Origin of the sequence: Micromonospora sp. NPDC049282, from assembly GCF_043197045.1 — a bacterium.
Taxonomy (GTDB): domain Bacteria; phylum Actinomycetota; class Actinomycetes; order Mycobacteriales; family Micromonosporaceae; genus Micromonospora.
Genome location: NZ_JBICSL010000002.1, coordinates 248,029 through 303,668 on the forward strand (window position 1 = coordinate 248,029; position 55,640 = coordinate 303,668).

54 protein-coding genes, 1 pseudogene and 1 riboswitch (2 of these 56 only partly in view) are annotated in these 55,640 nt (G+C 74.2%); of the genes and pseudogenes, 19 read left to right on the plus strand and 36 right to left on the minus strand.

Annotated elements, in window-relative coordinates:
• Both ACGFI2_RS04965 and ACGFI2_RS04970 read left to right on the plus strand, forming a co-directional pair.
• Positions 1 to 166: the end of a hypothetical protein gene (locus ACGFI2_RS04965; protein WP_393510771.1), read on the plus strand. 392 nt of this gene lie to the left of the window's left edge; only the last 166 of its 558 coding nucleotides appear in the window; its start codon lies off the left edge, out of view; the stop codon is at positions 164 to 166.
• 162 nt (positions 167 to 328) lie between these two features.
• Complete coding sequence (locus ACGFI2_RS04970) at positions 329 to 697, plus strand: FKBP-type peptidyl-prolyl cis-trans isomerase (RefSeq protein WP_393510774.1); 369 nt, start codon at positions 329 to 331, stop codon at positions 695 to 697.
• A 52-nt stretch (positions 698 to 749) separates the two neighbouring features.
• Here ACGFI2_RS04970 and ACGFI2_RS04975 read toward each other — a convergent pair whose 3' ends face one another.
• Positions 750 to 1,109 (minus strand): anti-sigma factor antagonist, encoded by a 360-nt coding sequence (locus ACGFI2_RS04975; protein ID WP_393510777.1) that lies wholly within the window; start codon positions 1,107 to 1,109, stop codon positions 750 to 752.
• A 195-nt stretch (positions 1,110 to 1,304) separates the two neighbouring features.
• Here ACGFI2_RS04975 and ACGFI2_RS04980 point away from each other — a divergent pair, with 195 nt between their 5' ends.
• Positions 1,305 to 2,324 (plus strand): SMP-30/gluconolactonase/LRE family protein, encoded by a 1,020-nt coding sequence (locus ACGFI2_RS04980; RefSeq protein WP_393510780.1) that lies wholly within the window; start codon positions 1,305 to 1,307, stop codon positions 2,322 to 2,324.
• A gap of 59 nt (positions 2,325 to 2,383) precedes the next feature.
• Here the strand turns inward: ACGFI2_RS04980 and ACGFI2_RS04985 are convergent, their stop codons facing one another.
• From ACGFI2_RS04985 to pdhA, 4 genes are all read right to left on the minus strand, one after another.
• Positions 2,384 to 3,655, minus strand: a complete 1,272-nt coding sequence (locus tag ACGFI2_RS04985) for an Ig-like domain-containing protein (protein ID WP_393510783.1) — start codon at positions 3,653 to 3,655, stop codon at positions 2,384 to 2,386.
• Between the two features lie 275 nt (positions 3,656 to 3,930).
• Entirely contained in the window at positions 3,931 to 5,337 is a 1,407-nt protein-coding gene (locus ACGFI2_RS04990; RefSeq protein WP_393511615.1) for a dihydrolipoamide acetyltransferase family protein, read from the minus strand.
• Between the two features lie 53 nt (positions 5,338 to 5,390).
• Entirely contained in the window at positions 5,391 to 6,395 is a 1,005-nt protein-coding gene (locus ACGFI2_RS04995; protein ID WP_393510785.1) for an alpha-ketoacid dehydrogenase subunit beta, read from the minus strand.
• Entirely contained in the window at positions 6,395 to 7,600 is a 1,206-nt protein-coding gene (gene pdhA, locus ACGFI2_RS05000) for a pyruvate dehydrogenase (acetyl-transferring) E1 component subunit alpha (protein ID WP_393511618.1), read from the minus strand. The genes ACGFI2_RS04995 and pdhA overlap by 1 nt, the downstream gene beginning before the upstream one ends.
• A 72-nt stretch (positions 7,601 to 7,672) precedes the next feature.
• Between pdhA and ACGFI2_RS05005 the strand changes: the two genes are divergently transcribed.
• On the plus strand, positions 7,673 to 8,179 hold the full coding sequence (locus ACGFI2_RS05005) for an Lrp/AsnC family transcriptional regulator (RefSeq protein ID WP_393510787.1): 507 nt from the start codon (positions 7,673 to 7,675) through the stop codon (positions 8,177 to 8,179).
• On the opposite strand, the gene ACGFI2_RS05010 is transcribed toward ACGFI2_RS05005, so the two are convergent.
• Positions 8,176 to 9,159, minus strand: a complete 984-nt coding sequence (locus tag ACGFI2_RS05010) for a DNA polymerase domain-containing protein (protein WP_393510789.1) — start codon at positions 9,157 to 9,159, stop codon at positions 8,176 to 8,178. The two genes, ACGFI2_RS05005 and ACGFI2_RS05010, sit on opposite strands and share 4 nt — an antisense overlap.
• 35 nt (positions 9,160 to 9,194) lie before the next feature.
• A complete protein-coding gene (locus ACGFI2_RS05015; RefSeq protein ID WP_393510791.1) occupies positions 9,195 to 9,524 on the minus strand; it encodes a hypothetical protein in 330 nt (109 codons plus the stop codon).
• Between the two features lie 164 nt (positions 9,525 to 9,688).
• Here ACGFI2_RS05015 and ACGFI2_RS05020 point away from each other — a divergent pair, with 164 nt between their 5' ends.
• The 6 genes from ACGFI2_RS05020 to ACGFI2_RS05045 all read left to right on the plus strand — a co-directional run bounded on the left by ACGFI2_RS05020 (position 9,689) and on the right by ACGFI2_RS05045 (position 17,408).
• The gene (locus ACGFI2_RS05020; RefSeq protein WP_393510793.1) at positions 9,689 to 10,420 is read left to right on the plus strand and encodes a histidine phosphatase family protein; all 732 of its coding nucleotides are present in this window, start codon (positions 9,689 to 9,691) and stop codon (positions 10,418 to 10,420) included.
• Positions 10,404 to 11,267 (plus strand): NAD(P)H-hydrate dehydratase, encoded by an 864-nt coding sequence (locus ACGFI2_RS05025; protein ID WP_393510795.1) that lies wholly within the window; start codon positions 10,404 to 10,406, stop codon positions 11,265 to 11,267. The genes ACGFI2_RS05020 and ACGFI2_RS05025 overlap by 17 nt, the downstream gene beginning before the upstream one ends.
• 63 nt (positions 11,268 to 11,330) lie before the next feature.
• Entirely contained in the window at positions 11,331 to 12,689 is a 1,359-nt protein-coding gene (locus ACGFI2_RS05030; RefSeq protein WP_393510797.1) for an RNA-guided endonuclease InsQ/TnpB family protein, read from the plus strand.
• Positions 12,690 to 12,799: 110 nt separating this feature from the next.
• The gene (locus tag ACGFI2_RS05035) at positions 12,800 to 13,300 is read left to right on the plus strand and encodes a hemerythrin domain-containing protein (RefSeq protein ID WP_393510799.1); all 501 of its coding nucleotides are present in this window, start codon (positions 12,800 to 12,802) and stop codon (positions 13,298 to 13,300) included.
• Positions 13,301 to 13,447: 147 nt separating this feature from the next.
• On the plus strand, positions 13,448 to 15,610 hold the full coding sequence (locus ACGFI2_RS05040; RefSeq protein WP_393510801.1) for an acyltransferase family protein: 2,163 nt from the start codon (positions 13,448 to 13,450) through the stop codon (positions 15,608 to 15,610).
• Between the two features lie 253 nt (positions 15,611 to 15,863).
• A riboswitch (ZMP/ZTP riboswitch) is annotated at positions 15,864 to 15,953 on the plus strand.
• A gap of 18 nt (positions 15,954 to 15,971) precedes the next feature.
• Positions 15,972 to 17,408 carry a glycine hydroxymethyltransferase gene (locus ACGFI2_RS05045; protein ID WP_393510802.1) on the plus strand — a complete coding sequence of 479 codons (1,437 nt, stop codon included), beginning with the start codon at positions 15,972 to 15,974 and terminating at the stop codon, positions 17,406 to 17,408.
• A 48-nt stretch (positions 17,409 to 17,456) separates the two neighbouring features.
• Here the strand turns inward: ACGFI2_RS05045 and ACGFI2_RS05050 are convergent, their stop codons facing one another.
• From ACGFI2_RS05050 to ACGFI2_RS05075, 6 genes are all read right to left on the minus strand, one after another.
• Entirely contained in the window at positions 17,457 to 17,708 is a 252-nt protein-coding gene (locus ACGFI2_RS05050) for a hypothetical protein (RefSeq protein WP_393510804.1), read from the minus strand.
• Positions 17,709 to 17,777: 69 nt separating this feature from the next.
• A complete protein-coding gene (locus tag ACGFI2_RS05055; protein ID WP_393510806.1) occupies positions 17,778 to 19,091 on the minus strand; it encodes a PLP-dependent aminotransferase family protein in 1,314 nt (437 codons plus the stop codon).
• 1 nt (position 19,092) lies between these two features.
• Complete coding sequence (locus ACGFI2_RS05060; RefSeq protein ID WP_393510809.1) at positions 19,093 to 20,196, minus strand: alpha-hydroxy acid oxidase; 1,104 nt, start codon at positions 20,194 to 20,196, stop codon at positions 19,093 to 19,095.
• Positions 20,189 to 21,163 carry an alpha/beta hydrolase gene (locus ACGFI2_RS05065; protein ID WP_393510812.1) on the minus strand — a complete coding sequence of 325 codons (975 nt, stop codon included), beginning with the start codon at positions 21,161 to 21,163 and terminating at the stop codon, positions 20,189 to 20,191. The genes ACGFI2_RS05060 and ACGFI2_RS05065 overlap by 8 nt, the downstream gene beginning before the upstream one ends.
• On the minus strand, positions 21,160 to 22,383 hold the full coding sequence (locus tag ACGFI2_RS05070) for a cytochrome P450 (protein ID WP_393510815.1): 1,224 nt from the start codon (positions 22,381 to 22,383) through the stop codon (positions 21,160 to 21,162). Before ACGFI2_RS05070 ends, ACGFI2_RS05065 begins: the two co-directional genes overlap by 4 nt.
• Positions 22,384 to 22,450: 67 nt before the next feature.
• A complete protein-coding gene (locus ACGFI2_RS05075) occupies positions 22,451 to 23,734 on the minus strand; it encodes an SGNH/GDSL hydrolase family protein (protein ID WP_393511621.1) in 1,284 nt (427 codons plus the stop codon).
• 312 nt (positions 23,735 to 24,046) lie between these two features.
• Between ACGFI2_RS05075 and ACGFI2_RS05080 the strand changes: the two genes are divergently transcribed.
• The 3 genes and pseudogenes from ACGFI2_RS05080 to ACGFI2_RS05090 form a co-directional block, all read left to right on the plus strand.
• Positions 24,047 to 25,621, plus strand: coding sequence for a class I adenylate-forming enzyme family protein (locus tag ACGFI2_RS05080; protein WP_393510818.1), 1,575 nt, complete (start codon positions 24,047 to 24,049; stop codon positions 25,619 to 25,621).
• Entirely contained in the window at positions 25,618 to 26,841 is a 1,224-nt protein-coding gene (locus ACGFI2_RS05085) for an MFS transporter (RefSeq protein WP_393510821.1), read from the plus strand. The genes ACGFI2_RS05080 and ACGFI2_RS05085 overlap by 4 nt, the downstream gene beginning before the upstream one ends.
• A 50-nt stretch (positions 26,842 to 26,891) precedes the next feature.
• Positions 26,892 to 27,563 (plus strand): annotated as a pseudogene (locus ACGFI2_RS05090) (SGNH/GDSL hydrolase family protein); the annotation flags it as partial.
• 739 nt (positions 27,564 to 28,302) lie between these two features.
• On the opposite strand, the gene ACGFI2_RS05095 reads toward ACGFI2_RS05090, so the two are convergent.
• Positions 28,303 to 29,013 (minus strand): TetR/AcrR family transcriptional regulator, encoded by a 711-nt coding sequence (locus ACGFI2_RS05095; RefSeq protein ID WP_393510824.1) that lies wholly within the window; start codon positions 29,011 to 29,013, stop codon positions 28,303 to 28,305.
• Between the two features lie 58 nt (positions 29,014 to 29,071).
• On the opposite strand from ACGFI2_RS05095, the gene ACGFI2_RS05100 reads away from it, so the two are divergent.
• Complete coding sequence (locus ACGFI2_RS05100; RefSeq protein WP_393510827.1) at positions 29,072 to 29,905, plus strand: alpha/beta fold hydrolase; 834 nt, start codon at positions 29,072 to 29,074, stop codon at positions 29,903 to 29,905.
• Here the strand turns inward: ACGFI2_RS05100 and ACGFI2_RS05105 are convergent.
• From ACGFI2_RS05105 to ACGFI2_RS05205, 21 genes are all read right to left on the minus strand, one after another.
• A complete protein-coding gene (locus tag ACGFI2_RS05105; protein ID WP_393510830.1) occupies positions 29,895 to 31,244 on the minus strand; it encodes a hypothetical protein in 1,350 nt (449 codons plus the stop codon). The genes ACGFI2_RS05100 and ACGFI2_RS05105 overlap by 11 nt on opposite strands.
• A gap of 3 nt (positions 31,245 to 31,247) precedes the next feature.
• Positions 31,248 to 32,213, minus strand: coding sequence for an alpha-ketoacid dehydrogenase subunit beta (locus ACGFI2_RS05110; protein WP_393510833.1), 966 nt, complete (start codon positions 32,211 to 32,213; stop codon positions 31,248 to 31,250).
• Positions 32,213 to 33,184, minus strand: a complete 972-nt coding sequence (locus tag ACGFI2_RS05115; RefSeq protein WP_393510836.1) for a thiamine pyrophosphate-dependent dehydrogenase E1 component subunit alpha — start codon at positions 33,182 to 33,184, stop codon at positions 32,213 to 32,215. Before ACGFI2_RS05115 ends, ACGFI2_RS05110 begins: the two co-directional genes overlap by 1 nt.
• A 79-nt stretch (positions 33,185 to 33,263) precedes the next feature.
• Entirely contained in the window at positions 33,264 to 34,187 is a 924-nt protein-coding gene (locus ACGFI2_RS05120) for a phytanoyl-CoA dioxygenase family protein (RefSeq protein ID WP_393510839.1), read from the minus strand.
• The gene (hppD, locus tag ACGFI2_RS05125; RefSeq protein WP_393510842.1) at positions 34,184 to 35,272 is read right to left on the minus strand and encodes a 4-hydroxyphenylpyruvate dioxygenase; all 1,089 of its coding nucleotides are present in this window, start codon (positions 35,270 to 35,272) and stop codon (positions 34,184 to 34,186) included. Before hppD ends, ACGFI2_RS05120 begins: the two co-directional genes overlap by 4 nt.
• 61 nt (positions 35,273 to 35,333) lie before the next feature.
• On the minus strand, positions 35,334 to 36,575 hold the full coding sequence (locus ACGFI2_RS05130; protein ID WP_393510844.1) for a beta-ketoacyl-[acyl-carrier-protein] synthase family protein: 1,242 nt from the start codon (positions 36,573 to 36,575) through the stop codon (positions 35,334 to 35,336).
• Positions 36,572 to 38,188 (minus strand): class I adenylate-forming enzyme family protein, encoded by a 1,617-nt coding sequence (locus ACGFI2_RS05135; RefSeq protein WP_393510846.1) that lies wholly within the window; start codon positions 38,186 to 38,188, stop codon positions 36,572 to 36,574. Before ACGFI2_RS05135 ends, ACGFI2_RS05130 begins: the two co-directional genes overlap by 4 nt.
• Positions 38,185 to 38,676, minus strand: coding sequence for a hypothetical protein (locus ACGFI2_RS05140; RefSeq protein WP_393510849.1), 492 nt, complete (start codon positions 38,674 to 38,676; stop codon positions 38,185 to 38,187). Before ACGFI2_RS05140 ends, ACGFI2_RS05135 begins: the two co-directional genes overlap by 4 nt.
• A 104-nt stretch (positions 38,677 to 38,780) precedes the next feature.
• Positions 38,781 to 39,911 carry a beta-ketoacyl-[acyl-carrier-protein] synthase family protein gene (locus ACGFI2_RS05145; RefSeq protein ID WP_393510852.1) on the minus strand — a complete coding sequence of 377 codons (1,131 nt, stop codon included), beginning with the start codon at positions 39,909 to 39,911 and terminating at the stop codon, positions 38,781 to 38,783.
• Positions 39,904 to 40,149 carry an acyl carrier protein gene (locus ACGFI2_RS05150; protein WP_393510854.1) on the minus strand — a complete coding sequence of 82 codons (246 nt, stop codon included), beginning with the start codon at positions 40,147 to 40,149 and terminating at the stop codon, positions 39,904 to 39,906. The genes ACGFI2_RS05145 and ACGFI2_RS05150 overlap by 8 nt, the downstream gene beginning before the upstream one ends.
• Complete coding sequence (locus ACGFI2_RS05155) at positions 40,149 to 40,412, minus strand: acyl carrier protein (RefSeq protein WP_393510857.1); 264 nt, start codon at positions 40,410 to 40,412, stop codon at positions 40,149 to 40,151. The genes ACGFI2_RS05150 and ACGFI2_RS05155 overlap by 1 nt, the downstream gene beginning before the upstream one ends.
• A gap of 28 nt (positions 40,413 to 40,440) precedes the next feature.
• Entirely contained in the window at positions 40,441 to 40,632 is a 192-nt protein-coding gene (locus ACGFI2_RS05160; protein ID WP_393510860.1) for a hypothetical protein, read from the minus strand.
• Positions 40,629 to 42,014 (minus strand): class I adenylate-forming enzyme family protein, encoded by a 1,386-nt coding sequence (locus ACGFI2_RS05165; RefSeq protein ID WP_393510863.1) that lies wholly within the window; start codon positions 42,012 to 42,014, stop codon positions 40,629 to 40,631. Before ACGFI2_RS05165 ends, ACGFI2_RS05160 begins: the two co-directional genes overlap by 4 nt.
• 239 nt (positions 42,015 to 42,253) lie before the next feature.
• A complete protein-coding gene (locus ACGFI2_RS05170) occupies positions 42,254 to 43,501 on the minus strand; it encodes a beta-ketoacyl synthase N-terminal-like domain-containing protein (RefSeq protein WP_393510866.1) in 1,248 nt (415 codons plus the stop codon).
• Positions 43,498 to 44,769, minus strand: a complete 1,272-nt coding sequence (locus tag ACGFI2_RS05175) for a beta-ketoacyl-[acyl-carrier-protein] synthase family protein (RefSeq protein WP_393510869.1) — start codon at positions 44,767 to 44,769, stop codon at positions 43,498 to 43,500. Before ACGFI2_RS05175 ends, ACGFI2_RS05170 begins: the two co-directional genes overlap by 4 nt.
• Positions 44,766 to 45,176, minus strand: coding sequence for a cupin domain-containing protein (locus ACGFI2_RS05180; RefSeq protein ID WP_393510872.1), 411 nt, complete (start codon positions 45,174 to 45,176; stop codon positions 44,766 to 44,768). Before ACGFI2_RS05180 ends, ACGFI2_RS05175 begins: the two co-directional genes overlap by 4 nt.
• The gene (locus ACGFI2_RS05185; RefSeq protein WP_393510875.1) at positions 45,173 to 45,883 is read right to left on the minus strand and encodes an SRPBCC family protein; all 711 of its coding nucleotides are present in this window, start codon (positions 45,881 to 45,883) and stop codon (positions 45,173 to 45,175) included. The genes ACGFI2_RS05180 and ACGFI2_RS05185 overlap by 4 nt, the downstream gene beginning before the upstream one ends.
• Positions 45,883 to 47,307: an acetyl/propionyl/methylcrotonyl-CoA carboxylase subunit alpha gene (locus ACGFI2_RS05190; protein ID WP_393510878.1), complete on the minus strand. Its 1,425-nt coding sequence runs from the start codon at positions 47,305 to 47,307 to the stop codon at positions 45,883 to 45,885. Before ACGFI2_RS05190 ends, ACGFI2_RS05185 begins: the two co-directional genes overlap by 1 nt.
• Positions 47,307 to 47,783 carry an acetyl-CoA carboxylase biotin carboxyl carrier protein gene (gene accB / locus ACGFI2_RS05195; protein ID WP_393510880.1) on the minus strand — a complete coding sequence of 159 codons (477 nt, stop codon included), beginning with the start codon at positions 47,781 to 47,783 and terminating at the stop codon, positions 47,307 to 47,309. The genes ACGFI2_RS05190 and accB overlap by 1 nt, the downstream gene beginning before the upstream one ends.
• Positions 47,783 to 49,552 carry an acetyl-CoA carboxylase carboxyltransferase subunit alpha gene (locus ACGFI2_RS05200; RefSeq protein ID WP_393510883.1) on the minus strand — a complete coding sequence of 590 codons (1,770 nt, stop codon included), beginning with the start codon at positions 49,550 to 49,552 and terminating at the stop codon, positions 47,783 to 47,785. The genes accB and ACGFI2_RS05200 overlap by 1 nt, the downstream gene beginning before the upstream one ends.
• Positions 49,549 to 49,881, minus strand: a complete 333-nt coding sequence (locus ACGFI2_RS05205) for a TcmI family type II polyketide cyclase (protein ID WP_393510886.1) — start codon at positions 49,879 to 49,881, stop codon at positions 49,549 to 49,551. Before ACGFI2_RS05205 ends, ACGFI2_RS05200 begins: the two co-directional genes overlap by 4 nt.
• A gap of 435 nt (positions 49,882 to 50,316) precedes the next feature.
• On the opposite strand from ACGFI2_RS05205, the gene ACGFI2_RS05210 reads away from it, so the two are divergent.
• From ACGFI2_RS05210 to ACGFI2_RS05230, 5 genes are all read left to right on the plus strand, one after another.
• Complete coding sequence (locus ACGFI2_RS05210; protein ID WP_393510889.1) at positions 50,317 to 51,156, plus strand: BTAD domain-containing putative transcriptional regulator; 840 nt, start codon at positions 50,317 to 50,319, stop codon at positions 51,154 to 51,156.
• A 99-nt stretch (positions 51,157 to 51,255) separates the two neighbouring features.
• The gene (locus ACGFI2_RS05215) at positions 51,256 to 51,603 is read left to right on the plus strand and encodes a TcmI family type II polyketide cyclase (protein ID WP_393510891.1); all 348 of its coding nucleotides are present in this window, start codon (positions 51,256 to 51,258) and stop codon (positions 51,601 to 51,603) included.
• A gap of 221 nt (positions 51,604 to 51,824) precedes the next feature.
• Positions 51,825 to 52,700: a helix-hairpin-helix domain-containing protein gene (locus ACGFI2_RS05220; RefSeq protein WP_393510894.1), complete on the plus strand. Its 876-nt coding sequence runs from the start codon at positions 51,825 to 51,827 to the stop codon at positions 52,698 to 52,700.
• 161 nt (positions 52,701 to 52,861) lie between these two features.
• Entirely contained in the window at positions 52,862 to 54,064 is a 1,203-nt protein-coding gene (locus tag ACGFI2_RS05225; RefSeq protein WP_393510897.1) for a low temperature requirement protein A, read from the plus strand.
• Positions 54,065 to 54,181: 117 nt separating this feature from the next.
• A complete protein-coding gene (locus tag ACGFI2_RS05230; protein WP_091055994.1) occupies positions 54,182 to 54,388 on the plus strand; it encodes a hypothetical protein in 207 nt (68 codons plus the stop codon).
• Between the two features lie 184 nt (positions 54,389 to 54,572).
• On the opposite strand, the gene ACGFI2_RS05235 is transcribed toward ACGFI2_RS05230, so the two are convergent.
• Positions 54,573 to 55,640 carry the 3' portion of an amino acid transporter gene (locus ACGFI2_RS05235; RefSeq protein ID WP_393510900.1) on the minus strand. It continues 1,029 nt past the right edge of the window, so 1,068 of the gene's 2,097 nt are visible here — the last part of the coding sequence; the start codon falls outside the window, past its right edge; it ends in the stop codon at positions 54,573 to 54,575.

Sequence of the window (55,640 nt, forward strand, 5' to 3'; positions counted from 1 at the left end):
GTGGACGGCCGTGCTGCCCCCGGCGAACAACCCCTTCATGGACGACCACCTCATCTACGCGGGCCTGCTCGCCGGCCTGGCCCTGGTCGGCGCCGGCAACACCCTCGGCCTCGGCCGGGCCTGGGCGAAGCTCCCCCTGGTCCAGCGCCTCCCCTGGCTGAAGTGAGCGCAGGTCGCCCCGGGCGGGCGTCGCCGACAGGCGACGCCCGCCTCGTCGTACGCCCCGGCGGGCGAGGTCGGCGGTGAGGCGGGTACCGGCGCGTATCGGCCGGTCGCGATCCGGCAGGATCGACGGTGACCACACCGTCAGCACCGAGGAGACCCGCTCATGGAGAAGCCCGAGATTGGCCCGATCGAGGGCGCCCCGCCCGCCGATCTCGTCATCGAGGACATCACGGTCGGCGACGGCCCGGAGGCCCACGCCGGCCAGCTGGCCAGCGTGCACTACGTGGGGGTGGCCCACTCCACCGGCCGCGAGTTCGACGCCTCGTGGAACCGGGGCGAGACGTTCGAGTTCCCGCTCGGCGGCGGCCAGGTCATCGCCGGCTGGGACCAGGGCGTGATCGGCATGAAGGTCGGCGGGCGGCGCAAGCTCACCATCCCGCCGCACCTGGGCTACGGCGCCCGGGGCGCCGGCGGCGTCATCAAGCCGAACGAGACGCTTGTCTTCGTGGTGGACCTGCTCGGCGTGCGCTGAGCCCTTCCCCGACCACCGGGCCGTCGGCGTCGTGCCGGCGGCCCGGCGCGTCTCAGGCGGCGACGCAGGTGAGCAGCTCCCGGGCGCGGCCCGACTCGCGCACCGCAACGACCCGGTGCAGGCCGGTGACCCGCAGCACCCGGGCCACCACCGGCGCCGGGTCGACCAGCACCAGCTCGCCCCCGCGGGCCCGGACCCGCAGGTGGGCGGCGGCCAGGGCGCGCACCCCGGCGGCGGAGAGCAGCGACACGCCGGACAGGTCGACGCGCACCACCGGCCGCGCCGGCGCCGCCCAGAGCGCGGCCCGGAACGCCGACACGGTGGCGATGTCGATCTCGCCCACCGGGCGCAGCTCGACCACGTGGTCGAGCACCTCCATCACCACCGAGAAGCGGTCCCCGCTGTCCGTCATACCGGCAAACCTACCCCCGCCCACCGACAGTTCCGGCTGCTCGGCGGCGGGTTCCGGGTAGCGTCCGGTGCCGACCCCGAGCCGCCTCAGGGTCATCCCGCAGCCGCCCGCCCGGCCGCCGCAGACCGCCCCCGAGGACGGACACGCCGGGTGGAGGGCTCCCCGCCGGAGCGCCGGCGGGTTCACAATGACCCGATGGCCGTCCCCCGCCCGCGCGTCCCCCTGCTGATCCGCCCGGTCCGCGAGCCGGCGACGGTGCCGCCACCGCTGGCCGGGGCCTGGGCACCCGGCGACACCCGGCTGGACCGGGCCGACCTGCTGCCGCTGCCCGACGGTGGGCACGGGCCGGAGGACGTGGTGATCGACGCCGACGGCCGCGCGATCAGCGGCGACGAGGACGGCCGGCTCTGGTGGTGGCCGGTGGACGCCCCGGCCGGCACCCGCCCCACGCTGCTCGCCGAGACCGGCGGCCGGCCGCTCGGCATCGAGCTGGACCCGGTCGACGGCGGGCTGCTGGTCTGCGACGCCTACCGGGGACTGCTGCGGGTCGACCCGGCCGGCGTGGTGCACGAGCTGACCGGCACCGCGCCGCCGGTGCACCTGGCCGACAACGCGGCGGTGGCCCGCGACGGCACCGTCTACTTCACCGACTCGTCCGACCGGTTCCCGCTCTCGCACTGGAAGCGGGACCTGCTGGAGCACCGGCCCAACGGGCGGGTGCTGGCGTACGACCGGCGCAGCGGGCGCACCGACGTGGTGGCCGGCGGGCTCTACTTCCCGAACGGGCTGGCGCTCACCCCGGACGAGTCGGCGCTGATGCTGGTCGAGACCGCCACCCACCGGCTGGTGCGGGTGGACCTGCCGGACGGACGGGTCACCGTGCTGGCCGACCTGCCGGCGTACCCGGACAACGTCTCCGCGGTCGGCGACGGGACGTACTGGATCGCCCTGCCCAGCCCCCGGCTGCCGGTCATGGAACGGTTGCTGCCCCATCCCCGGGTCCGCCAGCTCGTCGCGTTGCTGCCCGGGGCGGTGCAGCCGCAGCCGCGTCGGTACGGGCTGGTCGCGCTGGTCGACGGCGCGGGACGGGTGCTGCGGACGCTGCACGGGCCGAGCGGCGCGTACCCGATGGTCACCGGCGTGCGGCAGCACGGCCGGCGGCTCTGGCTGGGCAGCCTCACCGCGACCGGCGTGGCCCGCGTCGACCTGGACTGAGCCGGCGTCGGGCCGACCCGCGCGGACGCGGGCCGGCCCGTGGCCGTTCCTCCCCGGTTTCAGCCGCCGCTGTTGCTCCTGGTCGGGGTGGGAGCGGGCGCGGACCCGCCGGCCACCGCGCCCGGATGCGGCGTCGGGCTCTGCGTGGGCTTCAGCCCCGTCGGTACGGGCAGCGCGCTGCCCTTGGCGAACTCGTCCCAGCTGACGTTCCAGGCGGTGAAGCCGTTGCCCGGCTGGAGCTTCACCTCGGTGCCCTTGACGGTCACCAGGTCACCGACCTGCGTGATGCCCATCAACCAGTCGGCCCCGGCGGCCGAGACGTTCGTGCAGCCGTGCGAGGTGTTGTTGTAGCCCTGCTCCCCCTCCGACCACGGCGCGGAGTGGATGAACTCGCCGCCCCAGGTCAGCCGCTGCGCGTCGTCCACGTCGACCACGTAGCCGCCGTCCGGCTCGCCCCGGGTGTCGAACGTGGTGTGCTCGTGCTTCTCCATGATCACCATGGTGCCGCTGGAACTCGGCGTGCTGGGCTTGCCGAGGCTGACCGGGAGCTTCCTGAGCACCTTGCCGTCCTGGTAGACCGTCATCTGCTTGGTGGTGTTGTCGATGTCGAGCGACACCTGCCGGCCCACCCTGGCGGTGGCCACGCGGTCGGAGTCGCCGACCGCCTCCTTGCCGATGGGCAGCCCCTCCAGCGCGCTGCGCACGCTGATCCTGGTGCCGGGTTTCCAGTGGTCGGGCGCCCGGTACTCGGCCTGCTTGCCGTCGGACATCCACGACCAGGTGCCCGGCTGCGGCGGGTCGGTCTTGACGAACAGCCGGCGCTGCACGTCCGCCCGCGCCTGTTCCGGAATCGGCGGGTCGAACCCGAGCACGACCGGCATCGCCGTCCCGTACGTCTGTTTGTCCTGGAAATACAATTCGCTGGTGACGGCCGGTTTGGTGGATTTGGCCATCGTCGTGAACGTCGTCTTCCGCGTCGTGGTCTTCCCGGAATCGCCGGCCGCGGTCACCTCGGCGGTGTACGTCCGGGAATTGGCCAGCGGGCGGTCCGGCACCCAGCCGGATCCGTCCTCGCGCGCCTGCGCCGCCACCGGACGCCCCTTGTCGTCGGTGAGCCTCACGCCGGTCACCCTGCCGTTGCTGACCCGCGTGCCCACCTCCGCGCTGATCGGCACGTCGCGAGCCCGGTCGGCCGGCGTCACCGTGACCGACGGCGGCGCCGCCTCGGCCTGCTTCACCACCGACTTCGGACCGGCGGTGCACGCGCCGACCGCCAGCGGCGCGGCCGCGACGGTCATCGCGAAAAGCGTCAGTCGCCGCCTCACAAACATATTTCGCCCCCCATTTCCGAACCCCCTCGCCCACATTCTGTAGGCCCGGCGTCACGGGGTGGCACCTTCGGCGGAATTGCTCGGAAACGGCTGCGCGAGATGGTCCGGCGGCTACCGGATCGGTATTACCCCGGCCCGATCGTCCGGGTCGTGTGGAGTCGCCTTCTCTCTTCCCGGGAGTCTCGTTCCGCCTCCTGCGAGGCGCGACGCCGGCTCCGGGACGAGGCGGGCGAGTTCAGGCCGGCCCCGGCCGGTGCGGGCCGGGGCCGGGCGGTTCAGACGTTCGCGATCAGCAGGGCGGGGCGTTCGACGCAGTCGGCCACGTGGCGCAGGAACCCGCCCGCCACACCGCCGTCGCACACCCGGTGGTCGAAGGTGAGGCTGAGCTGGGTCACCTTGCGGACCGCGAGCTGACCGTCGACCACCCAGGGCTTGTCCACGATCCGCCCGACGCCGAGCAGCGCCGCCTCCGGGTGGTTGATGATCGGCGTGGAGCCGTCCACCCCGAACACGCCGTAGTTGTTGAGCGTGAACGTGCCGCCGGTCAGCCGCCCGGGCGGCAGCGTGCCCGCCCGGGCCGCCGCCGTGGTCTCCGCCAGCGCGGCGGCCAACTCCCCGGTGGTGAGCCGCTGGGCGTCGCGCAGCACCGGCACGACCAGGCCCCGGTCGGTCTGCGCGGCGATGCCCAGGTGCACCCCGGCGGACTGCACGATCTGCTGGCCCTCGGTGTCGACCCGCGCGTTGAGCTGCGGATACCTCCGCAGGCCGCTGAGACAGATCCGGGCCAGCAGGGCCAGGATGCTCACCGGCGCGTCCGGGGTCGCGGCGTTGATCGCGGCCCTGGTCTCCAGCAGCCCGGTGGCGTCCACGTCGACCCAGATGGTCACCTCGGGGATCTCCCGGCGGCTGCGGGAGAGCTTGTCCGCGATGACCTTCCGGATGCCGGTGAGCGGGACGATCACGTCGCCGTCGCCGGCCGGGGCGAGCCCGACGCGCCCGTCCGGGCCGGACGCGGCCGGGGCGTGCGCGTCCGGCACCGCGGCGAGCCGGGCCGCCGGCGCGGTCGCCGCCTCGACGTCGGCGCGGCGGATCACGCCCCCGGGGCCGGTGCCGCGCAGCGACGCCAGGTCGACGCCCCGCTCCCGGGCCAGTCGCCGCACGATCGGCGAGATGACCAGCGGCGCCGCGGCCGGCCGGTCGGCGGTTCCCACCGGGGCGGCCCCCGCCGCGCCCGGCGTCGCCGACGCGGACGGTTCCGGCTGCGCCGACACGCCGGGCTCGGGGGCGACCGACAGGCGCGGCCGGCGACGCCGCCGACCCGGGCCGCCGTGCCCGGTGCCGTACCCGATCAGGACGTTGCCGGAGCCGGCCCGCTCCTCCTCGCGGTAGGTGGCGTGCGGGTCCGCGGCGTCGCCGCCGTCGAGCGACGCGATGGTGATCAGCGGCTGGCCGACCGGGCGGGCCTCACCCGCCACGCCGTGCAGCGCCACGACCCGACCCGGGTACGGGCACGGCACGTCGACCACCGCCTTGGCGGTCTCCACCTCGACCACGGTCTGGTCCACGGTGACCACGTCGCCGACGGCGACCCGCCACTCGACGATCTCCGCCTCGCTCAGCCCTTCGCCCAGGTCGGGCAGGAGGAAGTCGCGGGTCCCCACGGTGCCGGTGCGTTCGCTCATGCCGTGCCGACCGGGCATGCCCGCACGGCCCTCGCTGCGCTCGGTGCGTTCGCTCATGCCGCTGCCCACCGGGTGTCGGGCTGGTCGTCCCACTGCAACCGGGCCACGGTGTCCAGCACCCGGTCCACCGAGGGCAGGTGGGTGTGTTCCAGCATCGGCGCGGGATAGGGGATGTCCAGCCCGGACACCCGCAGCACCGGTGCGTGCAGCGCGTGGAAGCAGCGTTCCTGCACCCGGGCGGCGATCTCGGCGCCGACCCCGGCGAAGCCCTGCGCCTCCTGGATCACCACGCAACGGCCGGTGCGGCGGACCGACGCGGTGACCGTGGCGTCGTCGAACGGCACGATGCTGCGCACGTCGACCACCTCCAGGTCCCAGCCCTCCTCGCGGGCCGCCTCCGCCGCGGCCAGCGCCACCGGCACCGCCGGGCCGTACGCGACGAGTGTCGCGTCGGTGCCCGGTCGGCGTACCACGGCCGTGCCGATCGGGTCGGTGCGCGCCGGCAGCTCCGCCTGGCCGCTGGAGAAGTAGAGCTTCTTCGGCTCCAGGAACACCACCGGGTCCGGGTCGTCGATCGCGGCACGCAGCAGCGAGTACGCGTCTTCGACGGTGGCCGGGGTGACCACCTTCAGCCCGGGGGTGTGCGCGTAGTAGGCCTCGGACGAGTCACAGTGGTGCTCGACGCCACCGATGCCGCCGGCGTACGGCACCCGGATGACGATCGGCACGCTGAGCGCGCCCCGGGTGCGGTTGCGCAGCTTCGCCACGTGCGAGGCGATCTGCTCGAACGCCGGGTACGCGAACGCGTCGAACTGCATCTCGACCACCGGCCGCAGCCCGGACATGGCCAGGCCGACCGCGAAGCCGACGATGCCCGCCTCGGCGAGCGGGGTGTCGAAGCAGCGCTTGTCGCCGAAGCGGGCCTGCAACCCGTCGGTGATCCGGAAGACGCCGCCGAGCTGGCCGACGTCCTCGCCGAAGACGACCACCCGCTCGTCGTCGAGCATCGCGTCGGCGAGCGCGGCGTTGAGCGCCTTCGCCATGGTCACGGTGGCCATCAGGCGTCCCCCTCCTCGTCGCGGGCCGCGGCCAGCTCGGCCCGGACCAGTTCCCGCTGCTCCACCAGCTGCGGCGTGGGCTCGGCGTAGACGTGGTCGAAGAGGCTGAGCGGGTCCACGGTGGGCTGCTCGTCCATCCGCCGGCGCAGCGTCGCGGCGTACGCCTCGGCCTCCTCGGCGACCGCCGCGACCGCGGCGTCGTCCAGCACGCCCCGGGACCGCAGGTACGCCTCCAGCCGGGCGATCGGGTCGCGGTCGCGCCACGCCTCGACCTCGTCGGCGTCGCGGTAGCGGGTCTGGTCGTCGGCGTTGGTGTGCGGCTCCATCCGGTAGGTGTGCGCCTCGATCAGGTACGGGCCCCGGCCGGACCGGGCGTGCGCGATCGCGCGGTTCAGCACCGCCAGCACGGCCACCGGGTCGTTGCCGTCGACCTGCTCGCTGGGCACGCCGTAGCCGACGCCCTTGTAGGCCAGGCTCGGCGCGGCGGTCTGCCGGGACAGCGGCACGCTGATCGCGTACTTGTTGTTCTGCACCAGGAACACGACCGGGGCCTTGAACACGGCGGCGAAGTTGATCCCCTCGTGGAAGTCGCCCTCGCTGGTGGCGCCGTCGCCGATGAACGTGAGCGCCACCGTGTCCCGCCCCTGGTACGACTCGCCGTAGGCCAGGCCGGCGGCGTGCACGCACTGGGTGGCGAGCGGGGTGCACTGCGGGGCGGTGCGGGTGACGGCCGGGTCGTACCCGCAGTGCCAGTCGCCGCGCAGCAGGGTGAGCACCTCGACCGGGTCGAGGCCGCGCGTGGTCAGCGCCATCGACTCCCGGTAGGTGGGGAAGACCCAGTCCGAGTCGCGCAGCGCGAGCACGCCGCCGACCTGGCAGGCCTCCTGGCCACGCGCGGACGGGTAGACGGCGAGCCGGCCCTGCTTGGTCAGCGCGGTGGCCTGGGTGTCGAAGCGGCGGCCGACGACCATCCGCCGGTACATCTCGCGCAGCGTCTCGATCGGCGGCTCGGGGTAGTCGTCGCGGGGCGGCAGCGCGGTGCCGTCCGGGTCGAGCAGCCGGACCGGCTCGGGCTGCGGCAGCAGGCCGGCCGACGGGTCGGTGGCGGCCGGGGTGGCCGGCCGGCGGGTGCGCGGGGATGCCCTGCGGACCGCCTGGGGTGTGGTCGTCACGGCGGGGACCTCCTGGACGTGTGGTGGCCCTATGCTCCTGCTCAGGGATGATTGACTCAACATCCGCGATGAACGCGGGACGAATGGCACAGGGAGGTGAGCGCGGTGAGCCAGGAGACCGGCGCCACAGCGGGCGCGGCGGGCGGAACGGGACGTTCGGCCGGGCCGCTCGACGAGGTCGACCGGCGGATCCTGGGCGAGCTGGTCGCCGACGCCCGGCTCTCCATCCGCACGCTGGCCGAACGGGTGCACGTCTCGCGCACCAACGCGTACGCCCGGGTGGAACGGTTGCTGCGCGACGGCGTACTGACCGGCTTCACCGCGCGGGTGGCGCCCGAGCCGGCCGGGCTGGGCACCTCGGCGTACATCGCGTTGACCATCGAGCAGAACACCTGGCGGGAGGTCTCCGCCGAGCTGGCCCAGGTGCGCTACATCGAGCACGCGGCGCTGCTCAGCGGCGAGCACGACGTGCTGGCGCTGGTCCGCGCGCCGGACAACGCCACCCTGCGGGACGTGGTGCTCGACCGGGTGCAGAGCATCGCCGGGGTCCTCGCCACCCGCACCTGGCTCGTCTTCGAGGAGTTCGACGGCACCCAGAGCCCCTGGGCCTAGCGCTCGGGCGGCGACTCCAGGCCGTCGCGGTCAGCCAGCTCCAGCAGCGGCTCCAGCGAGTGCCGGCGACCCTCCAGGCCGGCGTGCGGGTCGCCGCGGTCGGCGAACCGGGCCGGCATGCTGAGCACGTCGAAGTCCTCCGGCCGGGCGTCGTCCAGCTCCGACCAGTCCAGCGGCGCGGAGACCAGCGCCGCCGGCGTCGGCCGGATCGAGTACGCCGAGGTCATGGTGTGATCGCGGGCCATCTGGTTGTAGTCGACGAAGACGGGCCGGTCACGCTGGTCGCGCCACCAGGTCGTGGTGACCAGGTCGGGCAGCCGACGCTGCATCTCCCGGCCGAGCGCCAGCACCGCCCGCCGGCACTCGCCGAAGCTCCACCGCGGCTCGATCGACAGATAGACGTGGATGCCGCGCCCGCCGGTGGTCTTCGGGAAGCCCTCCATGCCCAGCTCGGCCAGGAACGCCCGCACCTCGTGGGCAACCGGCACCACCTGTGTGAACTCCACCCCCGGCATCGGGTCCAGGTCGATGCGCAACTGATCGGGGCGCTCCACGTCGGCCTTCGACACCGGCCACGGGTGGAAGCGCAGGGTGCCCAGATTGGCCGCCCAGATCACCACCGCCAGCTCGGTCGGGGCCACCTCGTCGGCGGTCCGGCCGCTGGGGAACGTGATGTGCGCGGTGCGTACCCAGTCGGGCGCGCCCGCCGGCAGCCGCTTCTGGTAGAAGGCGTCGCCCTTGTTGGTCTGCCGGGTGGCCACCTTCGCGCCCTCGAACACCCCGCGCGGCCAGCGTTCCAGCATGGTCGGCCGGTCCCGCAGCGCGCGCAGGATCCCGTCGCCGACGGCGAGGAAGTAGCGCACCACGTCCAGCTTGGTCAACCCGCGTGCCGGGAAGTAGGGCTTGTCGGGGCTGGAGACGCGGACCAGCCGCTCCCCCACCCGGATCTCCTCGGCCGCCGCGGTCGCCACGCCCCACACCGTAGGGCACCGGCCGGCGTCGCGCCGGCATCTCCTCAGGTGACCAGCAGGATCCCGAACGCGATCAGCGGGATCGAGACGAAGAGGAAGATGCCGACGCCGGTGAGCACCCGGCCACCGCCGCCGTCCTCCCGCTCCGGCGCCAGGCCGAACGTGGACCGGGCCGGCAACATGCCGATCCGGCTCAACGTCAGGTCGCCGGTCATCCCGATCAAGCCGCCGACCAACATGAACGCCACCCCCACCCGGTGCACGAAGTCACCCCCGCTGATCGCGACCCAGACGCCGACCGCCACCCCGATCACCAGCACCGCGATCACGAAGAGCAGCAGCGCCTCGCGCAGCCCCCGCACCACCGTCGACATGCCCACCTCCCGTGGAGCGGACCACCTCCGCCCGGCGGGGATTGTGCCGTGTCGATGCCGGTTCGCGCTGCCCCGGGACCGGGGCGCCCGACGACCGGCGACGGCGCGCACACCGGCCGGGCCCGCGCGGTTACCCGGCGCGGACCCCGGGTACCGGGAGCCGCATGGCGGAGTTGGCAGAGCTCTGGATCGTCCGGCACGGCGAGAGCACCGCGAACGTCGCGGCCACCACGGCCGAGACGTCCGGCGCGGAGCTGATCGACCTCACCCACCGGGACGCGGACGTGCCGCTGTCGCCGACCGGCGAGGAGCAGGCCCGGGCCACCGGGCGGTGGCTGGCCGGCCTGCCCGAGGGGCGCCGGCCCGAGGTGGCCGTGGTGTCGCCGTACCTGCGCGCCCTGCGCACCGCCGAGCTGGCGCTGGCCGGCACCGGCGTGCCGATGAGCCGCGACGAGCGGCTGCGCGACCGGGAACTCGGCATCCTCGACGGGCTCACCGGGCACGGGGTGCGCCGGCGCCACCCGGAGGAGGCGCGACGGCGCGACCGGCTCGGCAAGTTCTACTACCGCCCGCCGGGCGGCGAGTCGTGGACGGACGTGGCGCTGCGGCTGCGCGCGCTGCTCGGCGACCTGCGCCGCGACCACGAGGGCGGCCGGGTGCTGCTGTTCGGCCACGACGCGCTGGTCTTCCTGCTCCGTTATCTGGTGGAGGGGCTCACCGAGGCGGAGCTGATGGGGCTCACCCGCGAGCACGTCATCGCCAACTGCTCGGTGACCGGCTGGCGCGCCGACGACGCCGGGCGGCTCCGCCCGGAGATGTTCAACGACGTCGCCCACCTGCACCGGCAGGGGGCGCGGCCCACCAGGGAGGACGAGGTCCATGCCGAGCCGGTCTGATGTGATCACCCCCGCGCTGCTGCGGGACTGGGCGCTGCCGGTGCCCTCCGGCGGCAAGGAGGCACGGGGCACGGTGCTGGTGGTCGGCGGCTCCCGGTTCACCCCCGGGGCGGTGCTGCTCGCCGGCGTCGCCGCGCTGCGCGCCGGCGCCGGTGTGCTCCAGCTGGCCACCGCCGAGTCCACCGCCGCGTCGCTCAGCATCCAGGTCCCCGAGGCGCTTGTGGTCGGCCTGCCGGAAACCGACGAGGGCGCGGTCCGGGGCGACCCCGGTGACGTGCTCGGCGGCCTGGTCGCCGACGCGGACGTGGTGGCGGTCGGCCCCGGGTTGACGGACATCGACGCCACCGGGAAGCTGCTGCGCCTGGTGCTCGACGCGGCCGGCCGGGAGACCGCGCTGGTGCTCGACGCGTACGCGCTCGGCGCGCTCAGCCACGAACCGGGCCTGCTGGTCGGCTCCGACCGCAAGGTGGTGCTCACCCCGAACCTCACCGAGGCCCGGCACCTGCTCGACCGCGACCCCGGCGACGACCTGGACGCCGAGGCGGTCGAGCTGGCCGGCCGGTACGAGGCGGTGGTGTCGCTGTACGGCCACATCGCCACCCCGGACGGCCGGGCCTGGCGGGAGGAGAGCGGCGACGCCGGCCTGGGCACCTCCGGCAGCGGCGACGTGCGGGCCGGCCTGCTCGCCGGGCTGCTGTCCCGGGGCGCCGACCCGGCGCAGGCGGCCTGCTGGGCGGCGTTCGCGCACGCGGTGAGCGGGCAGCGGCTGGTGCCCCGGTACGGCCGGATCGGCTTCCTCGCCCGCGAGCTGCTGGACGAGATCCCGTACACCCTGGCGACGGTCTGACGCCGCGACGCGCGGGAACGGATGTCGTCGGGTCAGGCCATAGAGCCATGGCACAGTGATGTCGTGCAGCTCCGTTACAAGTATCGGATGTATCCGACGCCGGGCCAGCAGGAGAAGCTGGCCGGAGCCTTTGGATGCGCACGGGTTGTCTTCAATGACGGGCTGCGGCTGCGCCAGGCCGCCCATGAGGCGGGCGAGAAGTACATTCCCGATGGGGACCTGTCGCGTCGGGTGATCACCGAGGCCAAGCTCAGATCCGAACGGGCGTGGCTGAGCGAGGTGTCCGCCGTAGTTCTACAGCAAGCTTTGGCGGATCTGAACACCGCCTACCGCAATTTCTTCGCCTCGCTCTCGGGCAGGCGCAAGGGACGCAAGGTGGCCCCGCCTCGGTTCCGTTCCCGCAAGGACTCCCGACAGGCCATTCGCTTTACCAAGAACTCCCGTTTCGCGATCGTTGACGACGGCAAGCTCAGACTGCCTAAGATAGGCGACCTGCACGTGCGCTGGTCACGGCGCTTGCCCTCCGCGCCATCCAGCGTCACGATCATTCGGGATGCGGCGGGTCGCTACTATGCCTCGTTCGTCGTCACTACACGAGAGGACGAGATCCTGCCGCCGGTCAAATCCGAGACCGGGATCGACTTGGGACTGACGCATTTCGCCGTCATGTCCGACGGCACCAAGGTCGCCGCGCCAAAACTGCTCCGTCGAGCCGCCCGTAGGCTCAAGCGTTTGCAGCAAGACCTCTCGCGCAAGCAGCGCCTCAGCAACAACCGCAAGAAGGCCGTGGCAAGGGTCGCCAAGGCGCACGCGCGGGTAGCCGACACCCGGCGCGACTGGCAGCACAAGCTATCCACGAAGTTGATCCGTGAGAACCAAGCGGTATACGTCGAGGATCTATGCGTCAGTGGTCTCGTCCGCACCAGGCTCGCCAAATCGGTGCACGATGCAGGCTGGGCCAGCTTCATCGCCATGCTGGAGTACAAGGCCACTCGGTACGGGCGGACGTTCGGAAGGGTGAACCGGTTCTTCCCATCCACGCGGATGTGCTCCGACTGTGGCAGTGTCGGCGAAAAGATGGCGCTCGACGTCCGGGCGTGGGAATGCCCGTGCGGAACTACCCACGATCGCGACGTGAACGCTGCGAAGAACATCAGGGCCGCTGGACAGGCGGACCTCAACGCCCGTGGAGCGCATGTAAGACCGGTTTCTGTCCCGGCCGCGCGCAGAGAAGCGGGAACCCACTCGGACGCTGCGCGTACCACGCGCAGCGTGGAGAGAATCTCCACCTCAAGGGCGGAGAGGATGTCAATACATCGATCCGTGGGAGCTGGCGTGCGGCAACAACGCGCACCCCTTCACGATACGGCGGATCGCGCAGCGGTCGATCCGCAGCACATGGACCACGTCAAGGCGCAGTGATCTCCCGCACCCTCGGACCGGGCCTGGCGACGATCGCCGGGCCCGGTCTGTTTGTCCTGGTCGGACGCCGGGTAGGGGGGCATCGTCAGCCCGACCTAGGAGGTAACCCGGTGTCCACCGACGCGATCGTCCTGCTCAAGGAGGACCACAAGGAGATCCGCCGACTGTTCAAGGCCTTCCAGGATGCCGAGGACGGACCGGCGAGCAGGCGCGGGAAGATCGTCACGCAGATCCTCGAGGCGCTGACGGTGCACACCTACCTGGAGAACGAGGTGATGTACCCGGAGGTCCGCAAGCTGGTGCCCGACGTCGAGGACGACATCCTCGAGTCGTACGAGGAGCACCACGTCGCGGACGTGCTCTGCCTCGAACTGTCCGCCATGGACGCCGACGACGAGCGGTTCGTCGCCAAGACGACGGTGCTGATCGAGAACGTGCTGCACCACGTCGAGGAGGAGGAGCAGGAGTGGTTCCCGAAGGTGCGCGACGCGCTCGGCCGTAACCAGCTCCAGGAGATCGGCCAGCGCATGCTCGACCTGCGGGCCGACGCGCCCCGCACCCCCACCGCGCCGAAGGCGGTCAAGAAGTCCGTCGACGCGGTGACCGCCTGAGCACTCCGTCCGTCCGCACGGGGCCCGGCCGACGGCCGGGCCCCGACGCATCCCGGCCACCCCAGCCGTCCCCGACAGCCGGGTAACCTCCGCCGCCCCCGGCCGTTGGGCAGGTTGCACCGCAGGTCAGGACGAGATGGGGCACACGTGCTACTTGGTAGACCGCAGGCGGACCCCGGGCAGCGGCTCCTGGGGGCGGAGGGCGCTCCCCGCTCGACGTACCGGGGGGACATCGAGGGCCTGCGCGCCCTCGCCGTGCTCATGGTGCTCGTCGGTCACGCGGCCCGGGGCCTGGTGCCGGGCGGGTTCGTCGGGGTGGACGTCTTCTTCGTCATCTCGGGTTTCCTCATCACCGGGCTGCTCGTCGGCGAGCTGGAGCGCACCGGACGCCTCTCGCTGACCGGGTTCTACGCCCGCCGGGCGAAGCGACTGCTGCCCGCCGCCGTCCTCGTCCTGCTGGTCAGCCTGCTGCTCACCTGGCTGATGCTGCCCGCCACCCGGTGGCGCGCCACGGCCTGGGACGTGGTGGCCAGCGCCTGTTACGGCCTGAACTGGCGGCTCGCCGTCCAGTCCACCGACTACTGGGCCCGGGAGGACGCGCCCAGCATCGTGCAGCACTTCTGGTCGCTCGCCGTCGAGGAGCAGTTCTACCTGTTCTGGCCGCTGCTGCTGCTCGGCCTGGCCGTCCTGGGCGGGCGCCGCCGGCTGCGGCGGGGCGCGTTGATGGCCGGCGTCGCACTGGTGGCCGTCCCGTCCTTCGCCTGGTCGCTGCACCAGAGCCAGGCGGATCCGGGACCGGCCTACTTCGTCACCACCACGCGGCTGTGGGAACTCGCCGTGGGCGGCGCCGTCGCCATCGCCGGCACCCGGTCGTACCGGATGCCACGGACGTTGGCCGCCCCGCTCGCCTGGACCGGGGTCGCCGCGGTGCTGGCGTCCGCCGTCGTCGTCGACCCCGAGGTGGCCTTCCCCGGCTACCAGGCGTTGCTGCCGACGCTCGGCACGGCGGCGGTCATCGCCGGCGCGCCGGCGGCCGGCGGGTGGGGGCCGGCCGGCGTCCTCGGGCTGCGGCCGATACGGGCGGTCGGGGCGCTGTCCTACTCGCTCTACCTGTGGCACTGGCCCCTGCTGATCGCCGCGGAGGCGAGGTTCGGCGAGTTGAGCACGGCCGTCGCCCTCGGTGTGGTGGCGCTGTCCGCCGTGCCGGCCGCCCTGACGTACCGATTCCTGGAGAATCCGGTCCGGATGTCCGAGACGCTGCGGTGGCAGCCGGCCGTGGCGTTGCGGGTCGGCGCGATCTGCACGGGTGCCGCCGTCACCGCGGGTCTGCTGTTCCAGCTCGTGATCGGGCCGCCGCCGTCGGCGCCGGTGACCTCGCTGACCATGCCGTTGCCCGGTGGGAGCGCGGCGGCCTCCCGGAACCTGACCCTCACCGGCCCGCCGGGGGCGACGGTGCTCGCCGCCAACCCGCTTGGCGACGACGCGGGCAGGGCGGTCGACCGGATCGCCTCGATCACCCCCGACCCGATGGTCGCCAAGATGGACGGGCCGGAGACCTGGCCCAACGCCTGCGGCCCGAAGCCGAAGGGGGACGCGGGCATGATCCCCTGCGTCTACGGGGACCCGAACGGCACGACCACCGTCGCACTCGCCGGGGACTCGCACGCCACCCAGTGGCTGCCGGCGTTGCGGGCGGTGGCGGAGGTCGAGCGGTGGCGGCTGGCGGTCTACACCCTGGGTGGCTGCCCCTTCATCGACATGGAACGGGTGGCGTCCTGGCGGAAGTGGCCCGCGCCCCGGTGCGTGGACTGGAACCGGCGGGTGCTCAAGGAGATGGTCGACGCGGTGAAGCCGGACCTGCTCCTGGTCAGCAACGGCTTCTACCACCCCGACGGCAACGTGCCGCCGGACCCGACCGAGGAGTCGAACAAGGTCCTGGCCGACGCGCTGCGTGCCACCTGGCAGCAGCTCACGGCGGTCGGCGTACCGGTCGCCGTGCTGCGCGACAACCCGCAACTGAAACGGATCGCCCCCGAGTGCGTCCTGACCAACCGAAAGAAACTGACCCGCTGCGCCAACCCGCGGGCGGACGCCTTGCGGGTCGGCAGCGGGGACGCCCACAAGGTGGCGGTGGCGAAGCTGCCCAACGTGCACCTGGTGGACCTGACGAACGCCATCTGCCCGACCGACCCCTGCTCGGCGGTCATCGGCGGGGTGCTGGTCTTCCGCGACAACAACCACCTCACCGGCACCTACATGACGACCCTCGCCCCCCGCCTCCGGACGGCCCTCACGAAGATCCTCAGCTGAGCGGGACGGGCCCGGCCGCCACGCCGGGTCCCGCCCCCGTGGTCGCGCTCAGCTCCCCGAGCCCGGCTCGGCCATCTTCCGGTGCTGCTCCGCCTTCAGCCGATCCGGAACGATCTTGCCGGCCGCGGGGTCATGCTCGGGCCCCCTCTCCGGTGGGCCGGAACGCCGTCGCGCACCCGCCCGTACCATGGGTGTGCCCCACGACGGGCCGCCCAACCCCGCAGGTCCGGCCCGGGGCCGACCGCTAGGATCTCCCACGGGCCGTGACTGGCGCGTGGAGATGGAGCACCATCGGGGAGCGGCCTCGTCATGAGGACGCATGCCGAGCGCCTGGGCCTTCCGCACGTCACCTGGAGGTCGCATGTCGCACAACGCCGAGTCCACCGCCTTCCGCAGCGCGCTGGAGGTGATCCGCGCCGTCGAGCCGCGGGTGGCGGACGCCATCGGGGCTGAGCTGGCCGACCAGCGCGAGTCGCTGAAGTTGATCGCCAGTGAGAACTACGCCTCCCCCGCGACGCTGCTGACCATGGGCAACTGGTTCAGCGACAAGTACGCCGAGGGCACGGTCGGACGCCGCTTCTACGCCGGCTGCCAGAACGTGGACACCGTCGAGGCGCTCGCCGCCGAGCACGCCCGGGAGCTGTTCGGGGCCGCCCACGCGTACGTGCAGCCGCACTCCGGCATCGACGCCAACCTGGTCGCCTTCTGGGCGATCCTCGCCGACCGGGTCGAGTCGCCCGCGTTGAAGAAGGCCCAGGTCCGTCAGGTCAACGACCTCACCGAGGCGGACTGGTTCGCGCTGCGCCGGGAGCTGGGCAACCAGCGGATGCTCGGCATGTCGCTGGACGCCGGCGGCCACCTCACCCACGGCTTCCGGCCGAACATCTCCGGCAAGATGTTCGACCAGCGCAGCTACGGCACCGACCCGGCCACCGGCCTGATCGACTACGACCGGGTGGCCGAGGCGGCCCGGGAGTTCAAGCCGCTGATCCTGGTCGCCGGCTACTCGGCGTACCCCCGGAAGGTCAACTTCCGGATCATGCGGGAGATCGCCGACTCGGTCGGCGCCACCTTCATGGTCGACATGGCGCACTTCGCCGGCCTGGTCGCCGGCAAGGTCTTCACCGGCGACTTCGACCCGGTGCCGCACGCGCACATCGTCACCACCACCACGCACAAGTCGCTGCGCGGCCCGCGCGGCGGCATGGTGCTCTGCGGCCCGGAGCTGGCCGACCAGGTCGACCGGGGCTGCCCGATGGTGCTCGGCGGCCCGCTGCCGCACGTGATGGCCGCCAAGGCGGTCGCGCTGGCCGAGGCCCGGCGCCCCGACTTCGCCGACTACGCACAGCGGATCGTGGACAACGCGCAGGCGCTCGCCGACGGACTGCTGCGCCGGGGCGCGACGCTGGTCACCGGTGGCACCGACAACCACCTGGTGCTCATCGACGTCTCCGGGTACGGCCTGACCGGCCGGCAGGCCGAGCAGGCGCTGCTCGACTCCGGGATCGTGACGAACCGCAACGCGGTGCCGCAGGACCCGAACGGCGCGTGGTACACGTCCGGCATCCGGATCGGCACGCCGGCGCTGACCACCCGTGGGCTCGGCGCCGCGGAGATGGACGCCACCGCCGAGCTGATCCACACCGTGCTCACCGGGACGAGCCCCGGCACCGGCCCCGACGGCGCCCCGTCGAAGGCCAGGTACGTGCTCGACCCGGCGACCGCCGAGCAGGTCGGCAAGCAGGCCGCCGACCTGCTCACCCCGTTCCCGCTCTATCCCGAGGTCGAGCTGGGCTGAGACGCGCCCGCGCCCCTGCCGACCGGACGGCCGGCAGGGGAGCGGACCTCAGTTCAGCGGACGCTTGAGGTGGTAGCGGTGCACCTCGGTGCTGCCCTGCACGTTGTTCACGTCCTCGGCGGCGCTGACCAGCTCCCAGCCCTCCCGGCCCACCCGGTTGAGGTGCGCGACCGCGGTGTCGCCGTACGCGGTCACGTCGGTGCGGGACCCGTCCGGGCCGTACCAGACGAACGAGACGTGGAAATTCCGGCCCTGCCCCTGATAGCGGCGGACCAGCAACGCGTACTCCCAGGCAACCATCCGTCCATTATCAACGGAGCGCCGGAGGCCGGGGAACACCTGTGCTGCCCGAACGGCGACACTGCGAGGTCACGCCGGCGCCGCCACCGCGGCCGAGGTGTCGGCGACCAGCGCGGCGAGCCGGTCCAGGCCCAGGTCGATCTGCGCCGGGGTGACCGCGCTCACCGACAGCCGCAACGCGTTCACCGGCGTGCCGGCGTCGTAGAAGTGCGCCATCGGGGTCCAGAGCACGCCGTACTCCCGCGCCGAGCGGTGCAGCAACGCGTCGTCGACGGCGAACGGCACGGTCACCACCACGAAGAAGCCACCGGCCGGCACGGTCCAGCGCACCGGACCGCCGTCCGGGAAGCGTCGCGCCAGGCCGTCGACCAGGTGGGCCAGGTTGCGGGCGTACGCGGCCCGCTCCCGGACGTTCGCCGCCACCAGCGAGCAGTCGTGCGCCAGCAACGCGCCGCCGATCACCGCCTGGCTGATCGGCGACGTGTTCACCGTGACCATGCTCTTGATCTTCGCGAGCTGGTCGGCGAGCGGACCGACCGTGCCGTCCGAGCCCTCCACCCGCTGGTCGGCCACGACGTAGCCGACCCGGGCGCCGGGCAGCACGGTCTTGGCGAATGAACCGAGGTAGACCACCCGGCGGGCGGTGTCCAGCGCCTTGAGCGTCGGGCGGCGGTCCGTGCCGGCGGCCGGGAAGAGGCCGTACGGGTTGTCCTCGACGAGCAGCAGGTCCTCCTCGGCGGCCAGGTCGAGCAGGCGGCGCCGGTGGGCGGTGTCCATGCTGACCCCGGACGGGTTGGCGAAGTCCGGCATCACGTAGCAGGCCCGCGGCCGCAGCCCTTCGGCGCGGGCGCGGCGCACCCCGGCGCGCAGGTCGGCCAGGTCGACGCCGTCCGGGCCGCCGGCCACCGGGCGCACCGGCAGGTCGACCAGGCGGGCCGCGCCGGTCAGCCCGACGTACGTCGGCGCCACCGCGAACAGCACGTCGGACGCCTCGGCCCGCAACGCGCGCAGCACCAGGAACATCGCCTCCTGGCAGCCGACGGTCACCACGATCGCGTCCGGGTCGACCGTGATCCCCTCGTCGACGGCGAGGTTGCGGGCGATCAGGTGGTGCACGATCCCCTTGGTCCGGCCGTACTGCAACAGCGTCCGGTCGATCTGGGCCGGGCCGAGCCCGAGGTCGTCGGCGAGGTGCCGGCGGAAGCGGTCCAGGTGCTCGGCCAGCCGCGTCGAGTCGAAGAACTCCTCGTACGGCCGGCCGGCGGCGAGCGACACCGCCTCCGGGTAGTGCTGCGCCACCTCGTTGAGGAAGTTCATCGAGTTCAGCGCCGGATCGTCGACGCTGCCGTGCAGCGCCGTGACGGCCAGGTCCACCGGTTCCACGTCAGCCTCCGATCCGGGTACGCAGCCGCCCGGCCGACGCCGGGTCGGGGCAGCCGCTGAGGATGAGGGCGTCCCGCAGCTCGGCCGCGAGCAGCGCCAGGGCGGCCTCGGCGCCGGCCCGGCCGCCGGCGGCGAGGGCCCAGAGCAGCGGCCGGCCGACCAGCACGCCGGACGCGCCGAGGGCGAGCGCGCGCAGCACGTCGACGCCGCCGCGGACGCCGCTGTCCAGCAGCACCGCGCACCGCTCCCCCACCGCGTCGACCACCTCCGGCAGCACGCTCACGCTGGCCGGGGCGGCGTCGAGCTGCCGGCCGCCGTGGTTGGACACCACCACCGCGTCCACGCCGGCGTCCGCCGCGCGGACCGCGTCGCGGGCGTCCAGGATGCCCTTGACCAGCAGGGGCACCGGGGTACGCGCCCGCAGCCAGGCCAGGTCCGCCCAGCTCAGCGCCGGGGCGAAGACCGCGCCGGTGTGCACCGCCACGGCCGAGACACCCGGTGTGCCCTGGTGGGCCAGGTCGTCGCGTCCGCCGGGCAGGTTGGCGGCGGTGACGTGCGGCGGCAGCGCGAACCCGTTGCGCGCGTCGCGCAACCGCCGGCCCAGCACCGGCACGTCCACCGTGACCATCAGCGCCGCGCAGCCGGCGCCCAGCGCCCGGTCGAGCAGGTCGGCCACCAGCGCCCGGTCCCGCAGCCAGTAGAGCTGGAACCAGACCGTCCCGCCGGCCGCCGCGATCTCCTCGATCGGCGTGCTGGACAGCGTGCTGGCCACGTAGGGCACGCCGGCCGCGCCGGCCGCCGCCGCGAGCGCCGGCTCGCCGTCGGGATGCAGCAACCGCTGGTACGCCATCGGCGCGACCGCCACCGGCAGCGCGGCCCGACCACCCGGCAGCGGCGCCTCGGTGGACGCCTCCTCGACGCCGGCCAGCATCCGCGGCAGCACCGCCACCCGGTCCAGCGCGGCCCGGTTGGCGGCCAGCGCGGTCTCGGCGCCGCTGCCGCCGTCGACGTAGTCCCACACGTCGTCGGGGAGCACCGCCCGGGCCAGCGCGGCGAAGTCGGCCAGGCTGGCCGGCGGCACGAAGTCCGGCTCGGGTTCAGGCATGCTCGGTCCCGACGGTCGCCGGAGCCGACGCCGGGTCGAGGCCGAAGCTGCGGCGCAGGAACGCCGCGGCCCGCTGCTGGGCCTCACCGCCGGCGTCGAACACGCCGGGCATGGCGAAGAAGCCGTGGACCAGGCCCGGGTAGTCGGCCGTCTCGGTGGGCACGCCCGCCTCGCGCAGCCGCTCGGCGTACCGCCGGCCCTCGGCGCGCAGCGGGTCGTGCCCGGCGGTGACGACAAGCGCCGGCGGCAGGCCGGACAGGTCCTCGGCGAGCAGCGGCGAGGCGAGCGGGTGGGCCGCGTCGCCCGGGTCGGCGAGGTAGTGACCGCGGTACCACCCGACGGAGTGCCGGTTGAACAGCAGCGGGTCCTCGTCGTCGGTCGGACGCTGCCCGGGACGCTGGTCCGTGTTCGGATAGACAAGCAACTGGGCCGCCAGCCGAGGGCCGCCGTCGGCGCGGGCCAGCAGCGTCACCGCGGCGGCCAGGTTGCCACCGGCGCTGTCCCCGCCCACCGCCAACCGCCCCGGGTCGACCCGGAACTCGGCGGGCCGCGCGGCGAGGTGACGCAGCGCGGCGTGGCAGTCCTCCACCGCGGCCGGGAACGGGTGCTCCGGGGCCAGCCGGTAGCCGACGGTCACGGTCTGGCAGCCGGCCAGGTTGACCAGCCGGCGGCAGATCCCGTCGGCGGTGTCCACACTGCCCAGCGTCCAGCCGCCGCCGAAGAAGTAGACAAGCGTGGGCAGCGGGCCCTCGCCGGCCGGCCGGTGGATCCGCACCGGCAGCGGCCCGGCCGGGCCGGGCACCTGCGTGTCGCGTACCTCGGCCACCGGCTCGACCGCGCCGCCGCCGGCGCGGATCGCGGCGAGGTCGGCGGCGCGGGCCTCGGCGAGGGTCTGCGTGTAGAGCGGCGCGGCGCCGGCGGCCGCGCGCGCGGCCCGCCACGCGACCACCTGCGGGTCGAGCGTCATCCGGCCTCCCCGGTGGTGACGAAGAGCTTGTCGATGCCGCGCAGGAAGAGGCTACCGCTGTAGGTGTAGGGCTGGGTGACCGCGAGCCGGGGGAAGCGGGCGAAGAGCCGGGGCAGCGCGAGCCGGCCCTCCAGTTTCGACACCGCCGAGCCGAGGCAGAAGTGCAGCCCGACCCCGAAGGCCAGCGACGGCGGGCCGCCGCGACGCGGGTCGAAGCGGTCCGGGTCGGGGAACCGGGCCGGGTCGCGGTTGGCGGCGGCGATCAGCAGCAGCACGTTGTCGTCCCGGCCCACCGGCACGCCGTCCAGCTCGGTGTCGGCGGGCGCGGACCGGGCCAGGAAGTGCACCGGGCTCTCCATCCGCAGCACCTCGTCCACGCAACCCCGGGCGAGGGCGTCGTCGCCGGGCAGCGCGGCGGTCACCTCCGGGTGGGCGAGCAGCAGCGGCAGGCCGTTGCTGAACATGTAGACGGTGGTGACGAAACTGGCGTTGAACAGCACGATCAGGTTGCTGATCAGCTCGTCCTCGGTCAGCCCGACGCCACCGGCGTCGAGCACCTCGACCAGGCCGCTGATCAGGTCGTCGCCGGGTGAGCGGCGGCGGTGGGCGATCAGGTCGCGGTAGTAGGCCCGCAGCTCCTCGGCGGCCTGGTTGGCCCGGGCCAGCCGCTCCGGCGTCTTGCCGGCGACGTCCATGTACTCGTCGATCCAGTCGACCCGCTGCCGGTACCAGGCCAGGTCCGCCGCCGGCAGGCCGATGAACTCGGCCATCACCAGGGCCGGGACCGGGTACGCGAAGTCGGCGACGAAGTCCACCTCGGCGCCGTCCGCGCCGGCCTCGGCCATCGCGTCCAGACGCTCGGAGACGATGCGCACCACCACCGGCTCCAGCGCGCCGAGCCGGCGCGGGGTGAACGTCTTCGCGAACACCGCGCGCATCCGGGTGTGGTCCGGCGGGTTGATGAACATCATCGAGGTGAGGAAGGTACGCAGGATCTCCTGCTCCTCCCAGCCGGGCGGGAAGCCCTTGTACCAACCGGGATCGCGCAGGATCCGGTCCACCACGTCGTAGCCGCCGGCCACGGCGGTGACGGTGCGATGCTCGGCGCGGGTGGGAATGGCGCTGATCGGCCCGCGCTCGTGCAGGGCCGCGTAGAAGGGATAGGGGTTCTGCCGGCCCTGCTCGCTGTACAGGCCGGTCAGGATCTCGCTGACGTCCACGGCGGGTCTTCCTCCCCAGGAATTGGCGGCGGGGGCGGCCGCCGTGCGCCGCCGCCCCCGCCCGGTGTCACAGCCCGAGCAGCCGCAGCGGGACGGCGTTCGCCATCGCCCGCGCGCCCGCGTCGTTCGGGTGGATGTGGTCCCCGGCGTCGTACGCCGGCAGCAGCCGACTCGGCCGCGCCGGGTCACGGAGCACGGCGTCGAAGTCGAGCACGCCGTCGAACTCGGCCCGCCCGGCGCCGCGCAGCCAGGCGTTGACCGCGTTGCGGGTGGCGTCCTTCTCCTCGGTCCACACCCCCGGCCCGCCGTTGCCCTCGTACGGGGTGACGGTGCCGACCAGGCTGGTCAGGCCGCGCGCCTTCACCTGCCGGTTGAGCTGCCGCAGCGACCCGATGATCGCCTCGCTGCTGTCGCCGCTCATCCAGATGTCGTTGATGCCCAGGTGGGTGATGACGGTGCGGACGCCGGTCTGCGGGAACACGTCCTCGTTGAGCCGGGCCAACGCGTTCGGGCCCAGCTCGTAGTAGCCGGGGAAACCGCCCGCGCCGGGCTCGGTGCCCTCGTGGTTGAGCCGGTTGCCGGCCAGGCTCAGGTTGAGCACACCCGGGGTGCGGACCTCCGGGCGGGCGTCGACCAGCCGCTCGGCCAGCAGGTCCGGCCACCGCTGGTCGGCGTTGACCGTGCTGCCGTTGCCGTCGCCGATGGAGTCGCCGAGCACCACCACCGAGCCCGGCGTGGCCCGGCGCTCCACGTCGATGCCGGAGAGGAACATCCAGCAGCAGTTGGGCTTGATGGTGAAGCCCGTGCCGCCGGCCGCCGTGGTCAGGTCCGTCGCGCCGATGAAGTTGGTGACCCGGGACTGGCCGTGGAACGTGACCGGACCGGTGAGCACCGGGAAGTACAGGGTGACCACCAGGTCCTCCTGCTCGGCCACCGGGTAGGACAGCGGGTCGCTGAGCAGTTCCGCGCCCTTGTTCATGGTGGCCGACGTGCCGCCGGAGAAGGTCAGCTCCCGGACGCTGGCCGGGTCGACGTCGGACAGGTCGTCGGCGGTGGCGGTGTTCGGCCGGGCGATCGTGGCGTGCCCCACCTGCACCGCCTGCTCGCCGTAGAGGTTGGTGAGCCGGACCCGCAGGCGCGGACCGCCCACCGTGGTCTGCACCGTCATCCGGATGCTCTGGTCGTTGAGGCCGGTGTTGGTCAGCCCCACGGTGTTCCCGCGGGTCACCGCCGCGGCCCAGCTCCCGGCCCACTCGGCGCGCCCGTGCCCGGCGCGGTCGGTGTCGGTGGGGCCGGCGCTCGCGGTGACCGCCGGGGTGCCGGCGAGCAGCAGCGTTGCGGCGGAAGCTATGACGTGCCATCTCTTCGGGGTCGGCATCGATCCTCCATTTTCGGCAGCCCCGGGCATGGCGCGGTGGGCGCCATCGGCCCGGGCGATGGACCGGAAACTAGCCGTCGCCGGTGACGAGCGTCAATCAACCTGATCGACATGGTCAAATGCCCGGGGGATGCCGGGCACCGACGATCGGCTCTGTCCGCCGTGGACCGACGCTGCCTAGGCTCGGAACCGGCGGCGGTGCGGTCGCCGACCCCGGCACCCGCCGTTGAAGTCCCGGCCCTGACCTGGCCGGACGCCGCTCGCGGACCAGATGGGGGTTGCCCGATGACCGACCGGCCGAACTACGTGCACGAGGCGCTGGAGCTGTTCGCCGGGTTCGGCGACCGGGAGGCGCTGGTCGGCGGCGGACGCCGGCTGACCTACCCCCGGGTCGCCGCCGAGGTGCGCGGCCTGGCCGCCGCGCTACGCCGGCACGGCGTACGCCCCGGCGCCGCGGTGCTGGTGATGCTCGGCAACACGGTCGAGGGCCCGCTGCTGCAACTCGCGCTGCACCTGCTCGGCTGCCGGAGCATGTGGATCGCCCCGGTCACCTCGCGGCGGGAGATCGACGAGTTCGTCGCGCTGGCCGCGCCGGAGGTCTTCGTGCACGACCCGCGCGACCCGCTGGGCGGGCAGCTCGCCGCCGGGCTGGCCGGCGTACCGGTGCTCTGCCTCGGGCCGGGCGGCGCCGGACCGGACCTCACCGCCGACGGCGCCCCCGCCGACGGCACCCCCGTCCACCGCGCCGCCCCGGCGGACCCGCCGGCCTCCGGGCCCGCGCCGGAGTCGTTCCTGCAGACCAGCGGCACCACCGGCACGCCGAAGCTGGTGCACCACCGGGAGAGCTTCTACCGGCAGGTGCTGGCGCTCGCGGCCGACTTCCGGGCCGCCGGGTTCCCGCTGCTGCGACACCTGTCGCACTCGCCGATGTGGCTGGCCAGCGGCCAGATCACCACGCTGTTCAACCTGTTCACCGGCGGGGTGCTGTTCCTGCGCGAGCAGTGGGACCCGGCGACGTTCATCGCCACCGCGCACGCCGAGCGGCTCACCTCCACGTTCGTCACCCCGCCGATGCTGTACGAGGTGCTCGACCACCCCGACCTGCCGGGCGCCGACTTCTCCGCGATGTTCATGTTCAACGTCGGCGCCGGGCCCGCCGCCCCGGCCCGGCTGCGCCAGGCCATCGACCGGTTCGGCCCGTGCCTGCGCATCGTCTACGGGCTCAGCGAGGCCGTCGTCATCTGCGCTCAGCCCGGCCTCACCGAGGACCCGGAGCACCCGGAGCGGTTGCGCTCCTGCGGCCGCCCGTACGGGGACGTCACGGTGGAGATCCGCGACGCCGACGGCCGGGTGCTGCCGGCCGGCGCCGACGGCGAGGTGTGGGCCCGCACCAAGCTGAGCTTCGCCGGCTACCACGGCCAGCCGGAGCTGACCGCCGAGACGCTCGTCGACGGCTGGGTGCGCACCCGCGACATCGGCCACCTCGACGACGACGGCTTCCTCTACCTGGTCGACCGGATGCAGGACCGGATCCTCACCCGGCAGCGGAGCTGGCCGATCTACTCCCGGCCGATCGAGGACGTGCTCGCCGGGCACCCCGAGGTCCGCGCCGCCGCGGTGATCGGGGTGCCGGACCCGGTGGCCGGGGAGCTGCCGCACGCGTACGTGGTGGCGGCGCCGGGCGCGTCGGTCACCGGCGACGAGCTGATCGCGCTGGTGACCCGGGAGCTGAGCGAGACCTGGGCGCCCGGTGCGGTGGAGTTCGTCGACGCGCTGCCGCTGAACCGGTCCGCCAAGGTGGACAAACGGGCGCTGCGGGCCCGGTACGCCGCCGCGCACCCGATCGGCAGCCCGGCGTGAACCCGCGCCGGGAGTTGTACACCCTGGTCGGCGCCGACCTGCTGTCCAACCTCGGCACCCGGATCTCGGTGGTCGCCATTCCCTGGCTGGTGCTGGAGACCACCGGCAGCCCAACCCGGATGGGCCTGGTCGCGGCCGCGGAGACGCTGCCGTACATGCTCTCCAGCGCGCTGGCCACGCCGTGGGCGGACCGCTTCGGGGTACGCCGCACCTCGGTCTTCGTGGACGCGGCGAGCGCGGCCGCGATGGCGGTGGTGGCGCTCGCGCCCTGGCTCGGGTTCGGCACGCTGCTGGTGCTGGTGGCGGTCGCCGGCGGGCTGCGCGGCATCGGTGACCGGGTCAAGCACGTGCTGTTCAAGCCGGCCGCCGAACGGGCCGGGGTGCCGTTGATCCGGCTGACCTCCGCCTACGACGGGCTGGCCCGGGGGATGACGTTGTTCGGCGCGGTGCTGGGCGGGCTGCTGATCGACTGGGTGGGGCTGACCCGGGCGATCTGGATCGACGCGGCCACGTTCGCGGTCTGCGCGCTGCTGATCGGGGTGCTGGTCCGCCCGCCGGCGCTCGCGCAGCCGCCGCCCCGGGAGCGCTACCTGCGGGCGCTGCGCGGCGGCTTCGCCTACCTGCGCACCGACCGGACTCTGCTGATCATGCTGATCGTGGTGTCCGCGTCAAACATGTTCGCGAACGCCAGCGTCGCGGTCTGGATCCCGCTCTGGGTGAATGAGGTGCTCGGCGACCCGGCCGGGTTCGGGCTGCTGCTGGGCGTGTTCTCGGCCGGCGCGCTGCTGGGCAACCTGCTGTTCACCCTGGTCGGCACGCGACTGCCCGACCGGGCGACGTTCGCCCTCGGACTGGCGCTCAGCGGCGCGCCCCGGCTGCTGGCGCTGGCGCTGAGCGACGACCTGGTCGTGGTGCTGGTGGTGACGTTCCTGTCCGGGATCGGGATCGCGGCGGTGAACCCGCTGCTCGGCGCCGCGCTCTACCAGCGGGTGCCGGAGGCGTTGCAGACCCGGGTGCTGGGCATCTCCGGCTCGGTGGCGTTCCTCGGCCTGCCGGTAGGGGCGCTGCTCGGCGGCTGGTCGGTGGCGCTGCTCGGCCTGACCCCGGCGCTGCTGGTGATGTCGGTGGCCTGCCTGGTGCTCACCGTGGCGCCGCTGCTGCTCTTCCGGTACCCGGCCGACCGCCAGGCGGCGGAGCCGGTCACCCCCACCCCGGCCTGACCGGGCCGACGCCTTCCTCCGGCGACGGCGGGTCGGCTAGCGTGCCGGGCATGCCATCGACGTTGACCGAGGCGACGGATCCCTGGTGCCTGCGGCCCGGTGAGGCCGGCGAACTGCTGCGCGGGCACCCGTGGCGCCGATTCGTGGTGCTGGGCGACAGCGTCGCCGAAGGGCTGTGCGAGCCGGCCGACGGCTACTCCGACCTGCAGTGGGCGGACCGGATCGCGGCCGAGCTGCGGGCGGAGCGGCCCGACCTGGCCTACCTGAACCTGGGCCGGCGCGGGCTGCGCGCCCACGAGGTCCGGGCCACCCAGCTGGCCGACGCGCTGGCCTTCGCGCCGGACCTGGCGCTGGTGGTGTGCGGCGGCAACGACGCGTTCCGGCCCGGGTACGACCCGGACGCGGTCGACGCGGAGCTGTCCACGCTGATCACCGCGCTGCGCGGCACCGGGGCGGACGTGCTCACGGTGGGCATGTTCGACGTCTCGCACAGCCCGGCGGTGCCGGACACGCTGCGCGCCGGCCTCGGCGAACGGATGCGCCGGCTGTCCCGGCACACCCGGGCGGTGGCCGAGCGGCTCGGCACGCTGCACGTGCACCTGACCGACCATCCGCTGGTCGCGGACCCGTCGCTCTACAGCAGCGACGGCCGGCACGGCAGCGCCCGCAGCGACGCGGTCGCCACCGCCGAGACGCTGCGCGTCCTGGCCGCCCGCGCCGCGCCCAGCCCGCCTCTCGACGACCGCTCGGGGTGCGCTGCAACCCCCGTCAGCACTTCCCGCCGAATCGGCGGTCCCGCCGAGGTGGAACCCGAGAGGCCTTCTGTGGTGCCGTAGAGATCGACCTTGCCGTCGAAACCGGTCCTGCCGCCTGGACCGGCCCCCGCCGCCTGGACCGACCCCCGCCGTTTGGACCGACCCCCGCCGTTTGGACCGACCCCTGCCGTTTGGATCGGCCGGTCGCGCCCTGATCGGTTCCTGCCGCCAGACCGGTCCCTCCGTCCAGACCGGTCTCGCCGGCCGCGCGGGACCTGAGCGCCTCCGCTACCGGGCACAGGATCGGCGAGTGCCTTTGGAGCTGATATCAGGAACGACTCACCGCACGGTGGCTGCGGGAGGCGACGACAAACGCCATGTCGACCAGCGCGGATCACGTGAGGCGAGCGGTCCCGACGCCGGTGGCGGATCGCAAGGGACCACGGCGAGTCGTTTCTGATATCAGCTCCAAAGGCGACCGGAACCCCACTGTTCAGGAATGAGGCATGACGATCGTCGCCCGTCGGTGGTCCGGGCCGCTCCGGTGCTACCGGCCGTTCAGGGCCACAGCCGGTTCAAGGCCACAGCCGGTTCAAGGCCACAGCCGGTTCACGCCGGCAGAGGCAGGCAGGCAGGCAGGGGCAGTCTGGACCGGACGAAAGGAGGCCCGTCAGTCATGGGCGACGGGCGCACCGCCGACCGCAAGTCAGGGCCGTCCCTGGTCGGGGCCGTCCGAGGTCAACAGGCCGGCGAGCAGGGCGCGCAGGGTGCGGGTGAACAGGTCGTCCCCGGGCGGCGGGTTGGGCGCGGGGGCGGCGAACGCGGCCGCCAGGTGCGGGTAGGCCGCCATGTCGACGTGGTCGAACGTCACCGTGCCAGTGGCCGCCGCGTTGCGGGCGAAGAGCGTCACCACGCCGGTGACCATGGCGATCGCCTCGAACTTCGCGGCGGTCGTCGCCCGGACCGGTTGCAGGATGCGCAGGCAGGCGTCGAAGTGGGCAAGCGTGTTCGGTCCGGGATCGGCGCGTCGGGCGAGCGCGTCGGCCAGCCACGGGTGCCGACCGTGCAGCGCGAGCTGGCGGCGGGCGAGCCGAAGGAACTGGTCCGTCCAGGTCCCGTCGTCGTCGGCCGGGTAGGGGCGCAGCTCACCCACGCACCTGTCGACCATCAGGTCCAGCAGGTCGTCCCGGGACGACAGGTGCCGGTAGAGCGAGCCGGCGGCCATGTCGAGCGCGCCGGCCACCGCCCGCATGGATACCGCGTCCAGGCCGCCGGCGTCGGCCAGCTCGACCGCGGCCGCCGCGATCTCGTCCCGGCCGTGCGTCGGTGTCGGGCCGCGGGTGCCGCGCCGGGGCCGGGTCCAGATCGACCGGCCGGTGGCACCGTCGCCGGCCGGATCAGTGGGTGCGCCGCTCACCCGTTCACTGTAAACTGCAAACGTCGTTCGCAGTTTTAGGGGTCATGAGGGGACAGCCATGCAACGGATCACGGCGCCGGACGGCGCGCATGTCGTCGTGCACTCCACGGGCACCGGACCGGGCCTCGTCGTGGTGCACGGCGGCGGGGTGACGATCCGGGAATACCGGCGGCTGGTCGCCCGGCTCGCCGACCGGTTCACGGTGCACCAATACAACCGGCGAGGTCGGGCGGACGCGGCGGCGCGGCGCGAGCCGTACTCGGTGGAGCAGGAGATCGACGACCTCGGCGCGGTGCTCGCGCACACCGGCGCCCGCTGGGCGGTCGGGCACAGCTATGGCGCGTTCGTGGTGCTGCGCGCCGCGCTGCGGCTGCCGCTGGAGCGGATCGCGGTCTACGACGCCCCGCTGCGGCTGGCCGGGCGCGGCATGTCGACGGCGTTCCTCGACCCGGCCGAGGCGGCGGTGCGGGCCGGGAACCCGGCGCGCGCCCTGGCCATCGTGGCCGCGGCCGTCGACCCGCGGAACCCCGCGTCGCGGCTGCCGCTGGCGGTGCGGACGGCGCTCACCCGGGCGTTCCTGCGCACCGAGGTCGGGCGGACGATGGGCGCGCTGGTCGGCATGACGCTCGCCGAGTCGCGGCAGATCGTGGCGCACGAGGGGCCGGCCGAGCAGTACGCCGGCATCACCGCCGAGACGCTGCTGATCAGCGGCGCCAAGGCCGCGCCGTTCTTCACCGAGACCAACGACATGCTGGCCGCCGTGCTCCCCCACGCCCACACCCTGCGCGTCCCCGGCAGCCCTCACAACGGCATAGCCGCCGCCCCACCTGCCTTGATCGATCCCCTGGCCGCCTTCTTCACCACCCCGACCGCGGGCGAGGTCAGTCGGTGAGGAGGACGCCGGTCATGAGGACGCCTCTGGCCAGGTTCAGCACGCCCTCGCAGCCCGGGTAGCCGACCCGGGCCAGCGCGCCGGAACCGGTGCGGCCGAACAGGTACGGGGCGAGGCTGTACGGGACGTCGGCGGTCACCGTCTCCCCGGTCTCGATCTGCACGAAGTCCATCGCCACCCGGTCCGCCTCGTGATAGCGCTGCAGGATGTGCCCGCCCGCGTCGATCGCGGCCCGGACCCCGTCCTCCCAGGCCACCGCGCTCAGCTCCGGCCCGATCAGCACCCCGTGCCCGGCCGACCCGCCGGCCGGCTTCGCGACCAGGTCGGCCTGCTCGGCCAGCGCCCGGTCGAGCCGGTCGGCGGTGAGCGCCACGGTGTGCGGCACGTACCGGCGGATCAGCGCCCGGTCCGGCTCCGGCAGCAGGTCCAGGTCGGCCCAGAGCCAGGCGTAGTTCAGCTTGTTGCTGAGCAGCCAGGCCGCGCTGCTGACGAACATCGGCAACGTCCCGGCCGCCAGCGCGCCGGCCACCGCGTCCAGGCCCGCGCTGGGGGTGACCCGGTTCGGCACGAAGAGCCGGAACAGGGCGTCCACCGGGGCGCCGTCGACGACGAGCCGGCTCCGCTCGTCCAGCGAGGCGGTCGCGACCGGGGCGATGACCAGATCGATGCCGAACCGCCGGGCCTGGTCGGCCAGCGGGGCGAGGATCCGGATGAACGTGTCCGGGTCGTCCAGCCCCGGGTATTCCGCCTCGAAGTCCATCAGCAGCGCCACCCGGGCGCCGTCGGGCAGCCCGAGGCCGTCCCGGATGGCGACGAACCGCTGGTCCAGCAGGGACGGCGCGGGCCGGACGCGGTCGAGCAGACCGCCCGCGCGGTACAGGTCCGCGTACCGCTGGATCACGGTGTCGGCGTCGAAGCCGCCGCCGAGGCTGCTGTCGATGTTGTACTCCACGATGCACGGCACGCCGCCGGAGAACAGCACGTCCGGCCGGTACGCGGCCAGCAACCCCTCGTGCAGCACCTCGTCCGGGTCCAGCAGCCGGGTCTCCCCCTCCGGCACGTCCAGCAGCCGGCGCAGCTCACCCGCGGTGCGGGCCCGCCGCCGGCAGGCGTCCAGGATGAGCTGGACGATCCGGTCGCAGACCTCGTTCAACTCGCGGAACGCGTCCGCGGTGAGCACCGGCGGGCGGGCCAGCCGCCACTCCTTGTTGTAGGTGGCCCGGCCGTGGAAGATCTCCTCCCAGGCGCCGGCGCCGGCCGTCACCATCGCCGCGCGGGTGGACTCGGGCAGGTCGGTCCACGCCTGGCCGAGCGGCGGCCACCGGTAGTTCGGGTCCATCGTTCATCCGTCCTTGAGGGTCAGTTGGATGGCGGCGGTGAGCTGGTCCCGGCCGGGCTGCACGGCCCGGTCCAGAGCCGGCGCGAAGGGCAGCACGGCGCCGTCGGGCCGGGTGACCCGCCGGGGTGGGGCGGCCAGCCGGACCCGCTCCACGACGGTCGCGATGATCTCGCCGGCGATCCCGCAGGAACGATTGCCGTCGTCGACCACGACGAGGCGCCCGGTGCGGCTCACCGAGTCGACCAGCCCGTCCCAGTCGAACGGGTACAGCGTGCGCGGGTCGAACACCTCCACCGACGCCTGACCGGACAGCTCCTCGGCGACCGCGAGCGCGTCGTGCACCAGGTGCCCGACCGCGACCACGGTGACGTCCTCGCCGGCCCGACGGACCACGCCCCGGCCCAGCGGCACCGGCGCCGGCTCGGCGACGTCCTCCCGCAGGTCCAGCGCGCCGGCCGGGGCGAAGACCACCACCGGGTCGTCGCAGCGGATCGCGGAGACCAGCAGCCCGTACGCGTCGGCCGGGGTGGCCGGCACCACGGTGGTCACCCCGGCGTGGGCGAAGAGCGCGTACGGGTGGTCGGAGTGCTGCCCGGCCCAGCCGGTGCGGGAGCCGGAGCCGGGCACCAGGTAGGTGACCGGCACCGCGCACTGGCCGCCGGTCATCAGCGGGAACTTGTGCGCGTGGTTGACGATCTGCTCGAAGACCAGGAACAGCAGCGACGGGATCTGGAACTCCACCACCGGGCGGGCTCCGGCCAGCGCCGCCCCGGTGGCGAAGCTGGTGAACGCCTGCTCGGACAGCGGGGTGTCGCGGACCCGCTCCGGGCCGAACTTCCTGAGCAGGCCGGTGGTGACGTTCGCGGCGGCCACCCGGATGTCCTCGCCGAGCACCAGGACCGACTCGTCACGGGCCATCTCGTCGGCGAGCGCCCGGGTGAGCGCCCTGCGGTAGGACAGCCGGGGCATCAGCCACCTCCGGTCCGGGCGGTCAGCCCGCTGGCGTACAGGTGGTCCAGGGCGGTCGCCGGATCGGGGTGCGGGCCGGCCAGCGCGAAGTCGACGGCGGCGGCCAGCACCGCCTCCACCGCCTCGTCGACCTCGGCCCGCACCGCCGGGGCCAGCCGGGCGCCCTGGATGTCGACCGGGTCGCGCGACCGACCTTCGGCCACCTCCTCCGGCGGCCGGTAGTCGAGGCGTACCCGATGCTCGAAGGTGTGGTGGGCGTCGAACCGGTAGGTGTGCGCCTCGATCAGCTCCGGGCCGCCGCCGGCGCGCATCCGCGCGACGGCGGCGGCGCTCGCCGCGCGTACCGTCTCCGGGTCCTGGCCGTCGACGGCGGTCGCCGGCATGCCGAACGCGGCGGCCCGCCCGGCGACGGTGCCGGCGACCGCGCCGGCGATCGGCATGGTGGTGGCGTAGCCGTTGTTCTCGCAGACGAACAGCACCGGCACCCGCCAGAGCGCGGCCAGGTTGAACGCCTCCAGCAGCATCCCCTCGTTTACCGCGCCGTCGCCGAAGAACGTCGCGCCGACGACGTCGGCGCCGCGCCGCCGGCGCTCCCACACCGCACCGGTGAGGATCGCGCCGGCGGCCCCGACGATCGCGTTGGCGCCGAGCACCCCGACGCCGAAGTCGGCGGCGTGCATCGACCCGCCCCGGCCCCGGTTGAGCCCGGTGACCCGGCCGCACAGCTCGGCCAGCATCCGGGCCGGGTCGGCGCCCTTGGCGAGCACGTGCCCGTGCCCGCGGTGGGTGCCGGTCACCAGGTCGTCGGCGGCCAGCGCCGCGCACACCCCGGCGGCGATCCCCTCCTGACCCAGGTAGGGGTGGATGCCACCGATGATCTCCCCGGCGTCGACCAGCTCGATCGCGCGCTCCTCGAAGCGGCGGATCAGCCGGACCGTCCGGTAGAGCCGGACCGGGTCGGAGCCGGTCACGCCGGACGGCCCTCCTTGATCGCCCGCTCCAGCCGCTCGATGCCCGGATGCGTCCTACCCCAGTCGTACCGTGACATTGTCAGCCTCCCTGCTGGGCGCGGTCGCGCCAGATGACCGGGCAGTAGTCGGGGTCCGCGTAGTCCGGCCGGCCCTCGCGGGTGCGGCGGACCAGCACGTCGTGGTTGTACGCGGCGAGCGTGCCGTCGGAGAGGGGATACTCCCGCCAGGCGTTCGCGCCGTCCTGCAGGTGCAGCGAGATCGCCCGCCGGGGGCGTCCGCTGACGTTCGCGCCGCTGCCGTGGTAGGTGCGGCAGTGGTGGAAACTCATGTGTCCCTTGGGGATCACCATGGGGATCTTGCGGATCTCGGCGTGGTTGTACGCCGCGTTCTCGGCCAGCATCGCCTCGAGCTGGCCGCGGTCCCGGTCGGCGAAGTGCCGGACCACGGTGTCGTCCGCGCCGATCTCCCGCCACCGGTGCGAGCCGTCCACCATGGTGATGGTGCCCATCTCCTCGCCGCAGTCGTGGAACGGGACGAACGCGGTGAGCATGTCCTCCGACGACGAGGACGCCCAGTAGTGCTTGTCGAAGTGCCAGGGCACGATGTTGGAGGGCTCGCCGGCGATCGGCGGCTTCCAGATCAGCGTGGACTGGAAGACGCGGATCTCGGTGGCCCGCGCCAGCCGGGCGGCGACCGCCCCGATCAGCGGCTTGCGCAGGATGCGGGCGATCCCGTCGTGCTCGTGGTGGACGTAGTCGTTGTGCCGCTGCACGTCGCCGCGCGACGGTTCCCAGTAGGCCAGCTTCGGCGGGCGCACCGGCAGCCGCCGGTCGCGCTCCCCGGCGTAGTAGCGGTCCGTCGCCGCCACCAGCTCGTCCACCTCGTCGTCGGTGAGCAGCTTCTTCGACAGGTACCAGCCGTGCTCGGCGTAGTGCCGGACGTCGTCGTCGGAGGGGAGCAGCGCCTCCTCCTCGGCGGTCAGCCCTGGATCGATGGTGGTCATGCGCCCGCCCCTCCGGTCGTGCCGGCCGAACTCGCGGCCAGCTCGCGTTCCTTCGCCTCGTAGAGGGCCTTGATGTTGCCGCTGCCGAAGGTGCGTGCCCCGCGCCGCTCGATCACCTCGAGGAAGAGCGTGCGGCGCACGTGCATCGACTCGGTGAAGATCTGCAGGAGCTGCCCGTCGTGGTCGGAGTCGACCAGGATGCTCAGCTCGCGCAGCCGGTCCACCGGCGCGTCGAGCCGCCCGACCCGCTGTTCCAGGTCGTCGTAGTACGCGCCGGGCGTGCGGGCGAACCGCACCCCCCGGCCGGCGAGCGCGCCGACGGTGGTGACGATGTCGTCGGTACGCAGCCCGAGGTGCTGCACCCCGGCGCCGGCGTGCCAGCGCAGGAAGTCCTCGATCTGCCCGGCCCGGGCGCTCGTGTCCGGCTCCAGCAGCACCAGGGTCACCTGCCCGGACGGGCTCTGCACCACCTTGGAGTTCATCGCCTGGCCGGCTACCTCGATGTGCTCGGCGAAAATCTCGGCGAAGCCGAACACCTTCTCGTAGTGCGCGACCGTCTCGTCGAGCTGCCCGGGCGGCACGCAGACCGCCAGGTGGTCCACCTCGGCCAGCAGCGCGTCGCCGTCCGCGACCGCCACCGGCTCGATCGCGCCGGGCAGGAACACGCTCCGGTCGCCGCGCCGCTCGACGAGGCGGTGCAGCACGTCGCCGAAGCCGCCGACCTCGGCGACCACCACCTCGGCGTCCGCGCCGGTGAAGGTGCGCGGCGGGGTCACCTCGGTCGCACCCCGGGCCACCAGCTCCGCGTACGCCCCGGCGGCGTCGTCGACCGCGAGGGCCACCACGGCGATGCCGTCGCCGTGCCGGTGCACGTAGGTGGCCGCCGGGTGCTCCGCGGACAGGCCGGTGGTGAGCAGCAGCCGGATGCCGGCCTGGGCCAGCAGCAACGAACGTTGCCCGGCCAGCCCGGTCTCCGGACCGCCCTGGCCGTGCAGCCGGAACCCGACCGCGGTGTCGAAGTAGAAGGCCGCCTGCCGGGCGTCCCCCACGTACAGCTCCAGATGGTCTATGCCGTTGACGTGCATGGGCTTCCCCCTCTTCCGCCGTGATCGCGACCCGGGCACCTCACCCGGGGATGGAGTCCGGTCAGCCCGTCACCGGGGTGGCGACCCGGCGCAGCAGCAGGCTGACGTTCTGGCCGCCGAACCCGAACGAGTTCGTCAGCGCGTGATCGGTCCGGGTGGGCCGGGGCACGGCGCGGACGTGGTCCGCCTCGCACTCCGGGTCCGGGTCGTCCAGGTGGTAGGTGGGCGGGAGCAGGCCGCGCCCGAGCGCCAGCGCGGTGGCCGCCGCCTCCAGCGCCCCGGAGGCGCCGAGCAGGTGCCCGGTGAGCGCCTTGGTGGAGCTGACCGGCACGCCGCCGACGCCGAACACCTGGGCCAGCGCGGTGGTCTCGGCGATGTCGCCGAGCTTGGTGCCGGTGCCGTGCGCGTTGACGTAGCCGACGTCGGCCGGCCCGATCCCGCCGGCGGCCAGGGCCCGGCGCATGCACGCGGCCGCGCCGGCGCCGTCCGGGCGCGGCGCGGTCGGGTGGTACGCGTCGGTGTTCGTCCCGTAGCCGGCGACCTCGGCGTAGCCGGTCACGCCCCGGCCGGCGGCGTGCGAGGCCCGCTCCAGCACCAGCAGCGCCGCGCCCTCGGCGAGCACGAACCCGTTGCGCCGCTTGTCGAACGGCCGGCTCGCCTCGGTGGGCTCGTCCCAGCCGCGGGCCAGCGCCCGGGCGTTGCCGAAGGTGTCGGCGAACGTGCCGAACAGCGGCGCCTCGCTCGCCCCGCAGACCACCACGTCGGCCTCGTCGGCGCGGATCAGGCGTACCCCGTCGGCGACGGCCTGGGCGCCGGAGGCGCAGGCGGTGCCGACCGCCGAGCTGTAGCCGCGGATGCCGTGCGCGATGGCGATGCGCGCCGAGGGCATGTTCGGCAGGATGCCGGTGAGCAGGTACGGGCTGACCGCGGCCCGGCCCCGGTCGGCGCGGGCCAGGATCTGGCTCTCCAGGGTGGACATGCCGCCCACCCCGCCGATGATCACCGCGATCCGCTCCGGGTCGACGTCGCGCCCGACCTCGATGCCGGCGTCGGCGAGCGCCTCGGCGGCGGTGATCAGGGCGAGCAGCACGACCCGGTCGAGCACCTTCGTCTCCGGTCCTCGGGCGACGCTGCGCGGGTCGATCGGCGGCAGCACGCCGGCCACCTCCAGACTGTCGCGCGCCGGGTGCCCCTCCGGTGGGCGGGACAACCCGGAACGGCCGGTGAGCAGCGCGTCGAACGTCTCCGCCGCTCCCCGCCCGACCGGGGTGAACAGCCCCATGCCGGTGATCAGGGCGGTCATGACGGCGCCTCGGTCAGGTAGCGCTCGCGCAGCGCCACCTTGCGCACCTTGCCGGTCACGGTGACCGGGATGTCGTCGGCGCGTACCGGGATGACCCGGCGCAGCGTGGCGGCCACGTCCGCCCCGAGCGCGGCGCGGATGCGGGCGGTGCGGTCCTGCGCCGGGTCGGCCCCGACCGCCAGCTCCAGCAGCACGTCCGTGGTGACCCCGCCGTCGGGCTCCTTGACGATGACCACCGTGCAGTCGGTCACGTCGGCGCACGCGGCGAGGATCCGCTCCTCGGACAGCGCGGTGAAGAAGCGCTTCCCGCCCGTCTCGACCGAGTCGACGGCCCGGTCCAGGTGGTAGTAGCGGCCGTCGTCGTCGGCGTACACCAGGTCGCCGGTGAGGTACCAGCCGCGCAGCCGGTAGCGGTAGGTGGTGACCGAGTCGTTCCAGTAGCCGCGGAACAGCGACGGCGAGTCGATGCCCAGCCAGCCGACCTGGCCGGCGGGCAGCTCGTTGCCGTCGGCGTCGAGCACGGCGACGGTGGCGAACCGGTAGGGGCGGCCGACGCAGCGGCCGTAGTGGTTGGTGTCGACGGTGTGCGTGACGTGGAACATCGAGTGCCCCATCTCGCTGGAGCCGAGCCCGTCGATGAAGACCGAGCCGGGCACCCGGGTCACCCCGGCGCGGGTCACCACGTCCCGGGAGCCGACCGCGACCAACCGGCGCACGTGCGGCTCGTGCGAACAGTCGCCGGTGTTGAACCACAGCCGCACCGAGTCCAGGTCGTAGCCGGACAGGTCGAAGCGGGCCAGCTCGGCCCAGGTCACCGAGAAGCCGAAGACGCCGTCCGGGCGCCACCGCTGGATCGCGTCGAGCACCCGGTCGCCGCCCTGCTCGGAAAGGAGGAACATCTCGGCCCGGTTGCCCAGCGCCTGGTTGACCATCAGCACGGTGGCGGTGTGCGGGGCGGGCAGCGCGTTGAGGATCCGGCGGGTGCCCTGGGCCTGCGGCATGGACAGCAGGTGCCGGGTGGCGGCGAAGAGGCTGGCGTGCGAGTGCAGCACCGCCTTCGGCACCCCGGTGGTGCCGGAGGTGTGGGTGATCACGATCGGGTCGTCCGGGTGGTGCCGGTAGTGCGCGGGCGCGGCGGCCGGGTCCCCGCCGCCGGCCGACGCCGGCTCACCGAGCAGCGGGGCGCCCAGGTCGTGCCCGGCCAGCGCGGCGGCGTGCGACGCGTCGGCGAGCACCCCGGCGGCGCGCAGCCGGCGGATGTACTCGGTGGCGATCTCCGGGCGCAGCTTGCCGTTCATCAGCGCCGGGATCGCGCCGAGGCGGGTCAGCGCCAGGAACGACAGCACCATGTCGGCGGCGGTGCCGGCCCAGACCGCGACCGGGTCGCGCGGCCGCACCCCGCGTTCGTGCAGCCAGGCCGCCCGGGCGGCGACCAGCCGGTCGAGCGTGCCCAGGGTCAGCGGGGTCTCGGCCGGGTGGCCGTCGACCTCGGTGTCGAACGTGAGCCCCGGACCGTCCGGGTCGGCGCCGTGGGCCAGCACCCGGGCGAGCACGTTGCCCGCGCCCAGCTCCGTGTCAGCGGCCAGCGCGCCGCGCAGCCCCTTCGTCCTCATTGACGTGTCCCCTCCCCCAGCAGCACCGCGGTCGCCTCGCCCGGCGTACCGTCCGGTGCCAGTTCGATCAGGATCAGCAGCGCCTGCGCGGCGTCGCCGTCGTGGCGTAACAGGTCGGCCTCGGCCTCGCCCTCGGCCCGCGGGTCGCCGGTCGGGCTCAGGCACACCACCGGCCCGTCCAGTCCCCAGCGCGCCGCGACGTGCCCGGCCACGCTGTTCGGCACCGACTGGAAGAAGAACAGCGGGCCGACCCGCCCGCCGGCGGCGACCGTCTCCCGGACGTGGGCCGCGCCGGCCGTGTCCCCGCTCGCGCTGACCAGCAGCACCGCCGTCCGGTTCCCGGCCGGCAGCGCCCCGCCGGCGTACCGCCGCCCCAGGCACCGGTCGGCGACCGCCGCCACCAGCGGGTGGAAGGCCGAGTACACGAACCCCGGCACCCCCGGCGGAGCCCCGTCCCCGTCCTCGGGCCACCGCGCCTCGGCGAGCACCCCCCACGCCGTTGATCTTGCAGTTGCGGCCCCCGCTTCGGGGCTTTCGCCCGGATCGCCGGGTCGGGAAGTGCAAGATCGCGGGTCGGGGTGGGTCGGGGCGGTCACGGGACACTCACCAGGAGGGCGGTGTTGGCGCCGCCGAAGGCGGCGTTCAGGGTCAGGGCGTGCGGGGTGGCGGCGGGACGGGGGGCGTCGCGGACGACGTCCAGCGGGCACGCCGGGTCGGGGGCCAGCCAGCCGGCGGTGGGCGGCAGCTCGCCGTGCCCCAGCGCCAGCACGGTGACCACCAGTTCGAGCAGCCCGGACGCCTCCAGCGCGTGCCCGTGCACCGACTTGGTGGAGCTGACCGGCAGCCGCCCGGCCAGGTCGCCGAAGACCCGGGACAGCGCCGCCGCCTCGGAGGCGTCGCTGAACGGGGTGCCGGTGGCGTTGGCGTTGACGTAGCCGACCGCCGCCGGGGACAGCCCGGCGCGGCGCAACGCCGCCTCGACCGCCCGCGCCAGACCGTCCCCGCCCGGGTGCGGCTGGCACGGGTGGTACGCGTCCCCGGCCCGGCCCCACCCGGCCACGGTGGCCACCGTCGGCGCGCCCCGTCGGCCGGCGGCGGCGGCCGACTCCAGCACCACCGCGGCCACCCCGTCGCCGAGCAGCAGCCCCTTGCGACCGGCGCTGAACGGGCGTACCGCGCCGTCGGCCGCGAGCGCCCGGCCGGCGTCGAAGAGCGCGTACTGGTCGGGTTCGACCAGGTAGCCGGCCGCGACCACGACCCGCTCCAGGTCACCCCGGCGGATCAGCGCGGCCGCGTCGGCGACCGCGGTGCTCGCCGAGACGCAGGCGGTGGTGTAGACCCGGGTACGCCCGCCGAGGCCGCACCGGGCCGCCAGGTGGCCGGCGAGCGCCGGCGCCGTCGGCTCGTCCACCCCCTCCGGTACGGGCAGCGAGGGCGGTCCGCCGTGGGTGGCCAGGAACAGCGCCGTGCCCGACCGGTCGGCCGGACCCAGCCCGGCGGCCCGCCCGACGTGCTCGATCGCGTCGGCGAGTTCGTCGGCGAGCGTGCCGGTCTCCGGCAGGGTGGCGGCCACCGTGACCCGGCGGCCGGTGGTGTCGAAACGGCGCACCGGGGTGAACGCCGGGGCGCCGGTGAGCACCCCGGCCAGCAGCGCGTCGGCGCCCCTGCCCAGGGCGCTGACCGCGTGCGTGCCGGTGATCCGTACGAGGTCCCGCTCAGCCATCTGCGGGGGCGGTCAGCGAGGTGTGGAACACCGCCAGCGCGTCGTCGACGGTGCGAATGTCGGCGAGCTGGTCGTCGGTGAGGTCGAGCCGGCGGTCGTACCGTTGCTCGACGAGGTGCACCAGCCAGGCCAGCTCCATCGAACCGATCCGGTCCGGCACCTGGTCGACGGGCTTCGCGGTCAGTTCGGCGAGCATGCTCACCAGGTCAGCTCGCCCCAGGTCGGGCTGACCGGGCATCAGGAGTTGTCGCTGTTCGGGGCCACCCGGCCGGCGACCATCGTGGTGAACTCGCCGACCGTCATCAGCGCCAGCTTCTCCGACTCGTCGTCGGCGAACTTGAGCCCGTAGCGGTCCTCGACCCGGACGGCGAGGTCGGCCAGCGCCAGCGATTCCAGGTCGACGCCGGAGGGGCCGAGGGTGGTGCCGTCGTCGACGTCCTCGACGTCGTAGTTCATGTCGGCGAGCTGCTCGATGACGAAGGTGCGGACCTCGTCGCGCATGGGTGGGACCTCATTTCCGGGTAACCAGTCACCGGTGCCCGGTCGGGACACCGTGTCCTTCGGGGACGGTCGGGCCGCCGGCGTCCAGCGGGAGCTGACGCGGCGGCGGGTGCGGCGCGCGGGTGGCGCGCCGCCCGGCCGGCCCGGGGTGGGGATCGGGGTACGCCGGACGCGCGGCGGGCGCCCGGTGGTGGTCGTGCTCGCGCAGCGGGCCGGTCACGAGGCCGCGTCCCGCAGCGCCGGAACGGAGCGGACCAGCTTGCCGGTGGTGGTGCGGGGCAACCGGTCGAGCAGGTGCAGGGCGCGGGGCCGTTTGAAGCCGGCCAGCCGCTCGGCGATCAGGCGGTCCAGCGCGTCCTCGGTCAGCGCGCCGTCGTGCTGCACGTAGGCGCTGATCCCGTCGTCCCAGACCACCACCGCGGCGGTGACCCCGGGCAGCCCGGCGACGGTGGCCTCCACCTCGGTCAGGTCGACCTTCAGGCCGCCCACCGACACCTGCGAGTCCAGCCGGCCCCGGATCGTCACCAGCCCGGTGTCCGGGTCGACCGAGCCGGCGTCGCGGGTGTGCAGCCAGCCGTCGGCCCAGCGGGTCGGGTCGGCGAGCCCGACGTACGGGTTCGCCGGGCAGCTCACCCACAGCTCACCGTCCTGCTCCCGCACCCGGATGCCGGGGGCGGGCGCGATCGCGGGACGGTGGCGCCCGTACAGGTCGGTGCCGATGACGCCGACCTCGGTCATCCCGTACATGTTGCCCAGCGGGACGCCGTAGCGGTCGGTGAAGGCCCGGGCGACCGCGGCGGGCACCAGCTCGCCGCCGGTGGTCATGCGGGTGAGCTGGGGCAGCGGCCCGCCGGGCACGGTGGAGGCGAGCAGCCCGATGTGGAACGGCACGCCGAGCACGGTGGCCGGGGTGTCCTGCGCGGCGACGGCGGCGAGCACCGCGTCGCCGCTCAGCCGCTCCGGCGGGCACAGCTCGACCCCGGCGTGCAGCCCGTAGAGCAGGCCACCGACCAGGCCGAGCACGTGCACCATGCTGGGCAGCAGGATGATCCGCTCACCGGGCCGCGCCACCCCGTCGATCTCGGTGTAGCGGCGCACCTCGGCGACCAGGTCCTCGGCGGTGCGACCGATCACCTTGGACGGCCCGGTGGAGCCGGAGCTGAGCTGGACCACCGCGTGCGGGCTGCCGGCCGGCCGGTCGGACCAGGCGCGCACCCCGGCGGTGACGTCGACGAAGACGCGCAGCGCGCCGCCGCCGGAGCGCACCGGCGCGACCACCACCTGCGGGTCGAGCCGGTGCAGCGCCCGGTCGACCTCGTGGTCGGTGAGCCGGTGGTCGAGCAGCACCGCCTGGGCCCCGGCACGCCAGGTGGCGAGCAGGTGCGCCACGTACGCCAGCGACGGGGGCAGGCGCAGCGCGGCGGCCCCGCCACGACGCAGCCCGGCCCCGGTCAGCCGCTCCTGCGCCTCGCCGACCAGCCGGCGCAGCGTGCCCCGGTCGACCGGCTCGGGAAGGCGCAGGCAGACGTCGCTCGCCGGACCGGCGAGCAGGATGTCGTCCACCCAGTCCGCCGTCGCCTGTGGATCTTCCGCCCCGGTCACGACCCGCCACCGCCCAGCCCTAGATGTGCGTGAGATCCGCCCACGGGATGCGCTCTCCGATGGGCTCACGGCACCCTACGACGGGCCTTCTCGGCATCGCCAGATGCAAATGGCTAGATCCAGAACAGCGGCTGGGTGGATTGCTCAGGCTCGATCGGACAGGCAGGATCGGGCGCACGCCGGCTTGGTGGCCCGCCGGCCGCGCCACCCTGCCCGACCGGCGGTGCGCGGCCGGCGGCTCAGCTCTCCCCGGCCGGCGGGGGCGCCGCGCCGCGTAGCACCAACGCGCTGTTGAACCCGTCGAATCCGCGCGCGCCCACCAGCGCGATCCGGCTGCGCGGCCGGCGGGGCTCGCGCAGGAACGTCAGGTCGCACCCCGGCGCGGGCTCCTCCGGGCCGGCGGAGACGGGCAGCACGCCGTGCCGGAACGCGAGCAGCGCGGTGGCCGCGTCCAACGCCGACCCACCCTGATGGGCCCGACCGGTCAACGGCTTCTGCGTGGTCACCGGCGGGGTACGGTCACCGAACACGGCGCGCAGCGCGCTCGCCTCCGCCCGGTCGTACGCCGGCACCCCGAGCGCGTCCGGCCAGATCACGTCCACGTCGTGCGGGCGGACCGCGGCCCGGTCCAGGGCCAGCCGCAGCGCGCGGGCGTAGTGGGTCGGGTCGGGCCCCTCCTCCGGATCGGTGGGCGCGGCGTCGTGGGTGGCCGCCCAGCCGGTGATCTCCCCGTAGATCCGGGCGCCCCGGCCCAGCGCGTGCGCCAGGTCCTCCACCACGAATACCGCGCCTCCCTCGGCCGGCACGTAACCGTTGGCCGAGGCGTCGAACGGCCGGTACGCGCGCTCCGGGTCGGCCACGTCGCTGAGCAGACCGGAGCGGAGCTGGCAGGCCAGCGCGTACGGGCTCAGCGGGCACTCGGTGGCCCCGGCGATCACCACCGGGGTGCCCCGCCGGACGGTGCGCACCGCGTGCGCCAGGCTGTCCAGCCCGCCGGCCGACTCGGACACGGTCACCCCGGACGGGCCCTTGAACTGGTGGCGGATCGACAGCTGGCCGACGCTTGCCGCGTAGAACCAGGCGATCGACTGGTACGCCCCGACGGTGCGGGTCGGCCCGCCCCAGAGCCGTTGCAGCTCCCGCTGCCCGAACAGGTTGCCGCCGGACGAGCTGGCCAGCGTCACCGCCCAGCGGTACGGGTCGGGCGAGACCTCCGGCAGCCCGGCGTCGGTAAGCGCCAGCCGGGTGGCGGCGAAGCCGAGGTGGCTCCACCTGTCGGTCTGCACCCGCTGCCGGGCGTCGACGAACCCGGCCGGGTCGAAGTCGGCCACCTCGCCGGCCACCCGGGTCGGGTAGGACGCCGGGTCGAACAGCGTGATCGGCCCGGTGCGCCGGGTCCCGGCCAGCACGGTCGCCCAGTGCGCGTCCGAGCCGACGCCGCTGGGCGCGACCACGCCGATGCCGGTGACCACCGCCCGGGCCGTCATGCGGGAGCCACGGCGAGCCGGCGGAACACCATCGCGGACTGGAAACCGCCGAACCCGCTGCCCACCGAGAGCGCCACGTCCACCGGCACCTCCCGGGCCTCGTTCGGCACGTAGTCCAGGTCGCACTCCGGGTCCCGGGTGGCCCAGTTGGCGGTGGGCGGGACGACGCCGTACTCGATGGCCAGCGCACAGGCGGCCATCTCGATCGAACCGATGGCGCCCAACGAGTGCCCCACCATGGACTTGATCGAGCTGATCGGCACCCGGTACGCGGCCGGACCGAGCGCCCGCTTGAACGCCGCGGTCTCGTGCCGGTCGTTCTGCCGGGTGCCGGAGCCGTGCGCGCTGACGTACGACACGGCCGACGGGGCGAGCCGGGCCTGACGCAGCGCGTCGGTGATGGCCACCGCCATCTCCGCGCCGTCCGGTCGCAGACCGGTCATGTGGAACCCGTTGCTGCGACTGGCGTAACCGGCCACCTCGCAGTAGACGTGCGCGCCCCGGCGGCGGGCATGCTCGGCCTCCTCCAGCACCAGCACCGCGGCGCCCTCGGCCAGCACGAAGCCGTGCCGGTCGGCGTCGAACGGCCGGGAGGCGTGCTCCGGGTCGTCGTTGTCCGGGCTGGTGGCGCCGATCGCGTCGAACGAGGCGACGGTGACCGGGGAGATGGGCGAGTCGGCGGCGCCGGCGAGCACGACGTCCGCCTCGCCGTCGGCGACGAGCTGGTGGGCGTACCCGATCGCGTCGATGCCGGAGGTGCAGCCGGTGGAGACGACCTGGGCCGGGCCGTGCAGACCGTGCCGGCAGGCCACGTCGGCGGCCAGGCTGCTCGGTACCAGCGCCTGGTAGAGGTAGGGCCCGCCGAGGGCGTGGTCGACCAGCCAGTGCCGGCCGGAGTCGCTGACCCGGACGTACTCCTGCTCCAGCGCCATGGTGCCGCCGACGGCGGTGCCCAGCACCACGCCGGCCCGCTCGCGCTCGGCGTCGGTGAGCGTCAGCCCGCTGTCGGCGAGCGCCTCGGCGGAGCAGGCGAGCGCGAACTGCACGTAGCGGTCGGCGCGCTGCCGTTCCGCCAGGGTGATCCCGGCGGCGTCGGGGTCGAAGTCGCACTCGGCGGCGATCTGCGAGCGGAACGGCGACGGGTCGAAGAAGCTGATCCGCCGGGTGGCGGTCCGCCCCTCGGTGACGGTCTTCCAGAACCGGTCCCGGGTGGCGCCGCCGGGCGCCACCACCCCGACGCCGGTGACCACGGTGCGCCGGCCGGTCACGACGGCTCCCGTGGCGGTGGGGCCGCGCTCTCGGTGTCGACGTGGCCGAGTTCCGGGCGGGGCGCGAGCGGGCCGAGGTGGAAGACCACCTCGGCCGGCTGGTCGCCGGTGTTGCGCAGCCGGTGCCGGACGTCCTTCGGCACGTACAGCGCCTCCCCGGCGGTCACCGGCACCGGCTGGTCGTCCAGGTCGACGGTGATGGCCCCGCGCGCGACGTAGAGGAACTCCTCGCTGTACGGGTGGTAGTGCTCGGCGATCCGCTCCCCCGGCGCGAGCGTGGCCACGCCCATGAAGCCGGAGGTGCTGCCGACGGTCTTCGGGCCGAGCAGCACCCGCAGCTCCCCGCCGCGCCGCCGGTCGGCGGGGACGTCGCGCAGGGAGACCCGGGCCGTGGTGGTGTCGGTCATCGGGTGCCTCCCGCCGCGTACGTCCGCTCGATCCGCTCCTTGATCACGGCGAGCTGGACCTTGCTGTTGGTGTTGATCCGTTCGGTCATGCCGGCGTTGTCGAGCGGCGCGCCGGGTTTCATGGCGAAGTCCTGGGTCCAGGTCATCCGGGTGCCGTCGGGGATCTCCTCGTAGCGCCAGTGGATGCGCATGTACTCGAACGGTCCGGTCTCCACCCGCCGGGCGTGCACCTGCCGGGTGGCCGGGTCGGCGGTGCGTTCGCTGACCCAGCTCCACGCCACGCCGTTCTCGTCCGGGTGCATGGTGAGCCGGAAGCGGACCGTGTCGCCGTCGCGGTGCAGGATCTCGGCCACCGCGTACTCGGTGAACAGCTCGGTCCACCGGGCGACGTCGTTGGTGACGTCCCAGACCAGCGGCAGCGGCGCGGCGATGTCCACCGCGTTCTCGGTGTGCCCGGGCGGGGCCGCGCGGCGGGCGACCAGGTCGGCGACGCCGGCGATGCTGAGCCCGCCGGCCTGCTCGGGGATCTTCACCCGCCACCGGTCGGCCACGACCGCGGCGAGTTCGAGCAGGGCCAGCGAGTCCATGCCCAGCTCCTCCAGGCTGGCCGCCGGCGCGTCGGCGGCGGTGTCCGGGTCCAGGCCGCAGTGGGTCACCAGGATCTCGGTGATCTCGCTGGTCAGCGGGCGGTCGGGGGCGAGGGTCATCAGTTCCTCCAGGTGGTCGGGCCGGCGGCGGGCACGGCGGGAGCGGGGGTACGGGCGGCCGGGTCGGCCTCGTCGTGCGGGGCGAGCAGGCGCTCGACCAGCGCGGTGGTGTGTCGGGCGGCCCGGAACGCGGGGTCGCGCAGCACCCGCCGGGCGAACGGGATGGTGGTGCGCACCCCGGGGCCGGCCACGTCGAACTCGGCCAGGGCCCGGTCCAGCCGGGCCAGCGCGGCGTCGCGGTCCGGCGCCCAGACCGACACCTTGGCCAGCAGCGAGTCGTAGTGCGGGCTGACCAGGTAGCCGACGTGGCCGTGCGTGTCGACCCGGGTGAACGGGCCGCCGGGCGGCCGGAACCGGTCCAGCCGGCCGGGCGCGGGCGCGAAGTCGCGGTCCGGGTCCTCCACGTTGACCCGGCACTCGATCGCCACCCCGTGCAGCCGCACGTCGGACTGCCGCAGCCGCAGCGGGACGCCGGCGGCGACGTGCAGCTGTTCCCGCACCAGGTCCACGCCGGTGATCATCTCGGTGACCGGGTGCTCCACCTGGATCCGGCAGTTGATCTCCAGGAAGTGGGCGTGTTCCGCGTCGTCCACCAGGAACTCGACGGTGCCGACGCCGGTGAAGCCGACCGACAGCGCGCCGCGCAGGGCCACCTCGGCGAGCGTGTCCAGGGTGGCCGGCCGCAGCGCCGGCGCCGGCGCCTCCTCGATCAGCTTCTGGTGCCGGCGCTGCACCGAGCAGTCCCGGGTGCCCAGGTGCACGCCGTTGCCCTGGCCGTCGCAGAGCACCTGCACCTCGACGTGGCGGGCGTCGGCGAGGTAGCGCTCGACGTACACCCGGTCGTCGCCGAAGGCGACCTGCGCGGCGGCGCGGGTGCGGGCGTACGCGCGGGGCAGCTCGGCGGCGGAGCGCACCACGGTCATCCCGCGCCCGCCCCCGCCGGCCGCGGCCTTGACGATCACCGGATAGCCGACCTCGGCGGCCACCTCCTGGGCTTCGGCCACGGTCGGCGACGTCCGCACGCTGCCCGGCGGCAGCGGCAGACCGGCCCGGCTCATCAGCGCGCGGGCGGTGGACTTGTCCGCGAGCGCGGCCATCACCTGCGGCGGCGGGCCGACGAAGACCAGCCCGTTCTCCGCGCAGATCTCGGCGAAGTCGGCGTCCTCGGAGAGGAATCCGTAGCCGGGGTGGACCGCCTGGGCGCCGGTCTGCCGGGCCGCCTCGACGATCGCCGCGGCGTTGAGGTAGCTGCGGCGGCTGGCCGCCGGGCCGATCCGGACCGCCTCGTCGGCCAGCAGCACCGGCAGCGAGTCGGCGTCGGCGCTGGAGTGCACCACCACGGTCCGCACGCCGAGTTCCCGGCAGGCGCGCAGCACCCGCAGCGCGATCTCGCCCCGGTTGGCGATCAGCACCTTGTCGAACATCAGGCGTCCGGTCCGGTGACCGGGTCCAGGGCGATCAGCGGCTGGTCGTACTCGACCGGCTTGCCGTCTCCGACCAGCACCTCGACCACCCGACCGGCCTGGCCGGCGGTCACCTCGTTCATCAGCTTCATCGCCTCCACGATGCCGATCACCTGGCCCGGCCGGACCAGGTCGCCGACCGCGACGAACGGTGGCGCGCCCGGCTCCGGGGCCCGGTAGAACGTGCCCACCACCGGCGAGCGCACGGTCGGCCGGTCGGACGCGGGCGCCGTCTCCACGTCGTCCCTCGCCACCGGCTCGCCGGCCGGCGGGGTCCCGGCCCGTGGCGCCGGCACCGGGTCGTGCCACTCCACCTCCAGCGCCGCGTCGCCGCTGCGCAGCCGGACCCGGCGTACCGGGCCGGCCAGGTCGGCGACCAGCCGCCGGGCCTGCCGGCGCAGCCCGTCCAGCACCTGTTCGGCCCCGTCGTCGGCCATCACGCCACCTCCGACCGGTGCCCGGCGGCGGAGCGGGCCGGCGCGGTCGCGGCCGGCGGATCGACCGGGGCGGCCGCCGCGTCCACGGCCGACGGGCCGGCGGAGCGGGCCGCGCCGAAGCGGCGGAAGCGCTGCCGGCGGCGGCGCACCAGCGTGGCCGGGGGCACCGAGAGCAGCGGGGCGAGGTTCGCCGCGACCGCCCGGCCGAGCAGCTCGGCCGCGCCCGCCGGGTCGCCGTGCGCGGCCGGGCGCGGCTCCGGCACCAGCTCGTCGACCACGCCGAGCCGGCACAGGTCGGCGCCGGTCAGTCGCAGCGCCCGGGCGGCCTGCGGCGCGGCGGAGCTGTCCGGCCAGAGGATCGCGGCGCAGCCCTCCGGGCTGATCACCGAGTAGACCGCGTGTTCCAGCATGAGCACCCGGTCGGCGACGGCGAGGGCCAGCGCGCCGCCGCTGCCGCCCTCGCCGGTGACCACCGCCACCACCGGCGTGGGCAGCACGCTCATCGCGAGGATGTTCTCCGCGATCGCCGCGGCCTGGCCCTGCTGCTCGGCGGCCACCCCCGGGTCGGCGCCCGGGGTGTCCACAAGCGTCACCACCGGCAGCCGGAGCCGGGCGGCGAGCCGCATCAGCCGCAGCGCCTTGCGGTGCCCGGCCGGACTGGCCATGCCGAAGTTGCGGGCCACCAGCTCGGCGGTGGTGTGCCCCTTCTGGTGGCCGATCACCATCACCGGCCGGCCGCCCAGGCGCGCCACGCCGCCGACGATCGCGGGGCAGTCCGCGCCGAGCCGGTCGCCGTGCAGCTCGACGAAGCCGTCGAAGGTGGTCTCCAGATAGTCCAACGTGGTCGGTCGGCCGGGGTGCCGCGCGGTGCGTACCGTCTCCCAGGGGTCGCGGGCCGGGCCCCCGGCGGCGGGAGACGCGGCGGCGGACGGGCCCGGCGCCGGCCGGGTGACCGGCGAGCGGCGGCCGGCCTCGGCGGCGGCGAGCAGCGCGGCCAGCCGGCCCCGCAACGCGTGCCGGGGCACCACCAGGTCGACCTGCCCGTGCCGCAGCAGGTACTCCGCGGTCTGGAACCCGTCCGGCAGCGCGGCGCCGGTGACCTGCCGGATCACCCGGGGGCCGGCGAAGCCCAACCGGGCGCCGCTCTCGGCGAGCACCACGTCGGTGTTGGTGGCGAACGACGCGGCCACCCCGCCGTACGTGGGGTCGGTGACCACGCTGACCGTGAGCAGACCCGCCTCGCGCAGCCCCGCGAGGGCCTGGCTGACGGTGGCCATCTGCATGAGCGACAGCGCGCCCTCCTGCATCCGCGCCCCGCCCGACGCGGTGACCAGCACCAACGGGGTGCCGTCGACAAGCGCCCGCTCGGCGGTACGGGTGATCAGCTCGCCGACCGCGCAGCCGAGGCTGCCGCCGAGGAAGCGGAAGTCCATCACCGCCAGCGCGACCGGGTGCCCGCCCAGCCGGGCGGTGCCGCAGAGCACCGCCTCGTCCAGCCCGGTGCCCGTGCGGGCCGCGCCGAGCCGGTGCGGATAGGGCAGCGCGTCGACGAAACCGATCGGGTCGACCCGGACCGCCCGGTCCGGCAGCGGGGTGAACGAGTCCGGGTCGGTCAGTTGCGCCACCCGCTCCGGCGCGTCGAGCCGGGCGTGCGAGCCGCACTCCGGGCAGACGTCCAGGTTGCGGCGCAGCCGCTTGCGGTAGAGCAGCGAGGCGCAGCCGTCGCACCGCGACCAGAGCTGCTCGTCGCGGGGCGCGGTGGTGGTCACGGCCGCCGCCCGGAGGCGTCGTACCGGTAGAAGCAGTGGGCCATGGCGTCGCGGGGCGAGCGCCAGGTCGACAGGTACGGCGAGACGTACGGCCGCAGCCGCTCGCTGATCCGCACGAACTCGGGATGCCCGCGGGCGTCCTCGACCGCGCCCTCGGCCGGCGTCTCCGTCTCCAGCAGGTGCACGTAGAGGTCGTGCAGCCGGTAGAGGGCGCGGTGCCGCACGCCGACCAGGCCGGGCAACTCGGTCGCGTCGGACTCGGCGAAGATCTCGGCGATCCGGTCCTCGGCGGTGGGCACCACCTTGGCGACGATGAGCGAACGGTCCATCCGCGGCCTCCCCTGGTACGTCCCGGTGCGCGGCGGACCGGTCACGCCGCACGGATGGCCCAGGGTGCCGCCGACGTCGTCAACCGGGCGTCAACCGGCCACCACCGAGCCGCCAAAATGGTGACGCTGCGTTGACGCAAACTGTGCGTGAGCTATGCGAAGGTCCACTTGCGCTTTCCCGTTGACGACACTTATTCGCAGATCACGGGCGACTTACGAATCCGTTACGGAGGGTCAACGGTAACGCGGGACATTGACTGAGAGTAACAGACGTTGATATTCTCCGTTCTGGTCGACCCGGCCACGGCGCACGTCAGGCGACCGTTGCGGAGGCGTTCCGACACCGGGGTCGCGGGCGAGAAGATCCGGGCAGACAGGACAGTCGGGACGCTGGTTCCCGGTGGTGGGGGGTGCGCCGTGTCCGGTGGGTCGAGGATGCCGACGGCGGGAGACCACGCCCCCCGGGTGGCGCTGCACCTGCTCGGCGGTTTCCAGTTGCTGCACGACGGCGTGCCGGTGGTGGTGCCCCGCGGCCTGCAACGCGTCATCGCGCTCATCGGGCTGCGCCCCGGCGCCACCCGCAGCCACCTCGCCGGGCTGCTCTGGCCCGAGAACCCCGAGGAACGGGCGCTCTCCTCGCTGCGTACCGCGCTGTGGCGGCTGCGTCAGGACCCGTGCTGCCCGCTGCGCACCGACGGTGACACCGTCCGCCTCGGCCCCACCGTCCACCTCGACACCGACGAGTTGGTGGAGGCCGCCGCCCGGGTACGCGAGGGCGCCGTCCCCCGCGGCGTCACCGGCGCCGGCCGGCACGACCTGCTCCCCGGCTGGTACGACGACTGGGTGCTGCTGGAACGGGAACGGCTGCGCCAGCTACGCCTGCACATGCTGGAGGAGCTGGCCGGCAACCACCTCGTCGCCGGACGCCACGGCGAGGCGCTGGAGGCGGCGCTGGAGGCGATGGCGGCCGAGCCGCTGCGGGAGACCCCGCACCGCCTCGTCGTCCGCATCCACCTGGCCGAGGGCAACGCGTTCGAGGCCGTGCACTCCTTCTACGTCTACCGGGACCTGCTCCTGCGCGAACTCCGCCTGGAACCGTCCCCGGCCATGACCGCCCTGCTCGACGACACCCTCGCGCCGATCCGCCGGGCCAGCCGCCCGGAGCCGCCGCGGCGGCCCGGCGGCCGGACCACCGCCGCCGCGCCGCGCGGCCCGGCGCCGAAGCCGCGCGGCGCGACCACCCCACCGCCATCAATACCCAGGGGTACGCCGTGACGGCGACGTGACACCCGCGCCGCCACGGTGGAGGCACGACGACCGACGCCGTCCGGGGCGGGGGTCGACGCGACGGCAGCGCGGCGGAAGGGGTCTGCGATGAGTCGACTGTTGGTGGTCAGCCGGATCGTTCCCGGATCGCAGGGCCGGGTGGCGCAGATCTTCGCCGAGTCCGACGCGACCGAGCTGCCCCGGCTCACCGGCGTCCGGCACCGGTCGCTGTACTATCTGCACGACCTGTGCGTCCATCTGATGGAAACCGTCGACGTGGCCCCGGACGTGGCCGCCGAGCTGCACGACCACCCGATCTACGAGCGCGTCAACGAACGGCTGTCCGCGCACACCTCGCCGTACCTGCCGACCTGGCACTCGCCCCGCGACGCCGTGGCCGGCTGCTTCTACAGCTGGGACTCCGCCGACCTGCCCGCGCCCGACCGGATCGGCTGACCGGCCCCGGGCCACCGACGGGGGCGCCCCGGGACCGCGCACGGCACCCAGGTCCCGGGGCGCCCTCCCCACCCACGGTGATCCTCTGGCCACCGGCCGGCGCGGCCGGTCCCACCACCGACGTCCTGACGCCGACCTGCCTGTCGCCCCGCGCGCACGTGTGCGAAGCTGCCCCGAGCTTTCTCGTGACTGTCGTACACGTACATAGAAGGAGGTTGGCCATGCCGTCGAGCTTCGGGCAGTGGCTGCTCGTGATCCTGGCCCTGCTCATCGGAGTGGGTGCCGGCTGGGTGGTGCTCGGCCGCCGGAGGGGCGCCGACACCTCGGCGCCCACGGTGGAGGGTGCCACCGCCCCGGCCACCGAGGTGACCGCCACGGTCGACGAACCGCAGCCCGCGGCGGTGGTCGACGAGACGCCGGCGCCCGCCGCCGTGACCGACCGGCCCGCCCCGGCCGAGGCGGACACCACCCCGGCCGCCGAGGCCGAGCCCGCCACCGCCACCGACGCCGAGCCGGTCGTCGTCACCGCCGAGCCCGAGCCCGCCGCCGCAACCGAGCCCGAGCCGATCACCGCCGCCGAGCCGGTCGCTACCCCCGAGCCGGTGACCGAGCCCGAGCCGGTCGCCGCGCGCGAGCCGATCGCCACCCCCGAGCCGGTCGCCGCCACGACCGAGCCGGAGCCGGTGCCGGCCGAGCCCGTCGCCGCCGCTGCCGCGCCGGTGTCGGCCGACACGACGCCGGCACCGGTCGACGCGGTGGCGGAGCCGGCCACCACGGCCACCACGGCCACCACGGCCGTCACCGAGCCGGCGCTCACGCCGGTCGTCCCGGCGCCCCGGGCCTCGGCGGAGAACGACGCGCCGGACGACTTCCGCCGCATCCAGGGCATCGGGCCGAAGCTGGCCGCCGCGCTGCAGGAGGCCGGCATCCGCACCTACCGGCAGCTGGCCGAGCTGGACGAGGCCGCGCTGCGGGAAACCGTGAAGAACGCCGGCCTGCGCGCCGCGCCCGGCCTGGCCACCTGGCCGCAGCAGGCGAAGGTGCTGGCCGGCGCCCGCGCGGACGCCGAGCAGGTGCTCCCGGCGAGCGCCGAGTAGCCGTACCCGCTCCGGGCCGGTGGCGACCGACGGGTCGGCACCGGCCCGACCTGTTCTCGGCGGCGGCGGGAATGCCGGAAAGCCGACGGGCGGGCACGGCCGTCGCTACCGTCGGTGAAGGGACGTCCCACCGCACGATCCCGCCACCGCAGGAGCAGCTCGTGCCCACCGCAACGCCGGAGCCCGCCGGCCCGCGACCCCCGGTCCGCGATCCCGAGGCACCGCGCCGGGTGACGCTGCTGGAGCTCTTCTTCGACCTGGTCTACGTGGTGGCGCTGGCCCTGATCTCGCGCTACCTGGTCGGCGGGGTCGGCTGGGGGCGGGCCGCCGAGTCGTTGATCATGCTGATGGCCCTCTGGTGGACGTGGGCGATCACCACGCTGGTCACCGACCTCTACGATCCGCAGCGCCCCGAGATCAAACTGCTGGTGGTGGCGGTGATGTTCGGCGCGCTGCTGATGACCACCGCCATCCCGGAGGCGTTCCGCGCCCGTGGGCTGGTCTTCGCCGGCACGTACGTGGCGATCCATCTCGGACGCGGGCTGTTCCTCATGCCGGCGGTCCGGCGCCACCCGCAGACCCGGCGCCGAGCCACCCGGATCTTCGTCTGGTTCGCGGTGTCGGCGGTGCCCTGGCTGGTCGGGGCGGTCGCCGCGCAGGGCGCCGCCCGCACGTGGTGCTGGGCCGGCGCGCTGGCCATCGACTACCTGGGGTTCCGGCTCGCCTACCCGGTGCCCGGCCTGGGCTCGGTGCCGGACGCCCAACGCAACGTGACCGCCGAGCACCTCTCCGAGCGCTACCAGCAGTTCTTCATCATCGCGCTGGGCGACGCCGTGCTGGTCGCCGGCACCGTGTTCAGCCTGCACCACTCCGAGGTGGAGAACATCGCCGCGTTCGCCATGTCGTTCGCCACCACGCTGCTGCTCTGGCGCATCTACGTGCACAAGTCCGGTGAGCTGCTGCCGGACGCCATCGCGCGGTCGAACCAGCCGAGCCGGTTCCTGAACACCGCCCCGTACACCCATCTGCTGATGGTGGCCGGGGTGGTGACCACCGCGGCCGGCTTCGACCTGGTGCTGCTGGAGCCGACCGGACACACCCCGCCGGCCTGGCTGGCGGTCATCCTCGGCGGGCCGGCGCTGTTCCTGGCCGGTCGGGCCGCCTTCGAGTATGAGGTGTTCAGCCGGGTGTCGCTGTCGCGCCCCGGCGGCGTGCTGGCGCTGCTCAGCATCGCGCCGGCGCTGGTGTTCCTCGCACCGGTGTACGCCTCCCTCGGGGCCATGCTGGTGCTGGCGGGGGTGGCCGCCGCCGACCACCGGCGCAGTCGGGGCCGCCCGCCCGAGGAGCCGTCGCCACCGCACTGAGCCGGCCCTCGGTAATCGGAATCGGCCGCGCCGCGGCGGTACGCCGTTTGGCGGATCACCCGCGCGGGGTACATGCCCTCCACCTCGAATCCACCACAACCCCAGTGGAGGCAACTGATGCGCGGCACCTCGATATTCGGCGTCCTGGTCGTCATCTGGCTCATCATCGGCGCCATCGCGGCCGGGCAGCGCGGCTACTACGGCAACGACGAGACCAACTGCGCGGAGGCGGGCACGATCCTGGTCACCATCGTGGCCGGCCCGCTGAACTACATCGGCGCCAACCCGAAGATCGACTGCAAGCTGCCGGAGCCGTCCAAGTAGGGTCGCCGCACCCCCGCACCTCCCCGGCCCGCGCCCGCTCGGCGAGCGCGGGCCGTTCCGTGCCCGGATGCCGGACGTCACCACCGCCACGGCATCCTAGGAGACTGGTCTGCGGTTTCGGCGGCGTGTCAGCAGGGGGCCCCTCCTCTACCGGATGCGTCAACCGGGGGCCCTTCCTTACCTCTCACCCGCCGACGTGGATGCCGGGGCGGCGGGTCGGATCGGGCTCGGACTTGCGGATGATCTCGCGGACCACCGGCGGGGTGTCGCCGCGCCCCAGGATCAGGTAGCGCAGCAGGTGCGCGATCGGGTTGCCCTCCGACCACTCGAAATGGCAGTGCGGCCGAACCCCGGTGGCGTCGCGCAGCGCGAGCAGGACCGCCGCGATCGCGTTCGGCGCGGCCGGGCTGCGGGCCCGCAGGATCCGGTATCCGCCCACCTCCACCCCGTGCACCCGCAGGACCTGGCTGAACTGCGACGGATCGCTCACGTCGATCTCGAGGAAGATCACGTCGGCGGCGCCCGGCACCGGGTTCATCGACCGCTGGGCCCGCTCCTTGACCCGGTACTCCTTCACCGATCCGCTCTGCCGCTTGTTGGCGATCAGGTGCAGCCGCCCGTCCCGGACGACGGACTCGTCGACGAACCGGCGGGCCGGCCCGTCGAACTCGATCCGCTCGGCGCGCAGCTCGGTGGTCCGGGTGACCCGGGAGATCAGCGAGACCGCGACGATGCCGGCGATGAAGAACCCGGAGATGGTGATGCCGTCGGGCTTCTCCACCACGTTCTCCGCGAGCGCGTACAACAGCACGGTGGTGAGCAGCGCGAATCCCGCTACGGCGGCCCGGTGCCGGGCGCGCAGCGCCGAAATGGTCACCGCGATCGCGCCCGAGACCATCATGGCCAGGATGCCGGTGGCGTACGCGCCGGCCTGGGCGTTGACGTCGGCGGAGAACGCGACCGTGATGGCGATGCTGATCGCGGTGTAGACCAGCACCACCGGCCGGACGGCCCGCCCCCACTCCGGCGCCATCCCGTACGACGGCAGGTAGCGCGGCACGATGTTGATCAGCCCGGCCATCGCCGAGGCGCCGGCGAACCAGAGGATGAGCACGCTGCTGATGTCGTAGACGGTGCCGAAGGCCTCGCCGAGGCGCGCGTGCGCGAGATACGCCAGCGCCCGGCCGTTGGCCGCCCCACCGGGGGCGAACGCGGCCGGCGGGATCAGCACGGTGGTGACGAACGTGGTGGC

Coding starts and splice junctions, on each gene's coding strand:
- ACGFI2_RS05110 (WP_393510833.1), bottom strand. CDS start 32,213: ATGCCCCGGCTGTCCTACCGCAGGGCGCTCACCCGGGCGCTCGCCGAC.
- ACGFI2_RS05180 (WP_393510872.1), bottom strand. CDS start 45,176: ATGACCGACACCACCACGGCCCGGGTCTCCCTGCGCGACGTCCCCGCC.
- ACGFI2_RS05025 (WP_393510795.1), top strand. CDS start 10,404: ATGCCGAGCCGGTCTGATGTGATCACCCCCGCGCTGCTGCGGGACTGG.
- ACGFI2_RS04990 (WP_393511615.1), bottom strand. CDS start 5,337: ATGAGCGAACGCACCGGCACCGTGGGGACCCGCGACTTCCTCCTGCCC.
- ACGFI2_RS05135 (WP_393510846.1), bottom strand. CDS start 38,188: ATGAGGACGAAGGGGCTGCGCGGCGCGCTGGCCGCTGACACGGAGCTG.
- ACGFI2_RS05170 (WP_393510866.1), bottom strand. CDS start 43,501: ATGACGGCCCGGGCGGTGGTCACCGGCATCGGCGTGGTCGCGCCCAGC.
- ACGFI2_RS05185 (WP_393510875.1), bottom strand. CDS start 45,883: ATGACCCTCGCCCCCGACCGCCCGCTGACCAGCGAGATCACCGAGATC.
- ACGFI2_RS05050 (WP_393510804.1), bottom strand. CDS start 17,708: ATGGTTGCCTGGGAGTACGCGTTGCTGGTCCGCCGCTATCAGGGGCAG.
- ACGFI2_RS05220 (WP_393510894.1), top strand. CDS start 51,825: ATGCCGTCGAGCTTCGGGCAGTGGCTGCTCGTGATCCTGGCCCTGCTC.
- ACGFI2_RS05205 (WP_393510886.1), bottom strand. CDS start 49,881: ATGGACCGTTCGCTCATCGTCGCCAAGGTGGTGCCCACCGCCGAGGAC.
- ACGFI2_RS04980 (WP_393510780.1), top strand. CDS start 1,305: ATGGCCGTCCCCCGCCCGCGCGTCCCCCTGCTGATCCGCCCGGTCCGC.
- ACGFI2_RS05190 (WP_393510878.1), bottom strand. CDS start 47,307: ATGTTCGACAAGGTGCTGATCGCCAACCGGGGCGAGATCGCGCTGCGG.
- accB (WP_393510880.1), bottom strand. CDS start 47,783: ATGGCCGACGACGGGGCCGAACAGGTGCTGGACGGGCTGCGCCGGCAG.
- ACGFI2_RS05230 (WP_091055994.1), top strand. CDS start 54,182: ATGCGCGGCACCTCGATATTCGGCGTCCTGGTCGTCATCTGGCTCATC.
- ACGFI2_RS05155 (WP_393510857.1), bottom strand. CDS start 40,412: ATGCGCGACGAGGTCCGCACCTTCGTCATCGAGCAGCTCGCCGACATG.
- ACGFI2_RS05105 (WP_393510830.1), bottom strand. CDS start 31,244: ATGGACCCGAACTACCGGTGGCCGCCGCTCGGCCAGGCGTGGACCGAC.
- ACGFI2_RS05080 (WP_393510818.1), top strand. CDS start 24,047: ATGACCGACCGGCCGAACTACGTGCACGAGGCGCTGGAGCTGTTCGCC.
- ACGFI2_RS05120 (WP_393510839.1), bottom strand. CDS start 34,187: ATGACCACCATCGATCCAGGGCTGACCGCCGAGGAGGAGGCGCTGCTC.
- ACGFI2_RS05210 (WP_393510889.1), top strand. CDS start 50,317: ATGCCGACGGCGGGAGACCACGCCCCCCGGGTGGCGCTGCACCTGCTC.
- ACGFI2_RS05130 (WP_393510844.1), bottom strand. CDS start 36,575: ATGACCGCCCTGATCACCGGCATGGGGCTGTTCACCCCGGTCGGGCGG.
- ACGFI2_RS05150 (WP_393510854.1), bottom strand. CDS start 40,149: ATGCCCGGTCAGCCCGACCTGGGGCGAGCTGACCTGGTGAGCATGCTC.
- ACGFI2_RS05145 (WP_393510852.1), bottom strand. CDS start 39,911: ATGGCTGAGCGGGACCTCGTACGGATCACCGGCACGCACGCGGTCAGC.
- ACGFI2_RS05045 (WP_393510802.1), top strand. CDS start 15,972: ATGTCGCACAACGCCGAGTCCACCGCCTTCCGCAGCGCGCTGGAGGTG.
- ACGFI2_RS05215 (WP_393510891.1), top strand. CDS start 51,256: ATGAGTCGACTGTTGGTGGTCAGCCGGATCGTTCCCGGATCGCAGGGC.
- ACGFI2_RS04985 (WP_393510783.1), bottom strand. CDS start 3,655: ATGTTTGTGAGGCGGCGACTGACGCTTTTCGCGATGACCGTCGCGGCC.
- ACGFI2_RS05020 (WP_393510793.1), top strand. CDS start 9,689: ATGGCGGAGTTGGCAGAGCTCTGGATCGTCCGGCACGGCGAGAGCACC.
- ACGFI2_RS05060 (WP_393510809.1), bottom strand. CDS start 20,196: ATGCCTGAACCCGAGCCGGACTTCGTGCCGCCGGCCAGCCTGGCCGAC.
- ACGFI2_RS04995 (WP_393510785.1), bottom strand. CDS start 6,395: ATGGCCACCGTGACCATGGCGAAGGCGCTCAACGCCGCGCTCGCCGAC.
- ACGFI2_RS05065 (WP_393510812.1), bottom strand. CDS start 21,163: ATGACGCTCGACCCGCAGGTGGTCGCGTGGCGGGCCGCGCGCGCGGCC.
- ACGFI2_RS04970 (WP_393510774.1), top strand. CDS start 329: ATGGAGAAGCCCGAGATTGGCCCGATCGAGGGCGCCCCGCCCGCCGAT.
- ACGFI2_RS04975 (WP_393510777.1), bottom strand. CDS start 1,109: ATGACGGACAGCGGGGACCGCTTCTCGGTGGTGATGGAGGTGCTCGAC.
- ACGFI2_RS05015 (WP_393510791.1), bottom strand. CDS start 9,524: ATGTCGACGGTGGTGCGGGGGCTGCGCGAGGCGCTGCTGCTCTTCGTG.
- hppD (WP_393510842.1), bottom strand. CDS start 35,272: ATGCACGTCAACGGCATAGACCATCTGGAGCTGTACGTGGGGGACGCC.
- ACGFI2_RS05100 (WP_393510827.1), top strand. CDS start 29,072: ATGCAACGGATCACGGCGCCGGACGGCGCGCATGTCGTCGTGCACTCC.